General features: G+C 47.6%; 59 protein-coding genes (2 of these 59 running past the window's edge). 23 read left to right on the top strand and 36 right to left on the bottom strand.

Annotated features, from left to right (window positions below; all coding sequences use genetic code 11):
* A protein-coding gene (locus GJR95_RS02795) for a hypothetical protein (protein ID WP_162384437.1) crosses the window boundary here: on the top strand, positions 1–61 show its final stretch. 131 nt of this gene lie to the left of the window's left edge; only the last 61 of its 192 coding nucleotides appear in the window; its start codon lies off the left edge, out of view; the stop codon is at positions 59–61.
* A 371-nt stretch (positions 62–432) separates the two neighbouring features.
* Here GJR95_RS02795 and GJR95_RS02790 read toward each other — a convergent pair whose 3' ends face one another.
* From GJR95_RS02790 to GJR95_RS02765, 6 genes are read right to left on the bottom strand one after another with little or no spacing between them, the layout of a single operon-like run.
* Positions 433–891 carry a hypothetical protein gene (locus GJR95_RS02790; protein WP_162384436.1) on the bottom strand — a complete coding sequence of 153 codons (459 nt, stop codon included), beginning with the start codon at positions 889–891 and terminating at the stop codon, positions 433–435.
* The gene (locus GJR95_RS02785; RefSeq protein ID WP_162384435.1) at positions 888–1337 is read right to left on the bottom strand and encodes a hypothetical protein; all 450 of its coding nucleotides are present in this window, start codon (positions 1335–1337) and stop codon (positions 888–890) included. Before GJR95_RS02785 ends, GJR95_RS02790 begins: the two co-directional genes overlap by 4 nt.
* A gap of 46 nt (positions 1338–1383) precedes the next feature.
* A complete protein-coding gene (locus GJR95_RS02780) occupies positions 1384–1620 on the bottom strand; it encodes a hypothetical protein (RefSeq protein WP_162384434.1) in 237 nt (78 codons plus the stop codon).
* Positions 1621–1623: 3 nt separating this feature from the next.
* Complete coding sequence (locus GJR95_RS02775) at positions 1624–2112, bottom strand: hypothetical protein (protein WP_162384433.1); 489 nt, start codon at positions 2110–2112, stop codon at positions 1624–1626.
* Positions 2113–2118: 6 nt separating this feature from the next.
* The gene (locus GJR95_RS02770; RefSeq protein WP_162384432.1) at positions 2119–3099 is read right to left on the bottom strand and encodes an LPD1 domain-containing protein; all 981 of its coding nucleotides are present in this window, start codon (positions 3097–3099) and stop codon (positions 2119–2121) included.
* 1 nt (position 3100) lies between these two features.
* Positions 3101–3562: a hypothetical protein gene (locus GJR95_RS02765; protein WP_162384431.1), complete on the bottom strand. Its 462-nt coding sequence runs from the start codon at positions 3560–3562 to the stop codon at positions 3101–3103.
* Positions 3563–3743: 181 nt separating this feature from the next.
* On the opposite strand from GJR95_RS02765, the gene GJR95_RS02760 reads away from it, so the two are divergent.
* Complete coding sequence (locus tag GJR95_RS02760; RefSeq protein ID WP_162384430.1) at positions 3744–4163, top strand: hypothetical protein; 420 nt, start codon at positions 3744–3746, stop codon at positions 4161–4163.
* Positions 4164–4262: 99 nt separating this feature from the next.
* Here the strand turns inward: GJR95_RS02760 and GJR95_RS02755 are convergent, their stop codons facing one another.
* The 5 genes from GJR95_RS02755 to GJR95_RS02735 form a co-directional block, all read right to left on the bottom strand.
* Complete coding sequence (locus GJR95_RS02755; protein ID WP_162384429.1) at positions 4263–4448, bottom strand: hypothetical protein; 186 nt, start codon at positions 4446–4448, stop codon at positions 4263–4265.
* Positions 4449–4457: 9 nt separating this feature from the next.
* Positions 4458–5039 carry a hypothetical protein gene (locus GJR95_RS02750; RefSeq protein WP_162384428.1) on the bottom strand — a complete coding sequence of 194 codons (582 nt, stop codon included), beginning with the start codon at positions 5037–5039 and terminating at the stop codon, positions 4458–4460.
* The gene (locus GJR95_RS02745; protein ID WP_162384427.1) at positions 5012–5560 is read right to left on the bottom strand and encodes a hypothetical protein; all 549 of its coding nucleotides are present in this window, start codon (positions 5558–5560) and stop codon (positions 5012–5014) included. Before GJR95_RS02745 ends, GJR95_RS02750 begins: the two co-directional genes overlap by 28 nt.
* A 1123-nt stretch (positions 5561–6683) precedes the next feature.
* Positions 6684–6863 (bottom strand): hypothetical protein, encoded by a 180-nt coding sequence (locus GJR95_RS02740; RefSeq protein ID WP_162384426.1) that lies wholly within the window; start codon positions 6861–6863, stop codon positions 6684–6686.
* A gap of 133 nt (positions 6864–6996) precedes the next feature.
* On the bottom strand, positions 6997–7191 hold the full coding sequence (locus tag GJR95_RS02735) for a hypothetical protein (protein WP_162384425.1): 195 nt from the start codon (positions 7189–7191) through the stop codon (positions 6997–6999).
* Between the two features lie 311 nt (positions 7192–7502).
* Here GJR95_RS02735 and GJR95_RS02730 point away from each other — a divergent pair, with 311 nt between their 5' ends.
* Both GJR95_RS02730 and GJR95_RS02725 read left to right on the top strand, forming a co-directional pair.
* A complete protein-coding gene (locus tag GJR95_RS02730) occupies positions 7503–7691 on the top strand; it encodes a hypothetical protein (RefSeq protein WP_162384424.1) in 189 nt (62 codons plus the stop codon).
* Between the two features lie 304 nt (positions 7692–7995).
* A complete protein-coding gene (locus tag GJR95_RS02725; protein WP_162384423.1) occupies positions 7996–8538 on the top strand; it encodes an RNA polymerase sigma factor in 543 nt (180 codons plus the stop codon).
* Between the two features lie 547 nt (positions 8539–9085).
* Here the strand turns inward: GJR95_RS02725 and GJR95_RS02720 are convergent.
* The 3 genes from GJR95_RS02720 to GJR95_RS02710 all read right to left on the bottom strand — a co-directional run bounded on the left by GJR95_RS02720 (position 9086) and on the right by GJR95_RS02710 (position 12664).
* Positions 9086–10567, bottom strand: coding sequence for a S41 family peptidase (locus GJR95_RS02720; RefSeq protein ID WP_162384422.1), 1482 nt, complete (start codon positions 10565–10567; stop codon positions 9086–9088).
* Between the two features lie 291 nt (positions 10568–10858).
* Complete coding sequence (locus tag GJR95_RS02715; protein WP_162384421.1) at positions 10859–11182, bottom strand: hypothetical protein; 324 nt, start codon at positions 11180–11182, stop codon at positions 10859–10861.
* A gap of 213 nt (positions 11183–11395) precedes the next feature.
* Positions 11396–12664 carry a sensor histidine kinase gene (locus GJR95_RS02710; RefSeq protein ID WP_162384420.1) on the bottom strand — a complete coding sequence of 423 codons (1269 nt, stop codon included), beginning with the start codon at positions 12662–12664 and terminating at the stop codon, positions 11396–11398.
* Positions 12665–12951: 287 nt separating this feature from the next.
* On the opposite strand from GJR95_RS02710, the gene GJR95_RS02705 reads away from it, so the two are divergent.
* The 5 genes from GJR95_RS02705 to GJR95_RS02685 all read left to right on the top strand — a co-directional run bounded on the left by GJR95_RS02705 (position 12952) and on the right by GJR95_RS02685 (position 17908).
* Positions 12952–13995, top strand: a complete 1044-nt coding sequence (locus tag GJR95_RS02705; protein WP_162384419.1) for a Gfo/Idh/MocA family oxidoreductase — start codon at positions 12952–12954, stop codon at positions 13993–13995.
* A complete protein-coding gene (locus GJR95_RS02700) occupies positions 13992–15281 on the top strand; it encodes an MFS transporter (protein WP_162384418.1) in 1290 nt (429 codons plus the stop codon). The genes GJR95_RS02705 and GJR95_RS02700 overlap by 4 nt, the downstream gene beginning before the upstream one ends.
* 58 nt (positions 15282–15339) lie before the next feature.
* A complete protein-coding gene (locus GJR95_RS02695) occupies positions 15340–16266 on the top strand; it encodes a helix-turn-helix domain-containing protein (RefSeq protein WP_162384417.1) in 927 nt (308 codons plus the stop codon).
* Between the two features lie 92 nt (positions 16267–16358).
* Positions 16359–17099 (top strand): SDR family oxidoreductase, encoded by a 741-nt coding sequence (locus tag GJR95_RS02690; protein WP_162384416.1) that lies wholly within the window; start codon positions 16359–16361, stop codon positions 17097–17099.
* A gap of 56 nt (positions 17100–17155) precedes the next feature.
* Positions 17156–17908 carry an SDR family oxidoreductase gene (locus GJR95_RS02685; RefSeq protein ID WP_162384415.1) on the top strand — a complete coding sequence of 251 codons (753 nt, stop codon included), beginning with the start codon at positions 17156–17158 and terminating at the stop codon, positions 17906–17908.
* A gap of 78 nt (positions 17909–17986) precedes the next feature.
* Here the strand turns inward: GJR95_RS02685 and GJR95_RS02680 are convergent, their stop codons facing one another.
* Positions 17987–18361 carry a GIY-YIG nuclease family protein gene (locus tag GJR95_RS02680; protein ID WP_162384414.1) on the bottom strand — a complete coding sequence of 125 codons (375 nt, stop codon included), beginning with the start codon at positions 18359–18361 and terminating at the stop codon, positions 17987–17989.
* A 609-nt stretch (positions 18362–18970) separates the two neighbouring features.
* Here GJR95_RS02680 and GJR95_RS02675 point away from each other — a divergent pair.
* Both GJR95_RS02675 and GJR95_RS02670 read left to right on the top strand, forming a co-directional pair.
* The gene (locus tag GJR95_RS02675; RefSeq protein WP_162384413.1) at positions 18971–19168 is read left to right on the top strand and encodes a hypothetical protein; all 198 of its coding nucleotides are present in this window, start codon (positions 18971–18973) and stop codon (positions 19166–19168) included.
* Entirely contained in the window at positions 19161–21863 is a 2703-nt protein-coding gene (locus GJR95_RS02670) for an ABC transporter permease (protein WP_162384412.1), read from the top strand. The genes GJR95_RS02675 and GJR95_RS02670 overlap by 8 nt, the downstream gene beginning before the upstream one ends.
* A 136-nt stretch (positions 21864–21999) precedes the next feature.
* On the opposite strand, the gene GJR95_RS02665 is transcribed toward GJR95_RS02670, so the two are convergent.
* From GJR95_RS02665 to GJR95_RS02650, 5 genes are all read right to left on the bottom strand, one after another.
* Positions 22000–22326, bottom strand: a complete 327-nt coding sequence (locus GJR95_RS02665) for a hypothetical protein (protein ID WP_162384411.1) — start codon at positions 22324–22326, stop codon at positions 22000–22002.
* Positions 22302–23615: a hypothetical protein gene (locus tag GJR95_RS02660; protein WP_162384410.1), complete on the bottom strand. Its 1314-nt coding sequence runs from the start codon at positions 23613–23615 to the stop codon at positions 22302–22304. The genes GJR95_RS02665 and GJR95_RS02660 overlap by 25 nt, the downstream gene beginning before the upstream one ends.
* A gap of 34 nt (positions 23616–23649) precedes the next feature.
* Entirely contained in the window at positions 23650–23805 is a 156-nt protein-coding gene (locus GJR95_RS41660; RefSeq protein ID WP_167211209.1) for a hypothetical protein, read from the bottom strand.
* 54 nt (positions 23806–23859) lie between these two features.
* Positions 23860–24219 carry a DoxX family protein gene (locus GJR95_RS02655; protein ID WP_162384409.1) on the bottom strand — a complete coding sequence of 120 codons (360 nt, stop codon included), beginning with the start codon at positions 24217–24219 and terminating at the stop codon, positions 23860–23862.
* A 78-nt stretch (positions 24220–24297) separates the two neighbouring features.
* Positions 24298–24864 (bottom strand): Crp/Fnr family transcriptional regulator, encoded by a 567-nt coding sequence (locus GJR95_RS02650; protein WP_162384408.1) that lies wholly within the window; start codon positions 24862–24864, stop codon positions 24298–24300.
* A 102-nt stretch (positions 24865–24966) separates the two neighbouring features.
* Between GJR95_RS02650 and GJR95_RS02645 the strand changes: the two genes are divergently transcribed.
* Positions 24967–25410 (top strand): NUDIX domain-containing protein, encoded by a 444-nt coding sequence (locus GJR95_RS02645; protein WP_198424802.1) that lies wholly within the window; start codon positions 24967–24969, stop codon positions 25408–25410.
* A gap of 202 nt (positions 25411–25612) precedes the next feature.
* Entirely contained in the window at positions 25613–26017 is a 405-nt protein-coding gene (locus GJR95_RS02640; protein ID WP_162384407.1) for a DUF5991 domain-containing protein, read from the top strand.
* An 81-nt stretch (positions 26018–26098) separates the two neighbouring features.
* Here the strand turns inward: GJR95_RS02640 and GJR95_RS02635 are convergent, their stop codons facing one another.
* Entirely contained in the window at positions 26099–27418 is a 1320-nt protein-coding gene (locus GJR95_RS02635; protein ID WP_162384406.1) for a Gfo/Idh/MocA family protein, read from the bottom strand.
* Positions 27419–27621: 203 nt separating this feature from the next.
* Here GJR95_RS02635 and GJR95_RS42480 point away from each other — a divergent pair, with 203 nt between their 5' ends.
* Positions 27622–27756, top strand: coding sequence for a hypothetical protein (locus GJR95_RS42480; RefSeq protein WP_262889750.1), 135 nt, complete (start codon positions 27622–27624; stop codon positions 27754–27756).
* A gap of 81 nt (positions 27757–27837) precedes the next feature.
* Here the strand turns inward: GJR95_RS42480 and GJR95_RS02630 are convergent, their stop codons facing one another.
* Genes GJR95_RS02630 through GJR95_RS02620 form a run of 3 tightly spaced genes read right to left on the bottom strand, consistent with a single transcriptional unit; the run spans position 27838 to position 31793 of the window.
* On the bottom strand, positions 27838–29958 hold the full coding sequence (locus GJR95_RS02630) for a xanthine dehydrogenase family protein molybdopterin-binding subunit (protein ID WP_162384405.1): 2121 nt from the start codon (positions 29956–29958) through the stop codon (positions 27838–27840).
* Between the two features lie 21 nt (positions 29959–29979).
* Positions 29980–30987 carry an FAD binding domain-containing protein gene (locus GJR95_RS02625; RefSeq protein ID WP_162384404.1) on the bottom strand — a complete coding sequence of 336 codons (1008 nt, stop codon included), beginning with the start codon at positions 30985–30987 and terminating at the stop codon, positions 29980–29982.
* Between the two features lie 20 nt (positions 30988–31007).
* The gene (locus GJR95_RS02620; protein WP_162384403.1) at positions 31008–31793 is read right to left on the bottom strand and encodes a 2Fe-2S iron-sulfur cluster-binding protein; all 786 of its coding nucleotides are present in this window, start codon (positions 31791–31793) and stop codon (positions 31008–31010) included.
* Positions 31794–32446: 653 nt separating this feature from the next.
* Here GJR95_RS02620 and GJR95_RS02615 point away from each other — a divergent pair.
* The gene (locus GJR95_RS02615; protein ID WP_162384402.1) at positions 32447–33526 is read left to right on the top strand and encodes a hypothetical protein; all 1080 of its coding nucleotides are present in this window, start codon (positions 32447–32449) and stop codon (positions 33524–33526) included.
* A 38-nt stretch (positions 33527–33564) separates the two neighbouring features.
* Here the strand turns inward: GJR95_RS02615 and GJR95_RS02610 are convergent, their stop codons facing one another.
* The 5 genes from GJR95_RS02610 to GJR95_RS02590 form a co-directional block, all read right to left on the bottom strand.
* Positions 33565–34362, bottom strand: a complete 798-nt coding sequence (locus GJR95_RS02610) for a glucosamine-6-phosphate deaminase (RefSeq protein ID WP_162384401.1) — start codon at positions 34360–34362, stop codon at positions 33565–33567.
* Positions 34363–34442: 80 nt separating this feature from the next.
* A complete protein-coding gene (gene nagA, locus GJR95_RS02605; protein ID WP_162384400.1) occupies positions 34443–35618 on the bottom strand; it encodes an N-acetylglucosamine-6-phosphate deacetylase in 1176 nt (391 codons plus the stop codon).
* Positions 35618–36949: a sugar MFS transporter gene (locus GJR95_RS02600; RefSeq protein WP_162384399.1), complete on the bottom strand. Its 1332-nt coding sequence runs from the start codon at positions 36947–36949 to the stop codon at positions 35618–35620. Before GJR95_RS02600 ends, nagA begins: the two co-directional genes overlap by 1 nt.
* Before the next feature lie 109 nt (positions 36950–37058).
* A complete protein-coding gene (locus tag GJR95_RS02595; RefSeq protein WP_162384398.1) occupies positions 37059–38426 on the bottom strand; it encodes a Gfo/Idh/MocA family protein in 1368 nt (455 codons plus the stop codon).
* 128 nt (positions 38427–38554) lie between these two features.
* Positions 38555–38920 (bottom strand): VOC family protein, encoded by a 366-nt coding sequence (locus GJR95_RS02590; RefSeq protein WP_162384397.1) that lies wholly within the window; start codon positions 38918–38920, stop codon positions 38555–38557.
* A gap of 295 nt (positions 38921–39215) precedes the next feature.
* On the opposite strand from GJR95_RS02590, the gene GJR95_RS02585 reads away from it, so the two are divergent.
* Positions 39216–41381, top strand: coding sequence for a glycoside hydrolase family 20 zincin-like fold domain-containing protein (locus tag GJR95_RS02585; protein WP_162384396.1), 2166 nt, complete (start codon positions 39216–39218; stop codon positions 41379–41381).
* Positions 41382–41438: 57 nt separating this feature from the next.
* Here GJR95_RS02585 and GJR95_RS02580 read toward each other — a convergent pair whose 3' ends face one another.
* Positions 41439–42422 carry a helix-turn-helix domain-containing protein gene (locus GJR95_RS02580; protein ID WP_162384395.1) on the bottom strand — a complete coding sequence of 328 codons (984 nt, stop codon included), beginning with the start codon at positions 42420–42422 and terminating at the stop codon, positions 41439–41441.
* A gap of 126 nt (positions 42423–42548) precedes the next feature.
* On the opposite strand from GJR95_RS02580, the gene GJR95_RS02575 reads away from it, so the two are divergent.
* Complete coding sequence (locus tag GJR95_RS02575; RefSeq protein WP_162384394.1) at positions 42549–43739, top strand: FAD-dependent oxidoreductase; 1191 nt, start codon at positions 42549–42551, stop codon at positions 43737–43739.
* A 48-nt stretch (positions 43740–43787) separates the two neighbouring features.
* On the opposite strand, the gene GJR95_RS02570 is transcribed toward GJR95_RS02575, so the two are convergent.
* A complete protein-coding gene (locus tag GJR95_RS02570) occupies positions 43788–44831 on the bottom strand; it encodes a dienelactone hydrolase family protein (RefSeq protein WP_232541061.1) in 1044 nt (347 codons plus the stop codon).
* A gap of 46 nt (positions 44832–44877) precedes the next feature.
* Positions 44878–45597 carry a YqjF family protein gene (locus GJR95_RS02565; RefSeq protein ID WP_162384392.1) on the bottom strand — a complete coding sequence of 240 codons (720 nt, stop codon included), beginning with the start codon at positions 45595–45597 and terminating at the stop codon, positions 44878–44880.
* A 248-nt stretch (positions 45598–45845) separates the two neighbouring features.
* On the opposite strand from GJR95_RS02565, the gene GJR95_RS02560 reads away from it, so the two are divergent.
* The 6 genes from GJR95_RS02560 to GJR95_RS02530 all read left to right on the top strand — a co-directional run bounded on the left by GJR95_RS02560 (position 45846) and on the right by GJR95_RS02530 (position 53375).
* Positions 45846–46742 carry a ThuA domain-containing protein gene (locus GJR95_RS02560; RefSeq protein ID WP_162384391.1) on the top strand — a complete coding sequence of 299 codons (897 nt, stop codon included), beginning with the start codon at positions 45846–45848 and terminating at the stop codon, positions 46740–46742.
* Between the two features lie 59 nt (positions 46743–46801).
* Complete coding sequence (locus GJR95_RS02555) at positions 46802–49987, top strand: PVC-type heme-binding CxxCH protein (protein ID WP_162384390.1); 3186 nt, start codon at positions 46802–46804, stop codon at positions 49985–49987.
* A 134-nt stretch (positions 49988–50121) separates the two neighbouring features.
* On the top strand, positions 50122–50973 hold the full coding sequence (locus tag GJR95_RS02550) for a sugar phosphate isomerase/epimerase family protein (protein ID WP_162391541.1): 852 nt from the start codon (positions 50122–50124) through the stop codon (positions 50971–50973).
* A 138-nt stretch (positions 50974–51111) separates the two neighbouring features.
* Positions 51112–51609 carry a YybH family protein gene (locus tag GJR95_RS02540; protein WP_232541060.1) on the top strand — a complete coding sequence of 166 codons (498 nt, stop codon included), beginning with the start codon at positions 51112–51114 and terminating at the stop codon, positions 51607–51609.
* 90 nt (positions 51610–51699) lie between these two features.
* On the top strand, positions 51700–52962 hold the full coding sequence (locus GJR95_RS02535; protein WP_162384388.1) for an MFS transporter: 1263 nt from the start codon (positions 51700–51702) through the stop codon (positions 52960–52962).
* Positions 52959–53375, top strand: coding sequence for a hypothetical protein (locus tag GJR95_RS02530; protein ID WP_317167043.1), 417 nt, complete (start codon positions 52959–52961; stop codon positions 53373–53375). The genes GJR95_RS02535 and GJR95_RS02530 overlap by 4 nt, the downstream gene beginning before the upstream one ends.
* A 61-nt stretch (positions 53376–53436) precedes the next feature.
* On the opposite strand, the gene hslU is transcribed toward GJR95_RS02530, so the two are convergent.
* From hslU to GJR95_RS02510, 4 genes are all read right to left on the bottom strand, one after another.
* The gene (hslU, locus tag GJR95_RS02525; RefSeq protein ID WP_162384387.1) at positions 53437–54819 is read right to left on the bottom strand and encodes an ATP-dependent protease ATPase subunit HslU; all 1383 of its coding nucleotides are present in this window, start codon (positions 54817–54819) and stop codon (positions 53437–53439) included.
* A gap of 151 nt (positions 54820–54970) precedes the next feature.
* Entirely contained in the window at positions 54971–55345 is a 375-nt protein-coding gene (locus GJR95_RS02520) for a DMT family transporter (RefSeq protein ID WP_162384386.1), read from the bottom strand.
* A gap of 2 nt (positions 55346–55347) precedes the next feature.
* Positions 55348–56262, bottom strand: a complete 915-nt coding sequence (locus GJR95_RS02515; RefSeq protein WP_232541059.1) for a sterol desaturase family protein — start codon at positions 56260–56262, stop codon at positions 55348–55350.
* A 140-nt stretch (positions 56263–56402) separates the two neighbouring features.
* Positions 56403–56957: the 3' portion of an N-acetylneuraminate synthase family protein gene (locus GJR95_RS02510; protein WP_162384385.1), read on the bottom strand. 351 nt of this gene lie beyond the right edge of the window; 555 of the gene's 906 nt are visible here — the last part of the coding sequence; its start codon lies beyond the right edge, outside the window — the gene reads right to left on this strand; it ends in the stop codon at positions 56403–56405.

The following is a 56957-nucleotide window of genomic DNA, read 5'->3' as shown; positions in this document are numbered from 1 at the left end:
CTCTGGCCGGGAGGCTATTGTCATTGGTCGACTGCTACGAAAACTGAATCATCCTGATTAGAAAGCCGACTCGACGTAATGGTAATATCGGTGCCACAGACCACCTGATTCCATTACAAACTGACTGCCACACACACTTCATCAAACAGAATCTAACTAGCTGATGAAAAGAAAAATAAGCGGGGCCGCCCGGTGATGGTGATCTATCACCTACGGAATCGACTGATCTGGCGTTGACGGATTTGGGCGGTCAATTTACCCGTAATAAGTAAAAGATAGGCACTAGTTATTGCTGATCGCCACTATCACTCGCATGATAAACTATACCTTTCTTAGTCATTACACAAGCTGAGCAGTTGTATATGCTGTCCAAAAGCAGGTGCAAGCCCCTATATCAAAACCCTCCGGGGCGGAGAATAGGGGATTATTTAATTAGAGTAATGCTGCTTTAACGCCAATGATAATAATGGTAACTCCGCCGACATACTTCAAAGCGTTACTTACCTTTCGGATCGCTTTGCCGGCAATCGTTTTGCCTTCGTATTTAGCAAGCTCGTCACTGACTGGCTTGAGCTGCTTTTCCGCCAGAGTTGCCCGGTCTGCCTGATTATTGCGTTCTTTGACGAGTCGAACAATCGTAGCACTCTGTTTCGTAATGGTATCATTTGCCGCTTTTAGACTGGCTTTCAAACCATCGATCGACGTTCGACCTGACGCTTCCAGTCCGTTCGCCCTGGCTTGTTCCTCCTGATACAGATTATACCAGTAGCCCGGATCTTGATTAGCGTGCATGGGCAGCGTCTGCGCACTGGCCATTGAGCACAATGCTACTCCCGCAAAAAACAGGAGTAGACTGGCTATATAGATAAGGATGCGATCGGAAAGCCTCATTGATTAGACAGGCTCTTAAAGTCATCGATCGCTTTCTGTGTACTATCCCCGATCGCAACGGTTGAAGAGGTTGGAGCCTTGGCATCAATGATTTGTAATTCCTGCCGTTTGATATCTGAGCAGCTACCGACCAACCAGAGTAGGGCAACAATACCCAACGCAGAACCGGAAATCTTCATGACTGCCGGTTGGATCTTTTTAGTAATAAACATGTAAGTCACAATCACCACGACCAGTGCTCCAACTCCGGTAAAGGCAATAGCAGCTGCATGTTCATATACGTCACGGTTTCGGAAACTCGCTCCAAAGGCACCAACAAAAGCAGTTGCCAGAATCAGGATTCCATACCGAATAAAGGCAGGCGTTTCATGATCCAGATCGTAAAGGATGGCCAGTAGACCAATAGCGGCCACCAGACAAATGATTTGTGCAATGATAATCCACATGGCTAGTCTGTTTTTTTAAAGAAGTTGATAACTGATTTTACAAGACCTAACAGAGCAAGCAATGCTCCGCCCTCTTCAATACGCTGACCATCTTTAGCCAGGCTAGCCGTTCGCTGTTGCTGTTGCCGGTGTAGGGTTTGTTGATCTGATCAATCAGGTAATTAACCTGTTGACAATTTTCCGATAAGGCATGATAGTTAGCCGATAGGGGCGAAATGACCTTACAATCAGCATTGATATAGGCTGAGTAGTACGGTTCGGCGTATTGCGGGGTAGTAGCCATTCTTTAGGAAGATCTACGTTTTACGACCAGAATTAACAAGACCAGGGCGGCTAGAATAAGCAGATAGGTTGTGTTGACGCGTGGTTTCGGGTCAGGGTCTTTGGGCTTCGTTGAATTGGTTACAGTTAGCGTGGTCGTATTATCCTGAACCTGGCTATCCGATAAAGCCATACTTTGTTGAAGATGAACGTTCTCTAAAGCCGCATTATCCGCTAAAATTTTTTTCTGAACAAAGTCACTCGCAAGGAATTCAGGATCAAGGGTATACTGATTGATGTCTGTAGCGCTTTGTAGCCGCTCCTTTCCATCCCAGGCTGTTGGAAGGCTGCTCTTTATCGTCAATACCCACAAATTGACATCGCTTAAATAGCGTAAACGCCAGACATACGTTTCATCAACCCAATGGCCGAGTCCGGGAATAATACCATCACCTACTCTATATCTTGTGTTCCGGGTGCCGACGATATCACCACTTTTATAGGTCGTTGCCATAGCTCGTTAGTTAGCCAGTTTAGCGATGTAAAGCATGAGCCGATCCACTAGCGGCCGTATCCTGGAAAATTCGGTTTGGGTTTGGTAACAGCCAATCGACTTGGCTAAAGACTTGTATTTCTCTTTGTGCAGGAACCGGTTGGTAATGCCTTTCTCCCGCATTTTGTAGTTCACCCACACTTCAAACAGCCGCGCCCAAAGCTCATTGTGCCGAAGCCAGTACGAATCCGATTCCCCTTTCGTGACCAGGCTTTTACGCATGAATCGGTAGGATCTGGTCTGTTGAATGGCCTGGATGATTTCGGTCATTTGATACCTGAGTGAGCCTTTTTTATCGATGTTCTTGGTAATGAGCGAGGTATCAGAACCGTAGGTCAGGGAGCGGTAAAACTTGCTTTGCTCGACGAACGTGCCAAAGAAGTAATCTAGGGCGTGTCCGTATTCGTGAGCCAGGGAACCCACCCCGCCCGTTTCCATGAACTTTACTGACTTGGGTACATCGATACGCCTACCCGAAAGATCTTCGATATAGCGTTTGTAGCGGGTCATATTGATCATAAACGTATCCGGCTCAAAGTGACCGGCCGCGCGTTGATGACCACGCGCACCAAAGGCAATGCCTATCGTACCATTCAACCCGATATTACTATACCCGACGATCCTGGTTAGATCTTTGAGCGCAATCACTAAAGCCGCCAGGTAATTGTAGGCATCTTCGTTGGTTAGCCAGTTGCCAAACTCGATACCCTTCAAGCGGAACTTGATCACCGCCCGGTTAATGTCGTCTGCGGATACGGTTCGTTTTGTTCTGGAAAAGCCTTTGTAGATCGGCGTAAACCCGTTCTCATCCCAATAGGCATTCACCCGACTACCAACGCTTACCCGTGTATTGGTATCGACATATTTCTGACTGGCAAAAACGGGTACCAGGCCCAATCGTCTTTCCTTGGGGCTTACTGTTCCGATGGGTTTCTTGAGCTGCAACATCTTAAATCACTCGTCTATAGCCTGCTTTCTTAATCATGGCCCGAAGCTGGCCAGGTGTTACGGCCGTTTGGGTACCTGGCAGATCCACCGGCGTATAATGCACCAGGGCGAAATACACCAGCTCCGCGCACGTCCACTTGTCCCAGGCCTGTTTTTGTAAGGGCAGTCCGTAGGTGAAAAACACACCTTGCCAGTCATAGCCTTTGCCGATCTGGGAGCGTATGAACGCATCCAAGCCGGTCGTGTCGAAACGTCCCAGGTCATAGACTTCCCAATAGGTTGGGTTCTTCAGGGTATGGGTGGTGGGTCGAGCCACTACGCCCTTTGTTTGGGCCCAACTCGAAACGGAAACACCATCGGGGTAGATCAGCTCCGTGTGAATCCAGTTTGAACCCGTACTGACTGCTATCAGTGCCCCGACAAGGTCATTTTCATGAAATCTATTTTTAAAGCCAATAAGCATCGATCAGCAAATTATAGCTCCAAATCGGCCAGGAGCGACCGGGGTTGCATCGGTGAGAGAGTGGGCAAACCAGCGGTTTGCCCATCTGCTGACAGCGTTGTACTTAACCCAATAGGTGTAAGCATGACGGCAATAGCCGCTAGTTTGCGTGACCAAAGTCTGTATGTTTCGTTTTAAGTTCATGAAAAAATCGAGTCACTTACCTAAGAATACTACCTTCATATTAACCCCCGGCTTACGGGCCGAAATCTTCTGGCAGACCACCAATTGCGATCATTTTATGGAAAACTACCGGGCTGATCTGGACGCACCCACGGCAAAATCCCGTTTTCATAATCTGCGATTTAGCCAGGTATCTAAAATGCTGTCTGGCAATCTGTACATTACTCAATCGCCTAAATCAGACGATCCCAATAAGTACTATGCCATTTCATCATATGGGAGCAAATACTATTTCACTACCTTTACTATTGAGTCTCGAACCGATTGCCCCGATACCCTGTTTGCAGTAATAATTACCTCCTACATCACCTATGAAGACCGCCACATTAAAAAGCACAAAGCCTACGTCGAAGAACTCAGGCGTCAGTTCAACCGGTAAGCGTCAGGGCATTTTGCCCGGTAAAGGGCCGTGGGTTAGTCTGGATGGTAAATGGTATACCAAAAACACCGCTGGTGAATGGATACCCATGAAAGCCAGTTAGGGCGCTGATCGTAAGCGGCCTAAACCGTAGGTAACAAAGCAGAGTGCAATCAGGGCCGGAATGAGCTTTCTGGTTTGAAACAGCGCTGCCGTTACGCCAACCGCCACCGCCAGAAATGCCATTTCCGAATTGGGCAAAAACACCCACGCATTGCTGATGCCGAGCACCGACGTGCTGACCACATTATTGGTTTATTCGGTGGCCAGGACTGCCGATTTGGGTTTGGTCTTATTGATGACCGCTAAGAGCGAATTAGCCCAAAGTGTCGCGTAAGCATCCCAATCGTCTACCCGCAAATGAATTGTATCGTCACGGCCCGCGCGTTGCTGCCGTAAAGCCAGTAGATCAGCGCCCACGTAGCAATTGGGTTCACTGGCCAGCACGTCACTGGTGCCCGCGCGCATTTGCTCCGAATCAATCTCGATACCACCATCTTCCATCGCCAGCAGCCAGGCGACATCGGGAATTTTGTAGGTTTCCCGGCTATGCTGAATAACCGTTCGGTACTGTTCGGCAAATTGCTGCCGGTTGCTGTCGTTGCGATCGTTCACCCCGTGGTGCACCATGACCGCCCGAATACCCGTCGTCGGAATGTATTTAGTAAGGGTTGCCCGGAGCGGTTGGTAGGGCATACCCAGGTTATACTTGATAAAGCTATGGTCAAAGGGAATACCCTTGATGACTTTATAGTTATGCAGGATCTGCGACCCACCAAATGCCGTATTGAATAACAATACGGGCACATTTAAAGCCGCTGCGAGTTTATTACCCATGACCGCCCCCAGACGTAGGGACCAGAACCGAAAGGACCAATTTTACTGGTTGCTGTTACCGGCGAATACACCAGCGGCAGATTGGCTTCCTTACACTCCGGATCATGGTAGTTCACACAGCGAACGCGCGGATCTGGATTGGTATAGACCTGATTGGTTTCCCCCTGGGCAACCGAATGGCCGAATACGACTAGCACTTCACCCACACCCACCCGATCAATGACGGCTGAACCTGCGGCCGGCGCTCCTGTAAAATTGGATAGCTCGGTGCGGGCTATCAGCTCCAACTCATCGGGGGTAAAATACTGACCGTTGCGCGGCTGAATCGTCTGGCCTGGTTGCTTAGCGTTTACGTTTTGGAATCCTGATTGAGAATGACGCGGCTTAGGAGCAGTGCTGCCAGGCAAGCCAGGAGAACCAGGCCGAATAGTTTGAGGTCGCGCATAAGCGGAAAGGGGGTTGGTGTTGGCGAAAGAGAAGGCCAACAGACCAAAAAGCATTGCGGAGATAAACGATTTCATGGCCAGTGGCTTGCTTGGTTTAGCGTTTTGTGGCCAGAAAAGTAAAAGGCTCCCGTTGCCAGGAGCCTGAAAGAAGTTGAAAGATTTCGTTGAATTTGCGCCAATTTCAGCCAGTTTGTTTCAATTGGTCAATCTGGAAGTTGGCTTAATTCGTAAATTTCTATTTTGAGAATGGGGTATTCCTTTGCTGGAAGGAGCTATCCACAAACCAACTGAGAGATGACAATTGACGAAATGATGACTCAAATCGATTTATCTACTTTGTCTACTAAGGAGCAGGAGCAATTTAAAGACTGGCTAACCGAACGACCGTTTATACAAACTAGTGTTATGAATGCATTGCGAAGAAAGCAAAGAGTCGAAGGTACTTTAATGCCCAATAGAAAAAAGCTAGAATACTCAATCCGAATAGAGGAATAAATAGTATAGTAATCATATAAAGCCACTATTAATTTTATAGTTTTACAAGGTTTTCGGGCCTCCCTCTTTCTACAAGCATACCTAATTAAACGCACTGTCTCACTTGCTTAAGGTGGGACAGTGCATTTTTTTGCCCTGGCCAAACCAGTTTAAACAATAGCAATGAACGTTATGCTACTAAGCCCTACTGTTAAGAATTGACCACCACTACCAATGCTACACCAGATAGATGCTTACCAATCTGAGCTACAAAAGGCCAGAAGCTTACCTTATGTCGCTAAAGTGTATCTCTCCTCTGATTTTAAGTATGTAGTCGTTGACCTTCGCAAAGATCCCTCTTTTGGTTTGCGGCATAAAAACACGCTTTTTTTTCCGTCCCAAACTTTTTCCGTCCATTTGATTGACGAAGCAGTAAGTAGAATAAACCAGAAGTAGAAGGCTGTTTGATGTAAACCTATTGGCCCAAAAGCTGACTTATTTGTATTGCTTTATGTGTTTTAACAAAAAGTATTCATAGGTAAATAAAGGGATTTCATCTAGGTTTTAGGGCCAACGGTCTATTCTGAAAAATGCCAATGGCTCTACCGTCTATTTTTGCTGCAACCTGTTGTTATTTCAAATCGCAGCGGTAGGTTTTAGGGTAAGGAAAGCAGACTGATTTTATTAGCCTGCTTTTTTTTACTATCACCAGGCGCGCGGTTCATCAGCTTTCCCAACGGGATACAACACTGACCTGCGCATTGGTACGGTCAGTGCGTCGAACGGATAACACATTGGCGTTCGCGATACCCCGAAGCATAAAGTCTTTCCCATTCAAAATGGTAATCCGGGGCTCACTACCCGTCTGAATGACATCGATGTCTGTACCGGAGGTATTGACCATCGTGAGCGCACAGAAGGCTGATCCCCATAAGCCTCGTACAAAGCACCATCATCACCGTTGGTTTGTGCCAGGAAGTGGCCACTAGCCGTGAGCACCGGTGCGGCCAGCAAATTCATAACCTGGTCGAGAATTTCTAAAGGGCTGCCGCTGGTGGCACGCCATTAATGCTGGTAATGGTTTTGACGGCCAGGGTATTTATTAGCGCTCCTGCTTTAAAGGTAATGCTGTCAAACGGGTTGTCGTTCACCAGGGCGGGATTCAGCGTGACGTTAGGCTGTTGCAGATACTGAATCGCACCGGTATCGGTGTTGGTAATCTTTAGGCTCAAGCCGAAAGGCTGGCCGACCAACGTACCTTAGATAATAGGTTGCAATGATTTTTTCAGCAACCTGACCAAAATTGGATGCAATTTGTCGTTCTACTGCTTCACTGGGAGCGATACAAGCCATAAAAGTGCGGATAAGTTAAGATGTGGAATAGACTATTGTAATAGTATAAAAAGATAATACAAGTAATTAATAACTATTAGTAGCCGGTATGTATTACTACTATATCAACACGATTCATTAACTAGTTAGTGAGCAAATAAACCCTATTCGCTCGAAGCGGGTCTATCAAGTACAACCAGTAAGTAAGAAGATGGACCGCAAAGCCCTGGAACGAAAGAAGCGCCGGATCGAAGGCCTCATCAACGCCAACCTGATTGTTATGCAGGTCTTAAGGCAGCAATTTTCAGCGTCCCGGTCTAAAGCCCTGGAGCAATACCGAACTGGCCGGGCTATGATAGCCGAGTACGACCGGGTCCTGAAAGAGCTTGGAAGGTATTGATACTTTAAATAAATGTGTATACTGTTATTTGTCTATATAGTAATAGGACTAACCTACCATATAATAAATATCCTTTTTACGAACTCAGACAATATTGAGGCAAAGTTTATAAAAAAAATTAATAATTTTTCTCTGATTTTGTGTCATTAAGACACATAAGATAAAACTATCTAAAAGGTAAGTAGGTGTCTTTGCTACCTTGACGATCAAAGATTGTTGCAGGGCTAACTCTAACTAAATCACGCAGTTCCAGTTTAAATCCTAACATTTGTTACTGACTGGAACCCAAATCCACATTATACTTATGCTGAATCCGTTCGAAGGCTCAAAATCTAAGCAAAAGCAACAGCGTAATGCATGGGTACAAAACGATTTTGAAACGCTCTACAAGCAATATGCTGAGAAGGTCTATCAGAAGTGCCTGTCGATGACCAAAGACAGCGAAGCGGCTCAGGATTTTACCCAGGATATCTTTATCCGGGTTTTAAGTAAATTAGACACCTTTCAACAGAAGTCGGCTCCGTCAACCTGGCTTTACTCGATTGCGCATAATTACTGCCTGGATCAAATTCGGCTCGGTAAACGGATGAAGTTGCAGGATTTTCCAGAAGGGGTGGAATTAGCGGAGGAGGCAATCGTTTCTGATGAACTTCAGCTACAGGCGCTCGAACAATTGATCGAAGATCTACCCGTTGAGGAAGCAGCCTTGTTACGGCTTAAGTATGAACAGGGGCAGAGCATTAGTGAACTTAGCCAACAGTTTAATCTCCATGAAAGTACCATCAAGATGCGGCTCAAGCGTTCCCGAGATAAATTAAATCGACTGATTCGTCAACTGGGTCTTTAAGAAAAAACAGGATTGTGTATTGCACAGTAGTAAGATTTGACAGAACTATCTGGAAAAAATAAAAAAAATGTCGCTTTGTGTGACCGTATTCAAATTTAAAAGTCTAAAAGAAGAATTAAGATAAGAGGCAGGTTACACCAGTAACCTGCCTCTTGGTTTTGCGCTCTTCTGCAACGCCAGAGCTGCTTATTTCCAGAGTTCATCCATCGCATCGTTGAAGTCACTTTGCCGCAATTCGGAAAGATAAACCTCCGTTGTCGAGAGCTTGCTGTGATCCAGGGCGGCACTGATCCTGAGCTTATCAGAGATCCGGCTATTGGCCAATGGCGCAAACGTATGCCGAGTGATGTGGGTCGTCAGGTTGATGTTATCCCAGCCTAGTTATGCAACCTCTATGTCCGATCGCAAGCTATATTCTGGCGGCTAGGTATAATAATAAACCGGGAACACTTAAAAATCACTAAGCCCCAAAAAACTAATCTTACTTAAAAGGTTATCGGTTTACGGCTCAATTAGGTATAATTCGTCGATTGCTACTGGCTATCTTTCAATGGGTCTGTCCAAGTATAAGTGCGCGTTCCCACTGTCTATCTCTGCTATTTAGTAAGTCAGTAATACTATTTACCACTTTATAGGTAGGACGTGTGCCCCTACCTTTATTTTGCTTTTTCAACGCATTCCAGTATCCATACATCTGGATCTTCAGGCTCAGGCCTGAATATGGTAATTTAATGAGTGCATTAAGGCCGGACGTATTGCCCTCACGTGCTCCCGCCGTTTCTTCTCCAATAAAAATTGGCTGATTAACTTCTCCCAAAATAGCTACCACATCCGCCGAGGTTGAAAACGTGCCGCCATCAATAAGAACAATCAATTTTCCGGTAAATGGTTTGGCAGCTGGCTGTTGTACACCTACGCCGGAATGCAGTGCCGGTTTGACCAGATAGCCTCCCTTTACATCCCGGACGGTGCCCTGACGGAGATCCTCAAAGGTTTGTGGTTTCCAGGTGGCAAACGATGGTGCGATCGATCGTATCCAGATTCTGTCAAAATAGCGAAATGATTTATTGGTAAAATGAGAGACGAGTGCTGCACCGTATTCATCAACACCCCCACCATTGCCACGCAGATCTACTATCAATGCCGTAGGATTTTTGGTATTGATCAAGCTAAATAGGCTATCCAATTCACTCATAAAACGTGAATCGTCAAATGTGCGTATTCGTAGGCTGGCAATAGAAGTGCCTTCAGGAAATGTCAAAGAAAAATTACCTTTTGGTCCCTCTAGTTTTGCCAGAGCGGTAAGCATCTTCTGATTAATCGTGTTGGTATTCCTGTTGGCGATACGTTCGCTGGCAGATACGCCAGAAACGTTGGTACTGATAACCTGACCGTTGGCGTCCTTTGTCGTTACCGTGAAATTGTCTGATTGATCCGCAAAAAGCCAATAGTATTGCGGGAAGTTTCGTTCAAGTTTTCGTCTCTTGCCAGTCTCAATGTAGCCGTCTGCGGGAATTTTAGTTAATAATAACGCGATCAAGCCTGCTAGTTTATGCCCATTGATGCTAACAATTTCCATTCCGGGTGCAATCGTTGTATCTTCTTTAGTTTCGTTGTAGACGACCATTAACCTATTGTCTGTTAGCATCACCCGAAATGGAAACATCCTGGCACTTACTATCTGAGCAGTAGTAGCATTGTCATATTCTAAGCGCATATGCCCGTCACCTGGCTCTGCAACCATAGCAGAAACCAGCGAGATAAATGCAAGTTTGGTATGAACTGTGCCTAGTTTGGCTCGGTATTGATCGAACGTCCGGTTAAGCGATAAACTATCCGTAAAGCGGTAAAGGCTTCCATGTGCCTCTGTAATAGATTGCCTCAAAAGGTCAAAATCTGACTGTAATTCTTTTATAGCCAGTGTTTTCGTTACAGGTTCATTCTTAGTTGTTTCCGGACCGGTTTGGGCAATAAGTGCCTGGCAGTTTAATAAGATTAACAGGAGTATGAAGGTAGATTTTTTGCGCATTTATAATGGGTATTTATCAAATGATGTTGGCTTTGCCGAAACGTTGCATTTGATAGAATTGAACAACCATGCTCAATCAGACAAATTAGACCCATTAGGAATCAAAAGCGGATAAATGCCCTAAGCTAACTTCAGGCAAATGCCTGAGTTTAGCTTGAACAGGCCCTGAAACATTGGAATATGCTATGGTGAGAGCAGCCTGACCTACCTAACTAAAGTACAAAATAAAGCAGGCAGCCCCTATTAAGTGAGTTTTGTACTTTAGTTAGGTAGTCGGTAAGTTAAACACAGCTAGTTTCCTGCTTTTTTTGTTGCTACGAGCACAACACCATTTTTGCCTTTTAGACCAAAGCGACTGATTAAATCACTGTTTGACGCGGGTGAAAGAACAGTGATGCTTTGAATATCATTGGGACTAACCTGAAAGCTACCCTTTTCTTGAGGGTTAACTACTTCAACATTATCGACCAACCAAAGTGGTGGGCCATCAGCTCCTTTAAGAAATTTATTGACAGTCGGTGCCGGTGGAATTCCATTACTTATCTTGCTACAGCCCCAAAAGCTAAATGCAAAACAACCGATTAACGCAGCGAGAACAGTATCTTTCAGTTGCATAGCCAAAAATATTAAGGGTTGAATCAGATTTATAAGGTCTTATCTATCAGTATACTACTGCTTTGATCTAGAAAAGTTTGTAACTGCTCAAGGACATTCTATCAGTGTCGTGCTACTGCGCTGCGAGAACGTCCTTGAGCCCTAAACAGATAATGAAAGACCCCGAGATGAATAACGGTGCCAGGCCACTTTATGAGGTCGTTAAAACGTGAATTAATTCGGCAAAAGCGCTAACTCTTTTGCGAGCGGTAAAATAATTGATAAGGTAGTTCCTTTTCCCAATTCAGATTGGGCCGATATAATCCCGGAGTGATTGCGAATGATTTTGCGACAATAGGCTAGCCCAAAACCTTCGCCCTCCCGAACACTATTAAAGGGAACCTGAGAAAATATATCAAAGATCTTTTCAAGTTGAGATCGTTCAATGCCAATCCCATTATCCTGTATCTGGATTTCGACAAAATCAGCTTTATTTCCCGGTAATAGCGGATGACTGAGTTGAGATTTCGACAAATTATTCACTAAAACTGCTATAGCTGGCGGCTCTGCCTGTTTCGAAAATTTGATTGCATTATTGAGTAAATGATAAAAAACATGCTCCAATTGCAGCGGTATACCTTTTATAAGTGGTAATGGTGCGCTTCTAATGGTTGCATTTCTGGCTTTCACCTGAGAACTTAACTGGCGGCATACGACAGCAATGATTTCGTTCAGATCAACAAGTTCAAAAGACAAATCCTCATCGTTTAACTCTGAAAAAACGGACAAGTCCTTAATCATTAGTGATAATTTTTGGGCACTTGAATCGATTTTAAACGCAATACTCTTTGCTTTATCGACATCGTTCTTTTCGGTTGCATCAACCAGCAGACCACTAAATAACCTGATTTTTCGAAGAGGTTCCTGAAGATTATGATTAGAAATATGACGGTACTGCCGATTTTCGTCGACTGAATCCAGAAGCTTCTGATTCAAATTTTGAAGCGCAATCGTACTCCGCTCCAGTAATTCTGACTGCTGTAAATGGAAGGAGATCAAATCCGAAAATAAATGGAACATGCCAATGATTTTCGAATTATTGAGTAGCGCAGGCTTCGGGTCAATGGCACAGAGCGTACCAAAAAATTCACCGTTTTTCAGGATGATAGGAAATGAAATATAACTCTGAAATCCATACATCTGGGGTGTAGGATGGTTGCAAAAATCATCACTTTCCTCAACGTGATTGATAATTACCGCTTGATGACTATCCCTTATTTCATTACAAATCGTTGTTCCTAGCTCTAATTCGCCACCAGGAACCAGGCCAAATTGAATGTCATCGCGAACGCTGCATGCTATCCATCGATCCTGAGTTACGCGGGCAATTGCGGCAAAACCCATTCCAGTCGTCTGGCAAACTACATCGAGTATTGTGGGTACTATGGAGAGTTGCTTTACGCGTTCAATATCCTTATTTAAATCAATATCAGTATGAATCATTATGCGGACAGTATACCAATCAAAGATAGCGAATAAGCATAATATAGTTGTGTTACTATTTGCCAAACAGTCGTGTATCCTGCCGAAGACAATCCGCTTAACGATTGAAAATAAGTTGATAAAACGAAATGTGCAGATGGGTATTTCAGACGATGATGCCTATACGCTAAACTGATTTTACACGATTGAGGCTAATTATTTAGCGTATCTGGTACAGGAGATAAGTATGTTGGAAGTGCTTTCCCCTCTGTATTCTGAGTTTTTCATCTTTTTTCTGCCTTGTTAGTATGCCTACTGTTGTTCAGGTTGGATTAGTTGGCTTTGGTTTGTCGGGACGGTATTTTCACGCGCCGTTCCTGTCCGTTAATCCACGATTTCATCTAAAGAAAATTGCCAGTAGTCGCCCCGACGCTGTTCATCAGTTCGATGCGGGGATTGAGTGGGTGGCAACGGCCGATGAGTTATTTGCCGATCCGTCTATTGATCTCGTTTTTATCTGTACACCCAACGAAACTCATGTTGATTATGCCCGGAAAGCGCTGGAACATAAAAAACATGTTGTGGTCGAAAAACCATTTGCCATTACCGAGCCAGAAGCCATTGACTTGCTGGAGCTGGCCGAGCAGCAGGGGTGTCTGGCAACCGCGTATCAGAATCGCCGGTGGGATTCTGATTTTCTGACAATTAAACGCTTACTGGCCAACGGAGCTTTAGGAGCCGTTGTTGATTATGAATGCCGGTATGATCGGTTCTCGCCCATAGACCCAAAAGCCCGAAGCTGGAAAGAGCAACCGGGCGTAGGCCGTGGAAACCTCTATAACTTAGGGCCACATTTACTCGATCAGGCATTAAATCTGTTTGGTGATCCCGAAACGGTTCAGGCTACCATCCGCATCATTCGCCCAGACAGTCATGTCGCCGATTATTTTGATATAAAACTGGGCTACGCTGACAAGGTCGTCCGGCTTGAGTCCAGTCTGATGATTTATCATAATCAGTTGCGTTATAGCCTGCATGGAACGAAAGGTTCGTTTATCAAAGGTGGTTTAGATGCACAGGAAGAACGATTACGACTCAATCAACTGCCGAATGAGGCAACCTGGGGCTCCGAGCCTGAAGATCGCTGGGGAACACTTTACCGCGACGGTCGGGCCGAGTTGGTCGAAAGTCAGCCGGGTAATTACACCCCATTTTACGATAATCTGTACGAAGCCATTGTAAACGGAGCAGAACCCGCTATTACACCCGCCGAAATTCGACGGCTTACCCGCGTAATCGATTTAGCCGTAGAAAGTAATCGAACTCAACGGGTCATGCCCTATGTCTTATGACTAACTACCGCTGGAGAATTGTTGGATTGCTGTTTGTTGCTACGACGATCAACTACCTGGATCGTCAGGTCATCAGTCTGCTCAAACCGACTTTAGAAACCGTTTTTAACTGGACGGAAACCGATTATAGTCATATCGTTATGGCGTTTCAGGCGGCCTATGCGCTCAGTTACGTTGCATTCGGCCGGCTGATTGACAAAATCGGAAGCAAAGTAGGTTACCTGATCGCTGTGTTTTTGTGGAGTATAGCCGCCGTTCTGCATGCTGTGGCAACGAGTACATTCGGGTTTGGCGTCTATCGTGCATTGCTGGGGTTGGGCGAAGGTGGAAATTTCCCGGCGGCTATAAAAACCGTAGCCGAATGGTTTCCTCGGCAGGAACGGGCGCTGGTAACGGGTATCTTTAACTCCGGAACGAACATTGGCGCTGTTGTGGCCCCCATTCTGGTTCCCTGGGTACTGGGCGTATACGGTTGGCAGGTTGCTTTTATACTGACGGGCCTGATTGGCTTTGTCTGGCTCTTTTTCTGGTGGTGGAACTATGATAGCCCACAGCAACATAAACACGTGTCACCGCAGGAACTGGCCTATATTACCAGCGATGCCGAAAGCAATGAAGGGAACTCCGCCATTCGATGGATCGACCTGATTCGATTCCGCCAAACGTGGGCGTTTATTTTAGGGAAGCTCTTGACCGATCCGGTATGGTGGTTTTTCCTGTTCTGGTTGCCTTCTTACTTTGCATCGTCGTTTAATCTGGATCTTAAGAAACCAAGTCTCCCGCTAATTTTTGTTTATACTGCGGCTACTCTCGGAAGTGTGGGGGGCGGTTATCTATCAGGGTATTTCATCCGGCGGGGCTGGACGATCAATCGTTCGCGGAAAACGGCGATGTTGCTTTATGCGCTGTGTATTGTCCCGATTGCCTTGACCCGCTACGCGACCACCATCTGGGAGGTCGTTGGCTTGCTGAGTCTGGCAGTTGCTGCACACCAGGCCTGGAGTGCAAACCTGTTTACCCTGGTATCGGATATGTTTCCCAAAAACGCGGTTAGCTCCGTGGTTGGGCTTGGTGGCATGGCTGGTTCACTCGGTGGGCTTCTCTTTCCGATCATAGTGGGGTCTTTGCTGGATACCTACAAAGCAGCGGGCGACATTACGATTGGTTATAATTACCTGTTCGTATTATGTGGCAGTGCGTATCTGCTGGCCTGGCTGTGTATTCATCTGTTTGCTCCGGCCATCAAGCCAATTAAATTGCCAGACGCTTTACCGGAAGTCGTTTAGTGGTTTCCTATTCATAATTTTGAGCGCACTAAACAGCATTATTCCTTTTGAAGGACACATGGAAAAGAATATTGTCATTTTTAAAAACCTTCATGAGACGTATCAAACGATGGATTTGCCGGTTTCAGGTATTGAAACCAATGCCGAGTTCACGATAAATAATTTAAAAGCCCTTCATCCCCAACTTCCATTCAAATCGATCGGTTTCCGACCTGATTATTTCTCATTTTTATTCGTCAAGAATGCCAAAGGGCAGTACACAACAGACGATGTAACATTTGCAACCGAGCCCGGAACCATCTACTTCACCAATCCCGGCCATTTTAAATCGTTTGAGTGGTATGAGATCGACGAGGTGTACCTGATCACTTTTTCTGAGTCTTTTCTTCGGGAGAATGTTCACCCTGACATTTTCAGGGAATTCCCGTTCTTGCTTGCCGAAACAGTCTATCCTAAGGTGTTGAAACAAGCCGATTTTGCGGAATTTGAAACACTGTATCGCCAAATTGAGAAAGAGTATCATGCCGGTTCACCCTACAAAAACAGGATCATCGGTAATTTCTTCGTCGTGCTGCTCCTGAAAATCAAAGAGTATTTCTGGAACGACTATAACCCGATTTATGAAGGAAACCGGAGTTCCCAGATTGTCAAAACCTTTAAGCGCAACCTCGAAAACCATTTTCGTGAGCTCGTGACGGGTAAAGTGCATCAACCCCTGCGCGTTCAGGACTACGCAGATAAACAATCGCTGCATGTGAACTACCTCTCTAATGTAATTACCAGCAAAACGGGGAAATCAGTCAGTACCTGGATAGCCGAAAAAACCATTGCAGAAGCCAGAACACTGCTCCAGAACGCGTCGATGTCGATTAAGGAAGTATCTAATCTGCTGGGCTTTTCAGAAGCTACTCATTTCAGCAATTACTTCAAAAAACACACGGCCATGAGCCCGGCTGACTACCGAAAACAACTCCTCAAAAGCTAATCTTAGATATTTGCATCTAATGCTGTAATTCGTGTACGTTCGGCGGGCGTTTCCCATACCACCTTTGTATCATCAATTTAACACAAAGGATTATGAAAACGCTCGAACAAAAAGTAGTACTCGTAACCGGCGCATCAAGAGGAATCGGTGCCGCTATTGCCCTGACACTGGCTGATGCCGGGGCAAAAGTAGTTGTCAACTATGCCGGTGGTAAGGAGGCTGCCGAACAGGTAGTTGCCGATATCATTCAGCAGGGGGGAGACGCCATTGCGCTCCAGGCCGACGTCAGCAAGACGACGGATGTTAAAAATCTCTTCGATGCGGCTATTGCCCATTATGGCCGACTTGACGTGCTGGTCAATAATGCCGGTATCATGATCAACAAACTCATTAAGGATACGACTGATGAGGATTTTGCCCGCCAGTTCGACATCAATGTCAAAGGCACGTTCAATACCATGCGGGAAGCCGCAACCCGCCTGGCCGATAAGGGTAGTATTATTAATTTTTCTACGTCCGTAAACCGGATTATGCTGCCCACCTACGGAACCTATGTCGCAACCAAAGCAGCCGTTGAGCAGCTAACCCGTGTTTTTTCGAAAGAAGTCGGCAGTCGGGGTATCAATGTTAATTCGGTTTCGCCCGGTCCCACCAACACCGAATTGTTTACCAATGGAAAGTCGGAGGAAACGATCAACCGGCTGGCTTCTCTATCGCCCTTCAATCGTCTGGGCGAACCGGATGATATCGCCAAAATTGTGGTGTTCCTGGCCAGCGATGACGCTAAATGGGTAAATGCCCAGAATCTTGGTATCAATGGCGGTATGGCTTAACCATCCGTTTCCAGCCAACTTTTTCAGTTCCATTTTCTTCTTAAACACGAACAATCATGAATAGTCTAGTCAATAAAGTTGCCGTAATTACCGGATCTGCCAGAGGATTAGGAAAAGCAATTGCCGAACGGTATGCCGCCCTGGGTGCGTCTATTGTGATCAATTATTCTCGCGATAAGGCTTCGGCCGATGAAGTTGTGAGCAACATTCAGGCAATGGGGGCCAAAGTAATGGCCATCCAGGCCGACGTCAGCAAGGTGGCTGAGATCGAACGTCTGTTTACGGAAGCCAGACAGGCATTTGGTAAAATAGATATCGTTGTGGCTAACGCGGGCATTGAACTGGTGGAAACTGCCGTTACGGATTTTACCGAGGAGCAGTTCGACCGGGTTTTCGCCATTAATACCAAAGGTTCGTACTTTACCATGCAGCAGGCTGCCCGAACAATTGAAGACAATGGCCGGATCATTTACATTGCTTCCAGTACCACATCGTTCCCGGTTCCGGGCATGGCAGTGTATGGGGGCAGCAAAACGACACCAAGATACCTGGTCGATATTCTATCGAAGGAAATAGGCCATCGTGGCGTTACGGTAAACTCGATTATTCCGTTTGCCGTTGATCATTCCGGCATCTTTACCGACCCGGCCAGCTATCCTGAGCTACGAAAACAATTGCTTGATAGCTGCCCAATGGGTCGATTGGCCGACGTAGACGATGTGGCTAACGCTGCTGAGTTTTTTGCCAGCGACCTGTCTTCCTTTGTAAATGGGCAGCACTTATTAGTGAATGGTGGGGCAACCAATTAATTCGCATGCCGTAATGGTAGAATGCATTTGTTTGCAACCCAGAGGTACACGGCCAGATCGTTAAAGTGGCTTGAACCGTTAATGAATCGAGATGCTTGGAATGAAATGCTTGTACTCTGGCTTTACATTAAAGGGTGGTTTTTTCAGGGTTATAACATGAGATTCTATCTGTTTGGCGGTCAGATCGTCACACCGATAGCAGACAAACAGGAAAGAGTCCGGATCACTAAGTCGTGCCAGAGCCCAATTCCCAGTACCGGTACAGTGCGCTGTAAGTCGATTGTAAATGGAATTTCCGCCAGTGGCAATGCCAATATAAGCCACCTCAAAACCACTCCCATTCGGGAAAATAAGCTGATAAACACCAGTTGCTCTGGGAGCATGCGCACTGATCATGCTTAGTGAAAAAGGAAAGGGCCCTTCCCATTCACGACCGTAATCGTCCTGATACATACTTAATTATCGTTTAATTCTGCTAGTAAATTAGTTGATTTGCAGCCACTGGCAAACAAATTCTATGTAAACGGTTTTTAGTATTTCCATTCTTTTTCTAATCGGTCAATCACGCTGTATAGTCTAGAAAATCACTCCTTCTAATACCACCGGTTTGTTTCTGTTCTGTTTTTGAAAGAAGTAGCCTATCCGTAAGAATCGGCCCCTAGCAGGCCAAATGAAAAAGTTTTTTGCTATGAATTTGTGAAGGATTCCAACCGAAGTAGTAGTAGCGAGGGTCTAGTGAGTTAGGTTAAGTACAAGTTACAACCGGCCGCAGTTACGGTGGGTAGAATCCCCGCTCCAGATGAGGGCGGGGATTTTTGTGTTCAATGAATTAAGCGAACCTGGTTCGATAGAATCAGGATCATAAACAGTCAGGCTATTTTCTGGGCCACTGTAGAATTGTGAGCTCCACATTATTGGTGTCCACAATAGTACGTTTGCTGTCCGTTTCTGGACAGGATAACTATGTCAAATAGGTATCAAATAGCCATAAATAGCGCACAGAGGGCTATTTTTTAGTTTGGCAGGGCATTTGTTATGTATATGTATAATAAACCGCTAGTAATGAAAGATACCTGCTTCAGCCCGTTCAAAAAGGTTGCCCTGCGAACCATGACCATTCGACCGGTCGATGCTGATCGATCCGTTGTTACAGGCAAAATTGTGTATCAAATGAAACGCAATACGAACCACGAACAGGAGGCTCGGCATCCCTACAGGCAGGTTCAGGAAGCCTTACTAAAACGGTCTGGGCATGAATAGGTCAACTGACCCGCAGCCACCCCGACCCGTCGGACCGCGTTGGGCTACCCGTCTTTTGCGGTGGTTCTGCGCTCCTCATCTGGTCGAGGAGATGGAAGGTGATCTGGACGAGCTGTTTCAGGAGCGAGTCCAACAAATTGGCCTGAAAAAAGCGCGGCTTCGCTACATCCGGGACGTAGTGAGTTTAATCAGGCCCTTCGTGATCAAACGTAAACCCAGTACCGGGCTGGTCGGGCTACACCAACAGGCTAAAATAACCGTGTATCCTCAACGATTTGGCGAATACCCTCATCCCTCAACTTTAGATCCTATTATGATTCGCAATTATTTAAAAGTCGCCTGGCGCAATCTGATCAGGGCAAAAGGCTATGCATCCATCAATATTGCCGGATTGGCTGTTGGCATGGCGGCCTCTTCGCTCATTTTCCTCTGGATTCAAAGTGAACTCAACTACGACCGCTTTTACAGCAAAACGGACCGGCTTTTTCAGGTTTATAATCGGGATAAATTTAGCGGAATCGTGCAGGTTTGGGGGACTACACCAAAGCCTCTGGCACCGGCACTTAAGCAGGATTATCCCGACATTGAGGACGTTTCCAGATTCCGGTCTGCCACGTTTCTCCTGACGGCAACTGACAAAAAGCTGAATACCGACGGTGCTTTCGTTGACCCTGCGTTCCTGAACTTATTTGATTTTCCATTCATTTCGGGCAACCGCCAAACGTCTCTTTCGGGTAGCAACGGAATCGTCATCACAAAATCCCTATCGGAAAAATTATTTGGAACTACCGATGCGCTGGGTAAAGTAGTTCAGCTTGATCATAAGGATAGTTTTTCTGTGACCGGGGTTTTGGATGATTTGCCGGACAATACTCAATTTAGCGGTATAGCCTATCTGTTACCCTGGGCCAAATTTGTGACACCTGGCTGGGACTCTGACGAATGGAGCTCGAATAATAATTATACCTATGTGCTTTTGAGAGACAAGGTTAGTCCAGATGCTGTCAATGAGAAGATCAAACGCGTTACAGCGGGACACCTCAAAGGAGTAATCGATGATGTATCGAACAGGCAGATTTTCCTACATCCGGCCAGTAAATGGCACCTGTATTCAAAACAGGAAAATGGCTACCTGACTGAAGGAAAGATTGTTACTGTACGTCTGTTCGGCATTATTGCAGGCTTTATCCTGCTGATTGCTGCGGTCAATTTTGTTAATTTAAGTACCGCCAGAAGCGAAAAAAGAGCCAAAGAAGTGGGCGTCAGAAAAGTGGCCGGTGCGCAGAAATCAGCGCTGATTTTTCAGTTTATGAGCGAGTCGGTAATGCTTGCCCTGCTGTCAGGAATAGGGGCGCTGCTCTTGATCGTATTGTGTATTCCTCTGTTCAATGACTTAACTGACAAGCGGTTATCCCTGGATATGGGGTCTGTAGATTTCTGGCTGATGGCCGTGGCTTTTGTTTTGTTTACAGGGTTGCTGGCAGGAAGTTATCCTGCTTTTTTCCTCGCTAACTTTCAACCAGTCAAGGTTATTAAAGGAACTTATCAGTCCGTAAATGCCATATTTTCGCCAAGAAAAGGATTGGTAATCGCGCAATTTACGTTTGCTATTGTGCTGATAATCGCCACGTTGGTAATTCAACATCAACTGAATTACGCCCAAAATCGGGAAAGCGGTTATAACCGCGATAACCTCCTGTTTTCTTACCTATCAGGTGACCTGCCAAAGCACTATGGCTCGTTACAACAGGAATTACTCCAAAGCGGAGCCGCGATTTCCGTGAGCAAATCACTTGGCCCGATTACGACGATCAACTCCCGCCAATGGGGTCTTTCATGGCCCGGCAGCACAAAAGCAGATAAAGACATCGAGTTTGATCGATTTGGAGCCGATGAAGATTTTCTGAAAACGACAGGCACGAAATTACTGGCAGGCAGGGAGATTGATATCCGGAAATACAGTACAGATTCATCGGCGGTTTTGTTAAATGAAACTGCTGTAAAAACGATGCATTTGAAAAACCCTGTTGGAACGAGTATTCATTTCGATGACCGGAATTGGCAGGTGGTTGGTGTTGTGAAAGATTTCATCTTTGCCTCTCCTTATGAGTCGATTAATCCGGTCATTGTCAATGGGCCAAAAGGTTCAGTCGACCTGGCATGGACAAGCATCCGGTTAAATCCAGCGAACACTACAGCCAAAAACCTGGAACTTGTCGAAACGGTCTTTAAAAAATATAATCCGGGCTATCCGTTCGACTATTCATTTGCCGATGAGTCGTATAAAGCCAAATTTGCCGACGAACAACGCACCGGTTTATTGACCGGCCTGTTTACTGGATTGACCATATTCATTTCCTGTCTGGGACTTTTCGGATTGGCGGCTTACACTGCCCAGCAACGGACTAAAGAAATCGGCGTACGGAAAGTGTTAGGAGCAACGGTCCCCAATATTGTTCGCCTGTTAACCAAAGATTTTATTCAGTTAATGGGTATTGCTTTTGTCATTGGGGCACCGATTGGCTGGTATGCTATGGAAAAATGGTTGCAGGATTATTCCTATCGCATAACTATTGGCGCAGGCGTATTTATCGTAACTTTAGTGTCATCGCTTTTGCTCGTTATACTGACCGTTAGTTTCCAGGCGATCAAAGCAGCCGTAATGAACCCTGTCAAAAGCCTGCGGAGTGAATAAATTTAAATCAGGTCTACTCCGGGAAAGCGCCAAATAATTCATGTTGCTTTTCTGGAGTAGATCACCTGAGCACGGGTTATAAGTGCCCCTGAGCTGTTTGATGGCTCAACGATCTACTTTCGGAGGAGTATCCAACCTACAAGGAGTCAATACACCTAAAGTCATGTTGAATTTGATTCATTGTCTGCCAGATAGCCTTTGTTTTGGCTTGAGGGGAGAACTCAAAAAAGATCGTTGTTTTAGCGGCTGAGGGACAATCGCTGACCGACGCTTTAAAATACAGTTCAATAATCTGGTTTGTCATAAAGGGGTCGTAGAGGCTAATTACCCCGCTTAAAGCTGCGACATTGTCTGGGCCGGGTGCTTCGGAGCTGATCTTCACTTTTGGTTTGGGAATACGGCTTACATCAATGGATTTATTGGCGACATTGAGCTTGATTAACCCCGTGTAATAGGCTTCCAAATCCCGCTGTAGTGATGCGTTATTGATAATTGGCTTGCCGTCCAGCCACCACAGCGAGGTGTAGGACCAGAATTCATCGCTCCCGACCTGCCCCCAGCCAGGCGCAAATCGCAGATCAGCACTGCCTTCTCAAGCGGGAAATCAGTTAGTTCGGTTCGCCAGTTGGCAGGGGTTGAATACACATAAGCACCCGACGACAATCCCTTTATCCATTGGATACACTCTACTTCATTGACAATCGACCAGGAGTGCGGATGTCTCATGCCATTACTTCGATACCCTTTTCGATCAGACTGGACAAACTCAGCCCGTTGATTGCCCAACACCAGCAACCGATTAATCAGCTCTGAAGAATCGGCATAATTAGCATCAAAAATGCTTCGCCTTCGTTCTTTCAGATACCAGTTAATGTCCACGTCATGATAGACCCGGACGCCCATGTTTTTTAAGAAACGCTCATTACCTGGCTCGTTAAGGTCTCTATAAAAAGGGGTCAGTTGCTTGTATTGGGACAGATTGGATTTTGGGGTTCCATATTCCTGAGCCATAACTTTTGTTATAAACCGGGCTTCGGAAACCCCTGCCTCCGCAAAATTTCGGGCAATCTCCCGCTCGAAATAGCCCCATAAATTAATCAGATCGACTGGCGAGTCTATGGTAAATACACCTTTAGGGTTTATTGGATAGGTACTGGGAGATTCTTTGCAGAGTTCAGCATAGCGTAACGCAATCGTACCACCAGCAGAAAAGCCGCCTAATACGAATTGATCGGGCCGCACGCCATACCGACTGATGACATCCTTAAAGACCTGATTTAATTTGGGCACAACGGCCGAATCGGCGTAGATTTTTGGCCCTTCGGCAACCGCAATTACAAGTACATTATTGACATAGGCGACATTAGGAAGCTTGGTTTCGGGAAAGATACTTTCGGGCGTTTGAGCATAACCTGGCAGCAGAACCAATACGTTTGAAATCGTATGGCTAGCCGGTTGGATGGCCAGATAGTAACCGGTCAGACTGTCTTTCTGATTAACAATAATCTTTTCAATGGATTGAGCGTGTCCAGGATTTTTTAACCAGAACAGAGCCGCAGTAAGGGAGAGCAGGATCTTTATAATCATCTGATCGGACAGGGAAGCCGTAAGTAGAACAAAGATCAAGACTAGAGATTGTGTATTGACAATTAGGCAGTTAAAGAATGTTAAGACGTGAAAATTAATTGGCGCACAGCCAAAGGTCACCCAACCCCGGACGCCCGTCCGGGGTTGGAAATCTGCCTTAGCCATAAATTAGTGATTCAATAAGCCCACCAGTGACTGATTATTTCCGGTCTTTTTTGCTAGGTACAACTATTCCCGGTGGCGTGATACCAACATCCTTCTGTTCGTATTTGGGGACTTTGGGGCTACCATGAACCTTGGGGGCTTTGGTAGCCACTTTTTTAATATTCTTGTTCTTCTTTTGTTCGTGCGCCATGTGCTTGGGTTTTCTATAGAACACCAATCAGGCAGAAACGCTTTATTTTAAATCTCAGAGCCGCTTCCAGGCAACAAATAAACAGAGCAGAAAAATGCCAATAGTAAACCAAACGGCTTTGAGTTCATGACGCCGGTAATGAATTCCAGCGGCTGGAATCATAATGAGTCCTAACCCGAAGGCTGCTATGGGTGTTAGTAGGACCTGAATAGAGATCAGTCCGGGTACGAGTAAACCAATCACACCCGCCAATTCAGCCAGGCCGATAAACCGAATCAACCGAATCGGCAAATGCTCAACCCCAGTCTGCCCGATCGCCACCAGATGATCCTCCGATTTGGTCGATTTCATCCAGCCTGAATACGTAAATACGACTGCCAGAAAACACTGGCTAATCCAAAGAATAGTGTTCATGGGTGCTGTTCCGTTTTTGAGTTTTATCAAACAAAACTCCGACGGAACGCGCACGACTCCTTTGACAATTATCAAAAACTAGACCTGAGCCCGAATCCGGCTAAGTGTTTCCTGAGTTACGCCAAGATAGGAAGCGATCATGCCTAAGGGAACACGTTGAAGTAGTGCCGGTGTACTGGCCATAAACTGCTGATAACGTTCTAAAGCCGTAGCGAAATGTAAATCATCAAATCGTTTCTGCAGCAGCACCAGCCCATGACTGACCAGCAGTCGACCCAGTCGCTCTATTTCGTGGTAGCTTCGGTACAACTGCTCGAGGGCCGAAAAGGAAATGGCCCATAAGACGGACGGCTCCAGCAACTGAACAATGCGCCGGTCGGGTTGACGGGTGATAAAACTAGCTATAGAGCCCGCAAACTGACCCTCTGCACTTAGCCAGTCGGTAATGTCTTTGCCGTCTTTGTAATAGTACGTTCTGGTCAGGCCACGCTCAATGAAATAGATGTATTCACTAACCGAATCCTGTCGAATCAGAATATGCCCCTTTTCATGCTCCAGGCGAACAGATGCTTTAGCCAGTGCTAGCTGGCCATCTTCGGAGAGGGAACTGAATTGAGTGAGGGTGTTGACAAATGGATTATCCATTTAAGTACAGGTTGAAGTCGTACATCGTTTTGCCAATAAAAGCAAAATGAATTGGTTTTAAAAGCTACATTTACCCCGTTGGATTTTAGAAGCATAGTACACGTGGAAAAGCCTTCGCAACTCATTTTGCCCGCTGTAGCCGCCATCATCTTTGATCAGCAGGGCAGAATTCTATTACAAAAAAGACGGGATGTCAATCAATGGGGATTACTGGGCGGTCATGTCGAGTTTGGCGAAACGGTTGAACAGGCGATCTACCGGGAGATCAGCGAGGAAACGGATGCTCAGGTTCGCATCGATCGGTTGATCGGCGTTTATTCAGAGCCCGCATCGCAGACCTATATTTACCCCAATCGCATTGTTCAGTATGTCACGACTTATTTTAAAGGAGAATTGCTCAGTGAACTTAACGAAGGGTTTGCCAATGAAGAAACGCAGGCATTACGGCTCTTTCGGGTAGATGCGCTTCCGGATGAATTAGCCAGGCTTCACCCGTTCTGGCTCGATGATGCATTGGCTACCAGCACCAGTGCATATATGCGTTAGAGCTAACGAATGGAGATAAATAGCCTTCTGAATGACGAACGCCAATTCTGAAGGTTTTATGATTGACTAAATACGTTCAAAAACCTTCTTCGTCTGTCTGAGTTATTGATTACGTTCCAGTCGCTTTTGGAGCTATCGATCCTGAATTGGCTCATAAGCCGAAATATCCGGCATATTATCCAGTAAACACTGAAAAGTACTTATGCTTAAGTTAGTGTCTATTTCCTGTTTACTATTGCTTGGTTCACTACTGGTTAATTTCCGACAAACCGATAGCTGGCTTGGAACATGGACGGGTGAACACCCCGAAGGAGTTACCTACACTATTCAGGTAGCCGATCAATACCGGGGCATGAATCTTTGTGAGCTTCATGCCGAGGGAATTCAAACATTCTACCGATTGGAGTGCTGGGCAACAGGCACCTCCAGTTTATTAAAGGTATATTACCGATCCACCAAAGAAGGGGCTTTTTATGCCAAAGATCGAGTGAAGATTAACGAACCCTTACTCATCCTGAAACGAGAGAAGGGCAAGGTTATTTGGCAATGGCAGCAAGTGTTCGATGGAAAGCTGGTAATGCGTAAGAAACAGTCTTCAAAAGACTAATTTTTCTCTTTTGAAGACTGTTTCGTGATGCTAACGCAAACCAAAATCCCGACTTGCGTTGGCATCACGAAAATTGCTCTTTTAAATCTTGATCGCCCATTCATTGAGCATCGGACGACCGAGTAACGCATTGGCTTCTGCATCGTTTTTAAACGTCTCCTTCTTCGGATTCCATTGCAGGGGCCGTTTTAACTGGTAAGCAATATTGCCAATAGTACAGACCGATGCCGTGCGATGACCTATTTCCACATCACAAATGGGCTTGCTGCGCTTCCGCATGGCGTCCAAGAAGTCTTTGTAATGATTGTCGCTATGATACACGTGTTTTTCGGTCTCGCCAATAACCTTCGTGGCCAGTGAGGTCGGTGTCGTTTCCAGTTTCCGGCGTTGCACCCGTAGTTCACCCTCTGTTCCAGTAAAGAGAATTGCATTGCTCCAATCCCATTTTTCATGGGTCATCACAATCCCATTATCGTAGTGATACGTCAGAAAAGGATGCTCTTTGCCGTCGGGAGCAATGACTTCGACCGGACCGCTGTTGTCCATATCCAGAGCCCATTGCACAATATCGAACATGTGCGCACCCCAGTCGGTTACCATGCCACCGCCAAACTCTTTGTAGTTGCGCCAGTTGGGAAATACGTCTTTGGAGGTTGGTGGTGCTAGTTCCGAATTAAAAGGCACCGGCGCATTAGGACCTAGCCATTTGCTCCAGTCCAATCCATCAGGAATCGGCTCTGCGGACAGATTGTAAGGGGTAGGAGGTGGACCAACGTTAACTTTAATGCTCTTGACCTCCCCGATATAACCATTCCGAACCAGTTCGGCCGTTTGCCGGAATTCAGGCCACGACCGCTGCATACTTCCAGTCTGAAACACACGGTTGTATTTGCGGGCGGCATTTACCATGGCCCGTCCTTCTTTCACGGTGAGTGCCAGTGGTTTTTCACAGTAAATATCTTTACCGGCCTCGGCGGCACGAACGGCCATAGCCGCGTGCCAATGATCGGGCGCGGCAATCACAACAGCGTCAACATCTTTGCGGGCCAGGAGTTCCCGGAAATCAGTATGAACGGGAATATCGGAATAAGCGCCGAGTTGTGTATTTTTTTCGTAATGCGCTTTTATTCGATCAAGAGTCAATTGAGCTTTGGCTTTATATACCTCGCTAATGGCCACGATCCGGGCTTCGTTCGTACTGAGAAATGACGATGTCAGGCCTCGTCCCTGCTTGCCTGTGCCGATAAAACCTAGTGAAATGACGTCGCTGGGCGCTATGTATTTTGAGCCGTCGGGTCGTTTCCCGCCCAGAACAAAACGGGGGACAATCATGAAACCAGCCACTGCCGTAGCTGTTTTTGCGATGAAATCCCGCCGATTAATTGACTGTTCCTCTTGCATTTTTAAGCTGAATTAAGGGTTGCTGACAGACTATTGAGTTCACTATCAGAGTGTGTTTTCCTGAGTCTCCACGTTATAGAAGGAGAAAGTCAAGTTTATATACATTCCTAATGGGTTTTCCCGCTAAAAATAATTGAACCTGCCAGCTAGATTGGTGATTGTGGGGTAGTCGGGACATATTCGCTGAGCATATTACAGACTCGATGGAACCCACCGTTTATGTGACGCTAAAAGGAAAGCATGGGAAAAGTAATAGTACTGGTATTTCGCACATAGGCCAGAGCCGTGCCACAGCTCAAAACTGTGGCACGGCTCTGGCCTATGTGCGAAATACCTAATTTAAATAGCAGGTAAAAAAACCATGTTAACTATCGGATTACACGAATAATGGAAGGCATATTCTGGAAAGACCACTATGATTACAACAGTTTGTCTGGGGTTATGGGCAATTCACGGACGCGTTTGCCGGTGGCATTAAAAACGGCGTTGGCAACGGCAGCCGCCACGCCAACAATACCGACTTCTCCAATTCCTTTTACCCCTAACTTATTGGCGAGGGTATCTTCTTCCCGGATAAAAATGGCCTCCATGCTGCCAATATCCAGATTGGATGGAACGTGATAATCCGCAAAGGAGCGGGTAACAAAGTTTCCCCAGCGCGGGTCGATCACTGATTCTTCTGTCAGCGCCATGCCAATACCCCAGACGTTACCACCGATGATTTGCGAACGGGCAGTTTTTGGGTTCAGAATTTTGCCTGCTCCCGTTACGGCCAGGAAACGGGAAACCCGAACCATACCGGTAGACATATTCACCCGGACCTCGGCAAAATTCGCATTGAAGCTATGGGAAGAGTAAGCTTCCGCGCCTTCCATCGCTTTGGAATCCACTCGGGTCTGATAAGCACTAATATTTTCCGAAATCATTAACTGGGTAGCACTTGGCCGGACAAAATACTGCTTTCCCGATTTTGCCACCAGTTCATCCATTAGTTTTTGGCAGGCATCATTGACCGAATTGGCGTAACTGGTTGCACCGACCGACCCCACCGAACCGGCAGCCGGAGGCAGATCCGAATCGCCAATTTTAACGCTTATTTTGGACAGGGGCATGCCTAGTGCATCGGCTGCTGTTTGGGCCAGAATGGTGTAGGTGCCCGTTCCAAGATCCGCAGCCGCGAGTTCAATGGTCGCCCGAACGTCGCTGCCTTCCCGCTTCAGCTTCACCAGGGCCGAACTTGGGCGTTGATGGGCCGGATAGGTGCCACAGGCAACGCCATAGCCGATCAGGTAATTGCCCTGCTGATTCTGGCGGGGCTCTGGCTTACGCTTTTCCCAGCCGAACGCTTTGGCACCTTCCTGTAAACACTGAACCGTCTTCCGCGAAGACCAGGGTTTGCCATTGGACGGATCACGCGTAGGCTCGTTCTTTATCCGAAATTCAATGGGGTCCATCTTTAGCTTGTAGGCCAGCTCGTCCATGGCCGATTCGAGGGCAAAGCTACCCGTCGATTTCCCTGGGCCACGGGTATAGGTTGGCAGGATCATGTGCATCGGCACAACCCGGTAGCTAATCAGTGCGTTAGGTACATCGTACATGATCTTCGAGCAATCGCCACAAGGTTCTACAAATTCAGTTTGAATCGCCGAATGGGTCGTAATTTCATGGGCCAATGCGATCAGTTTCCCGTCTTTAGTAGCCGCCAGACTAACTTTCTGAAAATTTCGTTGCCGAAGCCCGACCGAATTGACCATTTGCTGGCGGGTCAGTGCCAGTTTTACGGGGCGGTTCACCGCTTTAGCCGCCACAGCTGCCAGTACCAGATTGGCCCACTGACCGCCTTTGGAGCCAAAACCACCGCCGATATAGGGGGAGACGATCCTGACGTTTTCCGGCTTAAGATTAAGTGTTGCTGCCGCTGCGTTTTGCGCCCCGTTTACGATTTGAGAGCTATTATAAAGTGTCACGTGGTCTCCATTCCATTCGGCAATGGTGGCATGGGGTTCCAGTGGGTGATGGTGCTCGATCGGCGTTGCATACACTTCTTCAATCGTGTAGGCGGCTGTACTAAGTGCTGCTTTCGCGTCACCCCGCTTTTCTTCAGCAGGGTCTTTTGGGGGTACTGCCTGGTTCGCCAGCTTGCTAAAATCAACCTTAGCCGTTGCCTTTTCATAGTCTACCTTGATCAGACGGGAGGCATATCGAGCCTGTTCAAACGTTTCGGCAACGACCAGACCTATGTGCAGGCCGTTAAATTCGATTACGGGACTTTGCAGCAATGCACCCCCGCGGAGGCCCCCTTTTACATTGAGTTTAGGCGCATTTTTGTGGGTGATCACCGCCAGAACACCCGGTGATTTCTCAGCAGCGGAGGTGTCGATGTCTATGATCGTTCCTGCCGCAATCGTGCTTTTGAACAGAACCGCATAAGCGACATTCTTAACCGGGTGATCTGTGGAATAATCCGCTTTGCCAGTCACCTTCAAGATTCCGTCGATACGGCTGACAGGTGTTCCGGTTAGCTTATTTTTTTCTTGCATGGCATTAGGAGCGTATACACATCAGGACTTGTTCCCACTTCTGGCCAGTTGAAGCGCGAGCGCAATGCTCCGACTACCCAGTTCAACTTTGAATTTATTGTGTGCTAACGGCCTGGCATCCGACATTTCTGCTGCGGCCGCTGCCCTGAAATTCGCTTCGGTCGCTTCTTTTCCGGCGAGCAACTGTTCTGCTTTCAATGCCCGCCAGGGTTTGTGCGCCACACCGCCCATGGCCAGACTGGACCGAATTATTCGATTACCGTCCATTTCAAGAGCGGCAGCCACCGAGATCAGCGCAAACGCATACGATGCGCGGTCGCGAACTTTCAGGTAATAGGATTGTTCGGCAAACTTGTTTTTGGGCAGCTCAATGGACGTGATCAATTCGCCGTGATTCAGGTTCGTCTCTTTTTCCGGCGAATCACCCGGCAGCCGATGAAAATCGGCTAACGGAATTCTGCGCTCCTGACCGGCTCTATTGCTGACAACTACGACAGCATCCAGGGCGGCCAGCGCGACAGCCATATCGGATGGATAGACGGCGACGCATTTATCCGACCAGCCAAAGATTGCATGCATTCGGTTAATGCCTTCCAGCGCCCCACAGCCCGTTCCCGGCTCGCGTTTGTTGCAGGGCATGGCCACATCATAAAAATAAGGACAGCGGGTTCGTTGCATCAGGTTGCCGCCATTAGTCGCCATATTCCGAATCTGACCGGATGCACCAGCCAGAATAGCCTGGCTTAGAAGCGGATAGTTCTGGCGAATCAACGGATGATTGGCTGTGTCTGTATTCTTGCCAAGTCCGCCGATCGACATGCCGCCCTGATTTGCTCCGGTTGAAATGGTCCTGATCTGGGTGAGTGGCAGACGGGTAATATCGATCAGCTGATCGGGTCGTTCCACATCCTCCTTCATCAGGTCCAGCAGATTGGTGCCACCGGCCAGAAACTTTGCGCTGGGGTTAGCCGTCAATAGTTTTACGGCCGATGCGAAGTCTTTGGCGTTGGTATAGTTAAATGGTCTCATGAGGTGCTGGTTAGAATGGGTTAGCCGACAAACTGCCAGGTCTGTTCTACGGGTTTTCCGCTGTGTACTTCCTGAATGGCAGCTACAATGTTTGGATAAGCACCACAGCGGCACAGATTCCCCGACATCCGCTCCCGGATCTCCTCGTTCGACAACTGGACTGGTCCGGATTTTTGGCGGACATTGTCGGTTACATAACTTGCATCTCCATTTTTAGCTTCGTCCATCAGGGCCACTGCCGAACAGATCTGGCCGGGCGTACAGAAGCCACACTGGAACCCGTCGTGTTTAAGAAAAGCAGCCTGCATGGGATGCAGTTCATTGCCTTGCGCCAATCCTTCAATCGTTTTAACGCTTTTTCCTTCGCAGGTTGCCGCCAGAGTCAGACAGGACAGGACGCGCCGACCGTCCACCATTACGGTGCAGGCTCCACATTGTCCGTGATCACAGCCTTTTTTTGAACCTGTCAGTTCCAGCCTCTCGCGTAGGGTATCCAGTAGCGTCATTCTGGAATCGACCAGTAGTTTTCGGGCAGCACCATTGACCTTGAACGATACGGTAACCCCATTTTCTATGGTTGCCGGTGCGGGATTGTCGAACGGAAGGCTGAGCGATCGGGTTAAGACCTGCTCTGCCGCGGCTGATTGTGCCACCAGTATGCCCCCGCCTGCCAGTGTCAACAGTTTTAAAAAGTGGCGTCTGTTCACGCCAGTATCCAGAATTTCGTTAAGATCCTCTGGCATCAGATCTTCAAACAGCTTCTTTTCGTCCTCAGTCAGTTGAGGAGTTTCGTTGCCTTCCTGCATGCAGCTCTTGGGAAAGTCCCGTTTTTTGATTGACCAGATTTAGGGAGTTATTGGTATACGGCAGGATCAATAAAATAACCGTCCAGCGGAGAGATTGTTATGCGAATGTGTTTCTCAGGAATTAAAGCGACAAATGCTACTGTCGGTATGGTTTACTGGTCGATGATTAACGCCATCCTGTTGATGGGTTGCTACCCGAATTAATCCCGTTTTGCTAGTATTGGCGTGAGGGCAGGTTCTTGAAGTTGACTTCAGCAATTTCTCAACTAACATCCGGCATAGAACGACGATGTTTTAAAAAACCTAGCGGTGTCGGTTTCTTAAAAACTGACACCACATCGCAGAAGCATCTATCGCATCAACTGATTAATGGACTGATTCACGGATTTATAAGTAGTTTAATTTTGGTACAGTATACTCAGCTTATCGATCGTATTCTGAACCTGACTCTACATCATTTCAGGGGCCAATTTGAACCATTCTTCACCAGTATGGAGGAATAACGATTCAAACAAATCTATAAGCCATTCATCGACCCAGTCATACGCTTCAATAATAAATAGTTTATTGTCCTGCGGTTCTCAGTTCACTTTTGCGTACGATTGCTTCCTCACAGCCCGAAAACGGTCAATACCTTTAGAAACGATACACAGATGTTTGGATACATTTTTATTTTCATTACCTTCTTTTTCTACATAGGCTTGTCCATGCTTACCGCATCGAAACCTTCACTTTCTGGCGATAATGCAATGGGTTACGGCCTGGCCCTGTTCTTTCTGGGAATAGGCTTTTCCATATGCAGCCTGATTCTGACGATTATTATTAACTCAACCGGCGGATTTGATTGGGTTTTGGGCGGGGGCGGCAAACGCACTATTCTTGTACTCCTGGCCTGGCTGTTTATGGCCTTAACTACTTTCTTTTGCGCGCTTTTCAAATGGGAATGGCACAATGACACCGTGTATCCCCAGTTTTTGCATTGGATCTCTGTGCGGCATGGTCAGATCTTTATACCTTTGTTTTGGCTGGTTGTATGTTTTTTCTCGCTGAATTCAGGATGGCAATCTGCCGTTTCACCTACTGTGTTTAAAATTTCATTTTGGGTTGGATGGGGCATAGGCGCACTGTTTAGCGGAGGGTTATTGCTCGGTTATTTACGCGATTCTGCAAAGCTTGCCAGGATCGAAATGGCCAGCCGAATCGAGCAGGAAGACCGGTGGCACAAAGAGGGCTTAACGTTCATCGCGAGCCAGAAGCCCGAAGATCCGATCTTCAGCCTTTTGAACTATTCAACTCGTTATCAGCCCGAAGATACCCGAAATGCAGCCCTTGCGAAAATCAAAGCACATCCGGCCTGGGAAGCTGAACTACTGGCGCTGTTGAGCGATAAACGATCCTATCGGGAAGTGTATTATTTCCTGGATAGCAATCGGGTGGATCACCCGGAACTGTTTGTCAAACCGCTGAACCAGAGTATTTTGTGGCTATCAGCTTCTATAAAGGCCGACATTAAAGACAGCAACAATCTACAACACTGGAGCTTTGATTCGTATGGAATAGAGCGGCTACTGACTGCTATTGACGATCAGTTTCAGAATCAGGGTGTCGATTTTTATCCAAACGTACTTGGCCTGAAACAAGCCCTGGACACCACGCCCCCCGAACGGTTCAAGGATGTCCGCTTTACGGTAACGGGCGTAGTGAATGATTGGCTAAGAAAACACAAAAAATAACCTGCGGAAAATTCTTATTGTTCGCCCGGCCAAAGCGATCACAATACAGCAGATTCCGTACTGGTCGCATCCGTATCGAGCGTCAATTTACCGGCGCTGTCCTGATCAATAAACAGCATAGCGTTGGAATGCCGTCGTAATATAGTCGAAGGATACTGTTCTGAAATGGCATCGACCAGTGTATGATGAATGGCTTCTGCTTTATGAGCAGCTGGCACCATACAAAATAAGGCAGGGGCTTTAAACAGCGCCGGAATGGTTAGGGTCAGGGCGTATTCCGGCACGTCGTCAAGCGCAGGGAAACAACCATCGTGGACTTGTTGCCAGCGGCTTGTCAGGTCCAGTCCTACTTTTTTGATGAGCACAGGGTCTTCAAAATCAGCAACATGTGGGTCATTGAAGGCAATATGACAGTTTTCGCCAATACCCAGGCAGACAATGTCAGTAGGGTAGTCAGTCAGCAACGCAGCGTATCGTTTGCACTCTTCGTCGGGGTCGTTGTTGCCATCGATATAATAAATAGCCCGCAAGTGTACTTTATCGAATAGCTGATTTTTAAGGTAATTCCCAAACCGTTGCGGTGCGTTGTCGGGCAGGCCAATGTACTCGTCCATGTGGAATGCATTGATACGTTCCCACGCGATATTGGGCTGCTTTGCCAGAGCCTCCAGAAATTCATTTTGCGAAGGCGCTGCTGCAAATACAATATTGATAACCGGTTGCTCCTGCAGCAATGCTATGATTCTGGCTGCGGCCAGGCTGGCCGCATTTTCGCCCAGGCTCCGGCGATTGTCAAACAGATTAACCTTGAGCTGGTCTACGTTGAATTCGTTCATCAAAACAATTATTAATAGTCAATATGTAGCCGGTCTGCATGGAATCGGTATTGGTAAGCCGATTGATCGCAGGCCGAAAGCTATTTCTCGTACACAATTTTCCCCTGAATCATTGTCAGGCCAATGGTGAAATTCTCATCAAAAAGAACAATATCGGCGTCTTTGCCTTTGGCGAGCGATCCCTTTTTATGATCGATGCCCATAATTCGGGCGGGTGTCGTGCTGGCCATGCGAACCGCTTCCGTTAACGATACATCGGCCAGTTTTACCATATTCCGGACGAGTTGACTGGTCGTTGCCACGCTGCCTGCAAACGACGTTCGGTCGGGGAGTTTGGCAACGCCATCTTCCACAATCACCTTTAAGCCATTTTTAAGCGAGCCTAAGGTGCTTTCGCCTTCGGGCATACCGGCTGCCCGCATCGCATCGGTAATCAGAGCGGTTCGGTCTGCGCCTTTAATTTTATAGACGAGCTTAAGCAAAGGGGGCGGCAGGTGAATGCCATCCCCAATGATTTCGACGTCGAGATCGAGCAAAAAAGCACTTTCGATCACACCCGCGTAGCGAAACGCATTCCGGCGCGTAACCCCCGACATCGCTGAATACAGATGGGTTACCAGCGAATAACCGTTTTCGCAGGCAATTACGACATCATCGTAGAGCGCATCCGTATGCGCTATTGCGGCAATAATGCCTTTCTGGCGCAGTCGTTGCCCAAAAGGAATAGCGCCATCCAATTCAGGAGCCGCACTCCAGCGAACGATAGAAGATGAGTGATTGAGAATCTGTTCGTATTCGTCCGGGTCGGGATTCCGGATGTAACGCGGGTCCTGAGCACCCCGCTGGCTGAGTGCAAAATATGGCCCCTCCAGGTGAATGCCCAGAAAGGTGGCTCCACGGGTATTGCTCCGGTTTGCCCGCTCGTAGACATCCAGCGTTTGTAATAAATCATCGCGCTCAGCCGTCAGCGTGGTCGGAACCAGCGCCGTTGTGCCGTATCGGGCGTGAAGTTCTGCGATTTTGAGGAAGGCTTCTTCGGTGCCGTCCATGAAATCAAAGCCACCTCCACCGTGTACATGAATGTCGATAAAACCGGGTGACACAAACTGGTTTTGTGCATCGATCTCGACCGCGTCGGGCACATCGACCGGCCCGTCATGGATACCCAGAATCTGACTTCCATCAATGACCACCGTTCCATTCCGGATCGTTCGATAGGGTGTCAAAATCGTGCCGTTGCTTATTTTTTGCCGCATCACAAGCTACTGTTCATCAACGACCACCGTTTCACCGTATGTCCATACACGGCATAAAAAACCAGATACAGGTAACAGGGAAAAAGCACCCAGTAAGCAAGCCGGACTGTGAACACATCCGCCAAATAACCGTAAATAAGAGGCATAATGGCATTCCCGCACAAGCCCATAATCAGAATGGAGGCACCAATTTTCGTGAAACGCCCCAGCCCATCCAGCGCCAGCGGCCAGAGTCCGGCCCAGACGAGCGAGTTTGCTAACCCTAATAGCACCACAAACCAGATGGAAATATCGGCGGTGTAGCCGAGAAACGAAACGGTTCCACTGGTGAAAATGATCAGCAGCGTGAAGGCAGTTCCAAGCAAGGTGCAGGTACGTAACGCATCAACCTGACTGACAAATCGCGGAATACAGATGATACCAATAATATAACCACAGATGGTACAGAACAGCGTATAGGATGGAAATGCCTTCGCTTTTAATAAATCGATTCCCATCGAGTTAGCATAGCCGATAATGGTGTCTATGGCGATCACCTGCGTACCTACGTGCAGGAAAATGGCCAGTGCGCCCAAAATCAGGTGCGGAAACTGGAGGATACTCGTTTTTCCCGCATTGGCTGTGGCAACATCGGCACTTTCGTGTTCGGTATTGATTTCGGGAAGTGGCGACCGATACACCAGATAACCCAGCGCAAACAGGAACGTACCCAACACGGCATAGGGTGGAATAACCCGACGGACCAGTTCGTCGAGGGCCGCCCCCCGCTGAATGGGGCTCATCGTACTTAACTGGGCAAATAGATCCGTATCGGTCGGGCGCAGGATTACGGCAGCGAACACAAGGGGCGACAGGATTCCGGCGGCTTTGTTGCAGATACCCATGATGCTGATCCGTTGGGCAGCCCGTTCTTTCGGACCCAGAATGGTAATGTATGGATTCGTTGCCGTTTGCAGAATGGCCAGGCCGATGCCGATGGTGAAAAGCCCCATCAGGAAAACGGCGTAGGTTCGGGTCATGGCGGCCGGAATAAAAATGAATGCGCCCAGAGCCATTGCCCAAAAACCGATCATCATTCCTTTCTTGAATCCAACGGCTTTTAACAGATAAGACGCCGGAACTGACATGATAAAATAGGCGATGTAAAACGCAAAAGCGACCAGATAGGCCTGAAAGCTGGTTAGTTCGCAGGCTATTTTGAAGTAGGGAATCAGGATGGAGTTAACCCAGGAAATGAAGCCGAAGATGAAAAACATCAGCCCAATCAGAAAAATTGAAATCGTGGTTTCCCGCTTGCTCAGGCTACTGACATCAATTGCTAGTGCACTCATTCGTGGCTGGTCGTTAATAAATTGCTGGGATTATTCGACAGGGATTCATTGCCAAAGGCGTTCTGAATGTAAATCAATAAGTGAATCACCAATACCTATTGGCCGGTAACTAAGCCGTTGGTTCCCACCCTTTTTCATAATCACGCTGCCAGAATGTTGCCGCAGCTTTGTTGTTTAAAATATGCCCATTCGACGGATCGATGTCCAACGCACTGCCTGAGCGTAGCGCAATGTTCCCCAATTGGCAGAGCAAGGTGCTCTGGTGACCACCTATGATGCCCGAAGCCAGTGGCGTTCCTTTCTGGATGGCTTCGACGAAGTTTTGAAGATGGGTGGCATCGAGCACCTGTGACGGATTCATTCGGTTGCGGGGATCGATGGGTAAATCATTTTTTACATCTTTGACCAGTTTGTTATCGAGGTCAAAGATTTTATAGGCATTTCCACCCCCGTATTGTAAGGAGCCCGTTTCACCATAAAACGTAACGCCTACGTCACTTCCTTCAACGGTTCGGCCATTGCAGCTTCTACCTTCCCAGGTCATGGCCGTATTGTTGTTGAAGGTCAGATTAATGACCTGCGTGTAAGGAGCTTCCCAGTCGTCTTTATACCGATACCGCCCACCCAGCGACGTAACTTTATTCGGGTATTCGACGTCGAGTCCCCAACGCATCAGATCGAGCATATGCGTGCCGTTATTGAGTGCTTCGCCCGTTCCCCAATGCCAGAACCAGTGCCAGTTGTAGTGAATAACGTTATTTTTATAGGAACGACGGGGAGCCGGTCCCTGCCATAAGTCATAATTCAGCCAGGAAGGCACGGCTTCTTCTTTACCAATACCAATCGTTGCCCGGTTGTTGGTATACCAGCCTTTGGCAAAATAAGGTCGGCCAATAGCTCCCCGTTTAATGTCATCGATCGCTTGCTTCACATTGGGCCATGATCGCCGTTGGTTCCCCATCTGAATCACGTTTTTGTACTTCGCTGCTACGGCGACCAGCAATTCACCCTCATGGGGGTTATGGCTGCATGGCTTTTCCAGGTATACATGTTTACCCGCTTTCGAAGCCAGAATAGCAGCGGGAGCGTGCCAATGGTCGGGAGCAGCAATCACCAGTGCATCCATGTCCCTGTCTTCGAGGGCCTTCCTGAAGTCGGGCTGATTTTTAGGCTTTGCTGTCTGAATGCCGGTTACGGTTGAAATGGCTTTTTCGGCCGCTCTGGCGTCAACATCACAGATCGTTGCCACTTCGCAGTTGGGTTGTAAGGCGAAATTGCTCGACAGGGCCAACCCACGGCTATTGACACCCATGACACCGACGCGTACTTTTTCATTGGCTCCCAGAATCCGACCGTAGCTTTGGGCACTGAATCCCGGTAAGATACCACCTACCGACAGGGCAGCTGTACCGATAAACGTCTTTTTGACAAAATCGCGCCGGGTGTTTGATGCTGGACAATTCTCAACGGTTTTCATGACAACGGGGTAGGAGGTACTGCTTTAAAATCCACTGGACAGGTAGTAAAAGGAACGGACCATCCTGTCATACTATTCCCACCCCAGGCTGTCTTAAAATCACAACCCGACGCGACTTGGCAATCAATCTATTTTTGACCTGTTTGGTACTGTAAAAACTCGATCCGGTTGCCAAAAGGGTCGCGAATGAAAAAACGTTGACGCCCATCGATCTCCGTTGAATACTCAAGAGCAACGTCTTTCTGCTTGAGTTCCTGCTGAGCGGTTTCCAGGTCAGTGACTTCAAAGGCGGGGTGCCGGGACGAATATTGACCCACTTCTTCTTCCCGCAAGTGCAACTCAATATCAGCAATTTGAAACCAGATTGCACCTTTCGGATGCTCACCGGGAATTTCGCGCAGTCCGAGCACCTGGCTATAAAACGTTCTCGCCTGGGCCGTTTTGCCCTCCGGAATCGAGATAAGGATATGGTCTAACCGTTTGAACTGAATCATGATTGACAGTTTGTGCAACAAATCACTGGTAACGTGCTTTTTTGCAAGATACTCGATTAATCAGTTCGTTCAGTAAAGGACATAAAGGCAGGATTAACTGGTATGGAGCGGATGTTACGAATTTCCCGGAATCGGAAAACGGTCTCATTTGGGTTATTTATTTTTCAATTCCCAAGTATATACCCAGACTAACCTGCATTTGGAATCATAGGCTGTGTTAACCATCAAAAGGGGAAACGCATTAGACTGGCCTCAAAGCATGCCAGTAAGTGCCCGACACAAACCTTCTATTGCCATGATAAGACTACTTCTACTAATCTGCCTTGTTGGCATCATTCCGTTTGGATTTTCGCAACAGGTAGCTATTCACCAGGCTGATCAATCCGCACAGACACACTATGCAGCCAGTATGCTGAAAAAAGTACTACTGGAGCGCCGATATAAGCTGGATCAGAGCAAGCCCGCCTATACCATTAATCTGGCGATCGATGCCCAAAAACTGGGAAGCGAAGCCTACGTCATTGCCTGGCATGACAAAAGTCTGACCATCACTGGTGGTGATCCACGAGGGCTTATCTATGGGAGCCTTACGGTGGTCGAAGAGCTTAAAAATGGCGTTTCCCTTCCACAGATCAAAGCCCGTAGTGAAAAGCCGCACCTGGCCTTGCGAGCCATTAAGTTTGATTTACCCTGGGATACGTATCGGCATAGCTACGCGCTCGACCTGCACTATGAAACCTGTCGGGACACGACATATTGGAAGGGATTTCTGGACATGATGGCTGAAAATCGCTTTAATGCGCTGAGTTTATGGAACCTGCATCCCTATCCATTTATGATCAGGCCGACTAATTTTCCGGCTGCTACGCCCTTCAATGATCAGCAAATGAAGGAATGGCAATCGTTGTTCCGCGCTATTTTCCGGATGGCAAATGAACGGGCGATCGATACCTATCTGGTTCCCTTTAATATTTTTACCAGCCCCGAATTTTCGAAAGCGTACAACCCTAATCCGGCACTCAACAATCTGGAACATCTTCACTTTGTCAATGGCGATACGTCAGAAGTTGTCAGGCGGTACACTCGGGAGTGTGTGACACAGGTACTTCAGGAGTATCCGGAACTGACCGGTTTTGGGCTGACGCTAGGTGAGGGAATGGGTGGGATGACACCCCAGCAACGAGAAACCTGGATGAAAGCGACGATCCTTGACGGGATGCGGCTGGCAAATCGAAAAACTAAGCTTATTCACCGGATTCCATTTTCAAGTACGACTGGTTCCTTGGGCGTAACCAGTATTGAAACCGAAAAGCTGACGCGAAAGTCTATCGAGCAGGAGGGATCGCTAGCCTTTATTGAAGGCCCGATCTGGGCCGACTTAAAATACAACTGGTCGCATGCCCACTCGACGCCCAAGCTGGTAAAAGTGCACGGAGGAAAGTTATACGATACCTATTTCAAACCCGACCCAACGGCTTATAAAATCACCTGGACGGTTCGGAATGAAGATTTCTTTTGCCTGCGCTGGGGAGTCCCCGATTTTGTTCGGGCACACATTGCCACCAATAATCAGTCGTATATGGGCGGCTATTTTCTTGGTTCTGAAACGTACATTCCGGCCAAAGACTATTTTACCAAACCAGGTGGGCCAGTCGATTGGACCTACGCATTTGAACGTCAATGGCTGTTTTATAAACTTTGGGGCCGGTTACTCTACAATCCGGCAACGCCCGATGCGGTTTTCAAGGCTGAATTCGTTCGTCGGTATGGTTCCGGAGCTGATCCGTTGCTCGAGGCTTATGCATTGGCGTCGTCGACACCGTTGCGGCTGGCATCGGCCTTTGATTTTACCTGGGATTTCTCGCTGTATAGTGAAGGGATGATGGCCCATGATGCGAACAAGAACGTGTCGTATATTTCCGTCGATCAGCAAATTACCCAGGCCGTTCTCGATCCGGATTATGTGTCGGTAAGTGAGTTTGTGAAAGCAACTTTGTCGGGTAAGTCATTCGATAAGACTAGAATAACACCCCCGATTTTGGCTCAGATGCTGGAACGGGATAGTCAGAAATCACTGCAACTTGTGCAATCGATAAACACATCGGCGAATCGTTCGCTCCAGTACGAAGTGGCAGATGTGCGGGTATGGGCTAATCTGGGGTTGCATCTGGCCGAAAAACTGAAAGGAGCAGTTGCTTTACAAACATACCGCACAAAAGGTGGTGAATCGACTAAGCAGGAGGCTGTAAAACACCTTGAGGCAGCCCTGCGCTATTGGGATGAGGTCGTTTCGATCACAAGCCCGTTGTACAACGAGATGCCATTGGTTCATTTGAGCGAGCAGAAAGGCACCACCTGGGCACAAAATGACAAACTACGTTTCCATTGGGAAAAACTACGACCAGTCGTTGCTCAGGATATTGATATTGCGAAACGAGCGCAGTATGTAGTGGCCAAGTGAGGTACAGAACCAGCCTGCCCGCTAAAAGATCCCGAATGACTGGCATAGGCAAGCTACTCAGTATTTGATCTGGGCCTGCTTGGGGGCAATGCCGTATTTGGTTTTAAACGCCCGGCTGAAATGTTGTACCGAACAGTAGCCTAATTCAATGGCGATCTGTGTAATTGACTTTTCCTTCTGTTGAAGCTCCTGTTGGGCAAGTTCAAGGCGCGCTTCGGCCAGATGACTAAAAATCGTGGTGCCGAACAATTCCTTATACCCCTTTTTTAACTTGAACTCATTGAGGCCAGCCAACTGAGCGAGTTCTGTGATGCTGGGCGGCATTTCCAGATGTGCCAGCATGTAATCGCGGGCAAAAATGATCCGCTCCCTGTCATACTCCGTTTTGGCATAAACCGATTGGGGAAGTAGCATCCGATTGTGAGCCTCCGCCTGTAAAACCAGCAATTCCATCGCTTTTGACATAAAAAACAGACGTTTCAGGGAATCGGAAAAGGAACAGCTCAGAATCGCATTGATGCAATTTTGGATAGAGGCATCGATGTATAAATTACTCCCGGAAAGTGTTGCCGGTTTGCCAGCCGCAACCTGATCGGCAAAATGCCGGAGCGTATCATTGCCTCCGCTGGCGATCCTGATAAAGGCATCCTTCGTGAATTGGACCATGAAGGATTTTAGCCTGAGCTCTTCTGCCTTCATCGTGCCGGTGGCTTCCGTATCGTAAAACATATTCTGCTGGTTCGTGCCAAGCTCAATCCTGTTTTGCTTATTTCCCATTGACACCCGGCCTTTCAGGTTAAAATAGAGGGTCACCACATCCATATCGCCACGCCAGTCGAACGACACCGGATTTTTAAAAAGGCATTCGCTGTAGCCGAACCTGATTCCGTCGAATTGCCACTGCTTCATTTTTAAATCACCCATCGGAAAGGATTGATGCAGCCATTCGCCTTTTAAATTGCTGCTAACAAAGTTGTTGGCTGCTGCTTGATTGCTGTACAGAACACGGCTATCGTCACCGTTTTGAACGATAAAAGACATACTCTCTCAGGTATAAGTTTTACTCCTTTAAATATAACACCCTCCCCGCAAGGTCACCTACTTTTGATCAACGAATCGTGATCGGCAGGATCACCGCGTGATTTCAACATAAACCAGCAGGACAGTATGAATAATAAGGCAATCATCATCGGTTGTGGAATTGCCGGCCCAGTCATGGCGCTCGCTTTGAAACGAGTTGGTATTGACGCCACCATTTATGAAGCCCAGCCCATGCCCAATGATACGAAAGGAGCTTTTCTGGGTATTTCGCCCAATGGCTTGAATGTGATTAACGATTTTTTACCCCTTCAGGAAATATTGACCGATTATACACCGGGGAAAATCAGTTTCTTTAATGCGCAGAACAAACCGATCGGCCTGATCGATAACGCTGACCAGAAGGCTTTATATGGTAGCGAAACCGTTCAGTTAAAACGCGGGTTGCTCAATGGTGCGTTGCGGAAAGCTGCCCAACAGGCAGGAATTGCTATTGAGTTTGGGAAACGATTAACGTCCCTTTCGCAGGGCCATGAAAATACGGTGACTGCTTTCTTCGAGGATGGTTCGCAGGCGGAGGGCAATCTGCTGATTGGCTGCGATGGCATTCGCTCGGCTACCCGGAGCTGCCTTTTTCAGGATGCCGTTAAACCCTCGTATACGGGGCTTTTATCGACAGGTGGGTTTACCAAGCTACCAGGAATAAGTAATCTGGCCGGTTCTATCCGGATGACGTTTGGGCAACGCAGTTTTTTCGCTTATGCTCTTTCCAACAAGGGCGAGGTATGGTGGTTCAATAACTTTTCCCAGCCTGACGAGCCGCATAAAAGCGAACTTAGCCAACTTGAACTGGCAGCCTTAAAAGAGCAACTATTGTCTTTGCATAAACAGGACCCGTACCCCATTGCTGAGATCATCCGGGCTGCCCAATCCATTGAAATTTATCCGGTTTATGATATACCTTTTTTACCACAGTGGCATAAAGGAAGGGTCTGCCTGATTGGTGATGCTGCCCATGCCACCGCCCCGCATATTGGGCAGGGTGCTTCACTGGCGCTGGAAGATACGATCGTATTAGCCAAGTGTATTCGGGATTTACCGTCACTGACTGAAGCTTTTGAGCGATTTCAATCACTGCGTCAGGAACGGGTTCAAACAATGATCAGACAAGCCCGAAAAGTGGGCGATAGTAAGGCAGTTCCTAATGCATTCCAACGATTTTTTCGGGATCTTCTCCTGCCTTTTTTTGTAAAAATGGAGGCAAAAAAAATGGGCTGGGTCTATTCGTACAAAACCGATTGGGAAAGTAAAATAACATAAACGCAATTCTGAGATTATTTTATTGATTGTCAGTGTTTTGTGTTTCGGTTATAGCCATTTTTTATAAAAGGTCATTATATCGGCCCGCATCGCTGCTGTCTCCTGATGACCCACATCGTAAATTCGCAATTGCCAGGCGTTGGATGCGCCGTCCTGTTGATAAATTACCTTGAGCGAACGATCAATTTTTTCAAGGCCCGGCAACGGAGTTAACGCATCAAATCGCCCTGCTAAACTAAAGTGTGGACGGGGAGAAATAAGCCCATTAATATCCGACGTTGTAAAATGGGTCAACAGGTCAGGTACATAATAGTAGATCCCGTGTAAACCGAGCCCTTTCGCATCCAGAAGTGCCTGGTAATCGGTGAGACAGCACAAATCGACACACACCTTGATCCGCTCGTCCAGAGCGGCCAGCCACCAGGCCATGGTGCTGCCCATAGACATGCCCATTGTCGCTATTCGTTTGGTATCTACCTCCGGTCTGGTTTGCAGGTAGTCTAGTGCCCTCAGATTATCATAAACCATCATGCCCCACAGTACCTGACCATGCCAGATCATTTCTTTGAAAGTATCTAACTCCTTACGGTTTTGCCGCTCGCCAAAACACCAGCTATCCAGACACAAACCCGCGTAACCCGCCCGACCCAGCGCCAGGGCATAGGGTGGTTGCTGCATCTCGGGCCTGCCGCGTATAAATTCTTCCTTGCCCACTTCGTACTGACCGAAATGGGAGTGGTTAAATAAAACGATGGGGAGTTTGCCAGTGTGATTTCTGGGCTTCGTAAAGTAAGCGGGTACTAGTTCCTGGCCATTGATATCCAGGAGGAGTTTTTCAATAATCAACTCATCGGTTTCCTGCGTTGATAGGAGCGTTACAGAGATTGGCCTGTTGCGGTCGGGTAGTTTTCCGAGCAGTTGGTATAGCTTTTTACGCTGCTCTTTTTTGTTGGTAATCAATGGTTTGGGTGGGTTTTTGCTGGTCGTTTGGATGTGCGTTGGTGCTTCAATTGACTGATTTGCCTGGTATCCAGCATTGTAGAACGCCATAAGGAGAACAACTCCCAGAAGTATACACCAGTTAATGAGCATATCCGTTATTTTTAGCCTAGTTAGAAAACAGGATATTGCAAAAAAGTTACTCAATGGCCGAGCCTGATTTTACAATTACGGCTGATCCATCGGCCAGAAATACCGAATGAGGTGGTTGCTCAAAAAATGGGGCAAACTGTGACCCATACAACTTTGCTACATCACAGCAGATATCGTGACTGGTGACCGGGTAGATGTTCCACGGCGGGTGTACGACTTCATATTCCGAGGTTCGCATTGCCCCACGACGCGTGTAGCCCCAGTAATGTTCCGTTATAAATGCTTCTTCACTATCGGGCGTCAATGGATGTCCCTTTCGGTCGGCACTCACCTGGATATGATTCCACGAAGGGCCGACTTTAAATTCATAGGCAATATGTTGGCTTCGTTCGTCTGCTTCCCAGCGGTGGCGCATGGGATGGGTAGCGTAGGGTTCACCGTATAACGTATTGGCAATAAGGGAGATGGCAAATTTAGGGACAAGCTCCTTAACAAAAACGACACCCCGTTTCCAGCCGGTTTGCGTTTTTCGACGGACATAAAACCGTAGATTAAACTCTTCGAACTCTCGGTGAAAGGGCACAGCTACTTTTCCAAACAATTTGACCTGCTCAAAGTAAAACCCGACCAGACTAGCGTAGCAGACACCATTAAATTCGTCGAGTTCTGTTCCATACGGTACCAGCGGCTCTAACACCTGCCGGTCCAGCGCATAATTCGCGAAAATTAGATTTCGCCATTGGGCGGTCAAAAATGTAGTTGCCATTTTGAATAACAGTAAGTTGAAGTGCTGGCGATGCTTATAGGGTAAGATTCATTTTCTTAATTCTGCACCAAAATACTGTACTAGTGCAGACAATAGGAAATCATCAGTGGCGGTTTGAAAGTAAAGCCTGTTTATAAGAAACTTAGCCGATTTACGTAACTATTTTTGGATTAAGATTGAATTGATAAGTAATTTCGGCGCTTAACTGCCTTAAATAGGAAGATTGATTTACTACACGAATTGCCTAAATGAAAACTAACCGCCGAACTTTTTTGCAAAATGCAGCCAGTTTACTGGCACTAAGCCCTTTAAGCTTGTCTGCGACTCTTGCTAACTGCCACCCGTCAATCAGGACTAAAGCAGTTAAACCCTATATCGTGTTTGTTACAGGTGATCATGAGTATAGTGGTGAACTCACCCTGCCATACATTGCGGATGAGCTGGAGAAAAACTATGGTATGCGGACGAAAATTCTGGAAGCTCATCCTGATTACAACAGCGAAAAAGATATTCCAGGACTAGAAGCACTCAAGGAGGCTGATCTGGCAGTTTTTTTCCTTCGCTGGCGTCAATTACCGCAGGAGCAACTTCAATATATTGACGATTATCTGAAATCGGGAAAGCCGGTGATGGGCTTCCGAACAACGACACATGCCTTCAATTATCCCGACGGTGATGAACGGAATCGCTGGAATGCATTTGGCGAATTTGCGTTTGGAGCCCCTCCGGGCTGGGGTGGTGCGGCCAAGCATACGCACTATGGCCACAAGAGTACTACCGATGTTACAATTCTTCCCGAAGCTGCAAAGAACCCGATTCTGACAGGTGTCGAACCCGCTTTTCATGCCGCATCCTGGCTCTATCGTGTCCTCCCTGATTATCCGGCCAAAGGAGCGGTTCCACTCTTAATGGGTAAATCGATTAACCCCGATAAAGAAGCTATCGACAACCCCGTAGCCTGGACATGGAAAAACCAGTGGGGCGGAAAAGCATTCATGACTACGTTAGGCCATCCGGAAGATTTTCGGGTAGAGTCGTTTCAGCGATTAGTCATTAATGCGATTCACTGGGAATTGGGAAAACCGGTGCCTAAGTGGAAGGGCAAAATTGACATCGACGTACCGTATGGGCATCCTAAAAAATAATAAGTTGTTTGCGCTTACCCTGTCACTTAAAAATTCAGACATCAATAGTATACCTCAAAATGGCTAGAACCAGGAAAAATAGCATCATCGGATTGCTAAGCATATCTGGACTATTATTAATCGCGTTTAGCGCATTTCAAGCCAATAGATCGGCATCAATACCCCTCGAAAAAGGGACTCGTATTATGTTGCTTGGCAATAATCTGGGGTCAAGAATGATGAACTACGGTCATTTTGAGACCGAAATGCAGGTTCGCTATCCAGAGCAGATGCTCTATATCCGGAACATGTGTGATCCCGGCGATACACCCGGATTCAGACCCCGTTCAAGCCGGTTCTCGCCCTGGGCATTCCCCGGAGCAGAACGTTTTCAAACGGAGTATGCGAATCCTTCCGACAGCCAGGGTACTTTCGAGTCGCCCGACGAATGGCTGACCCGGCTGAAAGCGGATGTGATCGTCGCATTTTTTGGCTACAATGAATCCTTTCAGGGAAAAGAAGGACTGGCCAACTACAAGGCCGAACTGGATGCCTTTATCAAGTGGACAATCAAGCAAAAATACAACGGAACGGCCGCTCCGAAGCTGGCCATTGTTTCTCCTATCGCGTTTGAGGATTTATCCGCTACCTATGACCTCCCAAACGGTAAAAAGGAAAACGAAAACCTATCGCTGTATTCGAAGGCGATGAAGGAAGTCGTTGACCAGAATAATCAGGGTGGCGATCAAGTCCTTTTTGTGGATGCATTTACGCCTTCTCAGCAGTGGTACGACTCCAGTGCAGAGCCCCTGACCATCGACGGCTCGCAGCTAAACGAGGCTGGCTATAAGAAATTGGCAACTTTACTCAGCGATGAGGTTTTTGGCAAGACAGCGCCTAAGGCCGAAGCCAACCGGTCGCTGGTTCATGATGCCGTTCTGGAAAAAAACTGGATGTGGCACAATGATTACAAAATTCCCAATGGTGTTCACGTGTATGGTCGTCGGTACAATCCATTCGGTCCGGACAATTACCCGGCAGAAATTGAGAAAATTCGCCAGATGACCGCCATTCGGGATACGGCCGTTTGGCTGGCGGCAACGAAAGGAGAGAAAATGGATGTTGCCACTGCGGATAAGAAAACAAAGCAGCTCCCATCGGTCAAAACTAATTTCAATCCGGAGAAAAACGGTAGCCTCCAATACCTCTATGGGAAAGATGCCCTGAGCAAACTGAAAGTGCCTCAGGGTTATAAGATCGAGCTTTTTGCTTCCGAGGAAGAATTTCCGGATTTAGCGAAGCCGATGCAGATGTCGTTCGATAACAAAGGCCGGTTATGGGTGGCTGCCATGCCCAGTTATCCGCACTACAAGCCCGGAGATACCAAGCCTAATGACAAAATTCTGATCTTCGAAGATACCAATAATGATGGTAAGGCCGACAAGCAAACCGTTTTTGCCGATGGTCTCCATCTGCCGCTTGGTTTTGAACTAGCGAAAGAAGGCGTCTATGTATCGCAGGGTCCCAACCTGAAGCTGTTAATTGACGTCGATGGTGATGGCAAGGCCGACAAGAGGGAGATTCTTTTGAGTGGCTATGATGATCATGATACCCACCACAACAGCCATGCATTTACCGTCGATCCTTCGGGTGCCATTTATTCGGGCGAGGGTGTGTTTTTACATACGAACGTAGAAACTTCATACGGCCCGGTTCGCGCTACCAATGGTGGATTTTACCGGTACAGCCCACAACTCCATAAACTGGAACGCACCGCGCAACTGTCCATTCCGAATCCCTGGGGTATTGCCTTTGATGATTGGGGCCAACCCTTCTTCGCAGAAACATCCAGTCCGGATGTGCGCTGGATGATGCCCGGCAGCGTTTTGCCAAGGTATGGTGAAGCGACGCACAAGTCAGTTCAGTTGGTCGAAGAAGCTCACCGTGTCCGCCCGACTTCCGGCATTGAATTTGTTTCCAGCCGACACTTTCCCGATGAAATTCAGGGTGATTTCCTGATCAACAATACCATTGGTTTCTTGGGGACAAAAGAACATACCCTAACCGATGAGGGTACTGGCTATAAAAGCCACCACCGGGCCGATCTTGTTGTTAGTGAAGACCGTAACTTCAGACCGGTCGATTTGGAATTTGCCCCCGATGGTTCACTGTACGTGATCGACTGGCATAACATCCTGATCGGCCACATGCAGCATAACGCCCGCGACCCCCTGCGCGACCATTCGCACGGTCGTATATACCGGATTACCTATCCGTCGAGACCGTTGGTTAAACCAGCCAGTATTGATGGTGCCAGTATTGAAGTGCTCCTGGATAATCTCAAACTGCCCGAATACCGGACTAGATACCGGACACGGCGCGAACTTCGTGGACGGGATGTGAACCAGGTATTGACAAAACTGAATACGTGGGTAGCCGGACTGGATAAAAATGACCCACGCTACGAACATCATTTGCTGGAAGGGTTATGGGTGAGCTGGGGGATGAATAAGGTAGATCAGAAACTGTTACGGCAAGTATTAAAAGCAAAAGACTACCATGCCAGAGCGGCTGCTGTTCAGGTTGTGCGCTATACCGGTCATCAGGTTGCCGATCAGGCCGATTTATTGATGCAGGCTGTTCGGGACGACAATAGCCGGGTTCGGTTGGTTGCTATTGTGGCTGCCTCCTGGATCGGTAAGGAAAAAGGGCTACCCATTTTGGCTGAAGCGACCAAAAAGCCGTTGGATGACTGGATGATTCACGCGCATGAAACCGCCGTTGCTCACCTGAATGGGGTCAATGTTAAGAAAGAGAAGGAAGTTGCCACCAAATCAACGCTGAAAGGCGAAGAACTTGCTCTGTTTAATTTGGGTAAAGAAATTTATGCCAAAGAAGGGTATTGCGCCACCTGCCATCAGCCCGATGGTAAGGGCCTTACAGCTTCCGGATTTCCGCCCCTTACCGGAACAAACTGGGTAATGGGCAATGAAGATCGTCTGATCAAGATTGCGCTGAAAGGCCTTATGGGACCGATCGATGTAAGTGGTAAATCATATCCGGGTCAGGTGCCTATGACTCCATTCGGTGGTTTGCTCAAGGACAAGGAAATAGCCGCTGTGCTTACCTACGTCCGGAATTCGTTTGGAAATAACGCTCCAGCCGTACTTCCTGAGAAAGTGGCAAAAGTTCGGGCCGCTACTGAGGCTAAAAAGGATTTTTACGCTCCCCAGCAATTACTGAAAGATCATCCAATGGAAAAATAAGTAAAAACAATGGTGAGGAAGCTATTTATTGGCTTCCTCACCATTGTTTCCAGGGATTGGTAGTACACGAATATATGCCCTCTCAAAACGATTAGCCTTAAAAATCTTCTTTTTATTCTATGTCAACAGTAACGATGTCACCAATTGGATTCAATTTATTAGCCTGGTCGGCACCTATTTCCGAGAAAATGAATCCCATTGCTGAGCGACTAAAAGCCATCGGCTACGACGGAATCGAATGTTTTATCGACAATCAGGATGTGTCTGCCTATCGCCAGTTTGGTCATCATTTACAGCAGCTTGGCTTGCAAAGTACCACCGTTATGGTTGTTGGGCCTGATGAAAATCCAGCCAGTGAATCAGCCAGAATTCGCGAACAGGCTTTGAGTTTTCTGAAAGGAGCCATTGACCGGGCTCATGCGATGGGTGCAACGGTCATTTGTGGCCCAATCCACTCGGCATTTGCAACATTCAGCCGACGCGAGCCACAGCCGGATGAGTACGCTCATAGCGCGGAAGTGCTTCATGCCGCTGGCGAATATGCCCAACAGGCCAATATCGTATTGACACCCGAAGCGTTAAACCGCTTCGAATGTTACCTCTGTAATACGATGGAACAATTGCTGGATTTGATTCGTCGAACCGATCACCCGAATGTTCGGGCTATGTTTGATACGCACCATGCCAATATGGAAGAGAAGCGTTTCCCCGATGCCATTCGTACGATTGCACCCGTGTTGGCGCATGTTCACATCAGCGAAAATGACCGGGGAACACCAGGCGATGGACATATTCCCTGGGACGATACGTTCCGGACACTGGCTGAACTGAACTATACCGGCTGGATGACAATTGAAGCCTTTACCCGCAATGATATCGATTTTGCCAATTCAATCAATGTTTGGCGGGAGTATAATGATCCCTGGGATATTGCCGAGAATGGCCTTAAATTCATTAAGATGATGCAGGCTAAATACGCGAGGTGATTGGCCCCGGCAGTGCTGGCAATTGTGTGTCGCGGGTGAAAACCCGCGATTTTTGTTTGTAAAAGTGAGCTACACGCGCGCCCGACTGAATTTTGCTCATTTTTGTGCTCGTAACGTTTTTCATTCACCCCATCCGTAATGAAGTATTCGGTATCTATTCTGCTGGTTATCAGTCTGGCGGGTTCATGTCGGACCCGAGTTGATAGTCCCCGATCCATGAACCCAGCCGCGGCCATCCGCCAGAAAGCCATTGACGAAATTCGGGAAACTGATCAGAATTTCAGTAGTATGTCAGAAAAGCAAGGCATGGCGAAAGCCTTTACGTACTATGCAGCCAACGATGTCATCCGGATGAATGAGGGGGCTGCTCCGACGGTTGGCTTTGATTCGCTCCGGGCGCAACTGAGCCGAATGCCTGCAAATGGTCCAATATTGACCTGGCAGGTGCTTAAAGCCGATGCAGCTCAGTCGGGCGAGTTTGGCTATACGTTTGGCCAGTGGTTGCTGACGGGTAAAGACGAAACCGGGAAGCGTAAAGAGCAACATGGTGTCTACGTAACCGTCTGGAAACGCCAGCATAATGGACAGTGGCGGTTTGTGCTTGATGGTGGGAATACAACTCCGGAGCCAAAATAAAGTCACTAGTTTGTGCGGTTGTCAAGCCCTTTGTCGTACGTTGTTCAGGAGAACGGGCTAACTTTACAGCCACAAACTACCAGTACCAACTTGTCACGCTTTCGCTCAACCTCACGCGGCCCTTCTCTCTACACGCTCTCGTTTTGGTTGCTGTGTGTCAGTAACTTCCTGTTTTCGGCAAGTTTTTCGATGATGATTCCTGAACTTCCCGACTACCTGACGAAGCTGGGCGGGCGGGAATACGTGGGTCTTATTATCGCCCTGTTTACGCTTACAGCGGGCGTTTCACGACCATTTAGTGGAAAAATCACCGATACCGTCGGACGCGTACCCGTCATGGCATTTGGATCAATTGTCTGCTTTTTGTGCGGATTTCTGTATCCTTATCTACTTACCGTCTGGGGGTTTCTGACCCTCCGGCTCATTCATGGTTTTTCGACCGGAACCAAACCGACCGCTACGTCGGCCTATGTTGCCGATGTGGTTCCAGCCACTCGTCGGGGCGAAGCAATGGGAATGCTTGGTCTATTCACGGCAATGGGAATGTCGCTGGGCCCAGCCATTGGCAGTTGGTTAGCCGATGATTATTCCATGAATGTCATGTTCTGGACTTCATCGGCTTTTGCGTTGTTATCGATCGGCATTCTGCTCCAGATGCCTGAAACACTGGTCAACCGGCAGCCGTTCCGGTTTGGTTTATTACGTCTGAAACGGGAAGAACTGTTTGATAAACAAGCCCTTCCACCTTTCCTGGTTCTCCTGCTTCAGTCATTTTCGTCGGGGGTGATCTTAACCGTAATTGGCACGGTAAGCGCATCGCTTGGTATCGCCAATAAGGGATTATTTTTTACCGTATACACCATTGCATCACTGGCTGTCCGGTTGCTGTTCAGTAAATCATCAGATCGCTACGGACGATTACCGATTTTGTTTATCTCAACTGCGGTACTGGCATTTTCGATGGTACTACTCATTATGACCGACCCATCGGATCGCAATGCGCACAGTTGGTTCTGGACAGCGGCTATATTCTATGGTATGTCGTGGGGTATGAATTCGCCGACAATACAGGCGTGGACGGCTGATCTGAGTGATGAAGCAACGCGGGGCCGGGCTATGGCGACCATGTATATTGCGCTCGAAGCCGGCATTGGAATTGGCGCACTGGCATCGGGCTGGCTACTCAATCACATCACTGGCGAAGCAGGTATCGATTCATCATTTGCGGTGTCAGGGGGACTGGCTCTGATTGCCGTTTTCTACCTGGGCTGGCTATGGCGCCAACGACAAAAGCCGGGTCGTCATCGGATCAATGAGGCCGACGAAATGGCCTTAATCGACGGTGAGTCATGATTACCGATCTTGAACCACACATCCGGCCGTTGGTCGAGGCTTTGAATGCAACGGGAGTTGTGCGTACATTCTCGAGTTGCGAAGGGCATTTTCGCCCAGATGAGCAGACGATTGTCGATCGAAATCGGGCTGAAGTCCGATTTGTGCCTGCGGATGGGTTCCCGGCAGGAGCGGTTGAAAAATTACTGGCGTTCGTGCTGACCCGTTTCAAGAGCCGGCATGGACTGATCCCAATTAACGTTGTGGGTTATAAGCTCTACACACCCATTGACGACGAAACCGTTGACGAAACGTATGTTCTGGAGCTTAGACCCTTCAATCGATTCGACCCACCCGACCGGAAACGATCCGATACGGACCGGGCCGTTGACCAGGTGATTCGGATACTTGCTTTGTGGTCGGAAAATCGCTAAAGCCCGGTTGTTAGTTTCACTACATCTTAGTCTTCGCGATCTTCCGGTCACATTACATTGCTTACAAAATATATTGACTTAAATCGCGGTTTTGCACTAAGCTGTCGAGTTTTTCATTGACCAGCTCTTTCGTAACCACTACATGAGCATTGGCTCCGATAACGTCCGGAATATCGAACATGAAGTCGTTCATGAGATGGCTCAGAACGGTCTGTAATCGCCGGGCACCAATGTTTTCAACCTCGGCATTGACTTCGAAAGCAATATGAGCCATTTCGCGCAGGGCGTCGTCCTGAAAACTTAGTTCTACCCCTTCGGCAGCTAACATCGCCACATATTGCTTGGTCAGCGCGTTTTTAGGCTCTTTTAAAATCTGGTAAAAATCATTCTCCGACAGGCTTTGCAGCTCTACCCGGATCGGGAAACGGCCCTGTAACTCTGGAATCAGATCACTGGGTTTGGTAACGTGGAAAGCACCGGCCGCAATGAACAGAATGTGATCGGTATGGATAACACCATATTTGGTATTGACCGCGCTACCCTCAACGATAGGCAACAGATCACGCTGGACACCCTCCCGACTCACATCCGGGCCACCACCATTACCCGAACGGGCAGACGCTACCTTATCGATTTCGTCGATGAAAATTATACCGGCATCTTCTGCTTTACGGATCGCTTCTTCTTTTACCTCGTCCATATCGATCAGCTTGGCTGCTTCTTCTTCGAGCAGAATCGTTCGGGCTTCAGCGATGGTGACTTTGCGTTTTTTACCGCGTTTGGGCATCATACCCCCAATCATTTCCTGAATGTTCATCATCGACAGGTCATCGACTGCACCACCCATGATACCGATGTTTGGCGTCTGACTTTGTTGAACATCGATATCAATCTTCCGGTCGTCCATTTCGCCAGAACGTATCTTCTCGCGGAAACGCTCACGGGTTCGTTCATTCAACTCGGCATCGGGATCTTTAACATCAGTCTCAAAACCCAGTTGGCCATTCGCTGATTTTACGGGCGGAATCAGAATATCGAGGATGGCATCTTCAACGAGTTGCTGGGCGCGAACCTGAACGGCTTCTTTCTTAGCCGCCCGCACCATATTGACCGACTGTTCGACCAGATCGCGGACCATGCTTTCGACATCGCGACCGACATAACCAACCTCGGTAAACTTCGAAGCTTCGACTTTTATAAAGGGCGCATCAGCAATTTTGGCGAGTCGACGGGCAATTTCGGTTTTCCCAACGCCCGTTGCGCCGATCATCAGAATATTGTTAGGCGTTATTTCACGCTGCATATCGGCAGTACTGTTCATCCGGCGCCAGCGATTACGGAGGGCAATCGCTACGTTGCGTTTGGCATCGTTCTGGCCGATGATGTATTGATCCAATTCGGCAACAATCTGCCGAGGGGTAAGGTCTTTGAGTAATTGAGTCATTGATAAAACGGGATGCCTTCTGCACCCCGTCAAAGAAACACAGGAAAAATGAAAATGTGCGAAAAGGAAGGTGATTTTTGGTTAGGCCATACACATTAGCCAGCTTTATCTGGGAGCGGTATTTCTTGACATAGCCGTTAGCCTTACCTAATTACCCCGCCGAGTACACTCGCAAACCGACAATGCCAACGCCAATAAGTGTCAGAAAAAACAGTTCGGTCAGGGACCAGTTGGTTTTGAAAATAAACACATCGACGGCTTTGATCAATGCCAGGGCCATGGCAGTCCAGACCGCAAAGGCCGTTGGCGTAGGAATCTGTTTGATGGCCTGCGAAAAAAAATAGATGTTGGCTATCCCAAAAACGACATAGCCAACAAACGGAAGCAGAATTGGCAAACCGACATTTGGTGTGTAGAACGTATTCCAGCGGAGCGTTTTTAACAGATCGAACGTCATATATTTGACGGAATAGGTCCAGGCAGTTTCAAAAGAAGCTGCGATGAACAGGAAAAACCAGGCTTGCACAATCAGTTGACGTTTTCAGTTTCTAATGGCGAGGGATTCGTTTGTCGGTTGAGTCGTTTCTTCAGGAAACGCAACAGGTTGGGGCGAAGCATGTAATAGCGTGAAAACCATTTATTGGATTGAAGCTTTCGTTCGTCAAACCGTTTCACCGAAAAAGCGTGCTGCAAAAAATAGTCTTTCGGGTAATCATAGTATAAGCCCCAGTTTTCCGGAAGATTGCCTGGCGTATGTTCAGGATCATAGGCAGTGCCAAACAAATAGTCGAAAAACGAAAACTTCGTGCCAAAGTTAGCATGGAAAACTTCCTGATAATTAGCATGATGCCACAAATGAAGGTGCGGACTGTTAAAGATATACTTTAAGGACCCCAGCCTGACCCGGATATTGGCATGGATGAACATGCCGAACATGGCATCCAGCAGTGCCTTGATCGGAATTACGGCCGGATCGGCACCGAGTAAGATAATTGGCGCAAACTCGATGGTCTGGTTGATAATGATTTCGACAACGTGAGAACGTGATCCAGCCAGAAAGTCGACCTCTTTATTGGAGTGATGGGCTTCGTGCGTTCGCCAGAGCCACTTGTTGGCGTGTTGAAAACGGTGAAAAAGGTAAATGTACAGGTCGTGGGTAAACAGAAAAAACAACACCTGTACCCAAACTGGCCAGTGCCTGACAAATTGCCAGTCTGACCAGTCGAAGTGCGTTTGCAACGGAGCAATAATGTAATCGAAAATCAGAATCTTGAGAAAGTAACTCTGAATAAGGGTATACCAAACCAGGTCAACCCAAAACCCATCCCGAAACAGCGGAAGCCCCTTGCGGTAGGGTGCAACCCGTTCCCAGATAAGAATGCCGACGATCCAGACCACCAGAATAGCGGTCGTGATTCGTACTAATTCTGCCTGCGGCATCATGTTTAACGAGTGTTTGAGGGTGATACGGTAGCTGGTGTCGCCAAAATGTATGATTCATCAACTGTCTCATACAAACCGTATCGTTCTAAAATAATGTTCCACTGGCATAGGGCTTTTGCTTCGAGCCGTGCCACCGGCAATTAGACCGAAAAAGCGGAATTAATATTTACCCGTAGCCGCTTCATCGGCCCAAGTTCAGATTCATATACTTTTTTGACTCCATCACCGAGGGCGGTTTCGACATCACGAATGTCGCGGACCAGTCGCTGTAATCCCTGTGGTTCAACCGATGCGGCATGGTCAGAACCCCACATAGCCCGGTCGAGTGTGAAATGGCGCTCCACAAAGGTTGCTCCCAGCGTAACCGCGGCAACCGTTGTCGAAAGGCCTGTTTCATGTCCCGAATAACCAATCGGAATTGTTGGGTAAGCAGCCTGGAGGGTTGGAACCATCCGCAGATTTAATTCTTCGGGTTTGCAGGGGTAAGCCGAAGTTGAATGCGCAACTAAAAGCGGATAGTCAGTATCGTATTCCTCAACGAGCGCGATCGCTTCTTCGATTTCAGCCATGGTCGACATGCCCGTGGAGAGCATGAGCGGGCGACCCGTATGCAGAATTTTTTCGATCAGCGCCAGGTCGGTCAATGAGGCTGAGGCCAGTTTGTACAGACATGGATCGAAGGCTTCCAGAAAATC

The sequence above is a fragment of the Spirosoma endbachense genome (assembly GCF_010233585.1).
Taxonomy (GTDB): domain Bacteria; phylum Bacteroidota; class Bacteroidia; order Cytophagales; family Spirosomataceae; genus Spirosoma; species Spirosoma endbachense.
This window is presented reverse-complemented; position numbering and strand designations above follow the sequence as displayed.

Coding starts and splice junctions, on each gene's coding strand:
- GJR95_RS02790 (WP_162384436.1), bottom strand. CDS start 891: ATGAGGCTTTCCGATCGCATCCTTATCTATATAGCCAGTCTACTCCTG.
- GJR95_RS02785 (WP_162384435.1), bottom strand. CDS start 1,337: ATGTGGATTATCATTGCACAAATCATTTGTCTGGTGGCCGCTATTGGT.
- GJR95_RS02780 (WP_162384434.1), bottom strand. CDS start 1,620: ATGGCTACTACCCCGCAATACGCCGAACCGTACTACTCAGCCTATATC.
- GJR95_RS02775 (WP_162384433.1), bottom strand. CDS start 2,112: ATGGCAACGACCTATAAAAGTGGTGATATCGTCGGCACCCGGAACACA.
- GJR95_RS02770 (WP_162384432.1), bottom strand. CDS start 3,099: ATGTTGCAGCTCAAGAAACCCATCGGAACAGTAAGCCCCAAGGAAAGA.
- GJR95_RS02765 (WP_162384431.1), bottom strand. CDS start 3,562: ATGCTTATTGGCTTTAAAAATAGATTTCATGAAAATGACCTTGTCGGG.
- GJR95_RS02760 (WP_162384430.1), top strand. CDS start 3,744: ATGAAAAAATCGAGTCACTTACCTAAGAATACTACCTTCATATTAACC.
- GJR95_RS02750 (WP_162384428.1), bottom strand. CDS start 5,039: ATGGGTAATAAACTCGCAGCGGCTTTAAATGTGCCCGTATTGTTATTC.
- GJR95_RS02745 (WP_162384427.1), bottom strand. CDS start 5,560: ATGAAATCGTTTATCTCCGCAATGCTTTTTGGTCTGTTGGCCTTCTCT.
- GJR95_RS02740 (WP_162384426.1), bottom strand. CDS start 6,863: ATGGTCAATACCTCCGGTACAGACATCGATGTCATTCAGACGGGTAGT.
- GJR95_RS02730 (WP_162384424.1), top strand. CDS start 7,503: ATGGACCGCAAAGCCCTGGAACGAAAGAAGCGCCGGATCGAAGGCCTC.
- GJR95_RS02725 (WP_162384423.1), top strand. CDS start 7,996: ATGCTGAATCCGTTCGAAGGCTCAAAATCTAAGCAAAAGCAACAGCGT.
- GJR95_RS02720 (WP_162384422.1), bottom strand. CDS start 10,567: ATGCGCAAAAAATCTACCTTCATACTCCTGTTAATCTTATTAAACTGC.
- GJR95_RS02715 (WP_162384421.1), bottom strand. CDS start 11,182: ATGCAACTGAAAGATACTGTTCTCGCTGCGTTAATCGGTTGTTTTGCA.
- GJR95_RS02710 (WP_162384420.1), bottom strand. CDS start 12,664: ATGATTCATACTGATATTGATTTAAATAAGGATATTGAACGCGTAAAG.
- GJR95_RS02705 (WP_162384419.1), top strand. CDS start 12,952: ATGCCTACTGTTGTTCAGGTTGGATTAGTTGGCTTTGGTTTGTCGGGA.
- GJR95_RS02700 (WP_162384418.1), top strand. CDS start 13,992: ATGACTAACTACCGCTGGAGAATTGTTGGATTGCTGTTTGTTGCTACG.
- GJR95_RS02695 (WP_162384417.1), top strand. CDS start 15,340: ATGGAAAAGAATATTGTCATTTTTAAAAACCTTCATGAGACGTATCAA.
- GJR95_RS02690 (WP_162384416.1), top strand. CDS start 16,359: ATGAAAACGCTCGAACAAAAAGTAGTACTCGTAACCGGCGCATCAAGA.
- GJR95_RS02685 (WP_162384415.1), top strand. CDS start 17,156: ATGAATAGTCTAGTCAATAAAGTTGCCGTAATTACCGGATCTGCCAGA.
- GJR95_RS02680 (WP_162384414.1), bottom strand. CDS start 18,361: ATGTATCAGGACGATTACGGTCGTGAATGGGAAGGGCCCTTTCCTTTT.
- GJR95_RS02675 (WP_162384413.1), top strand. CDS start 18,971: ATGAAAGATACCTGCTTCAGCCCGTTCAAAAAGGTTGCCCTGCGAACC.
- GJR95_RS02670 (WP_162384412.1), top strand. CDS start 19,161: ATGAATAGGTCAACTGACCCGCAGCCACCCCGACCCGTCGGACCGCGT.
- GJR95_RS02660 (WP_162384410.1), bottom strand. CDS start 23,615: ATGGCTAAGGCAGATTTCCAACCCCGGACGGGCGTCCGGGGTTGGGTG.
- GJR95_RS41660 (WP_167211209.1), bottom strand. CDS start 23,805: ATGGCGCACGAACAAAAGAAGAACAAGAATATTAAAAAAGTGGCTACC.
- GJR95_RS02655 (WP_162384409.1), bottom strand. CDS start 24,219: ATGAACACTATTCTTTGGATTAGCCAGTGTTTTCTGGCAGTCGTATTT.
- GJR95_RS02650 (WP_162384408.1), bottom strand. CDS start 24,864: ATGGATAATCCATTTGTCAACACCCTCACTCAATTCAGTTCCCTCTCC.
- GJR95_RS02640 (WP_162384407.1), top strand. CDS start 25,613: ATGCTTAAGTTAGTGTCTATTTCCTGTTTACTATTGCTTGGTTCACTA.
- GJR95_RS02635 (WP_162384406.1), bottom strand. CDS start 27,418: ATGCAAGAGGAACAGTCAATTAATCGGCGGGATTTCATCGCAAAAACA.
- GJR95_RS42480 (WP_262889750.1), top strand. CDS start 27,622: ATGGAACCCACCGTTTATGTGACGCTAAAAGGAAAGCATGGGAAAAGT.
- GJR95_RS02630 (WP_162384405.1), bottom strand. CDS start 29,958: ATGCAAGAAAAAAATAAGCTAACCGGAACACCTGTCAGCCGTATCGAC.
- GJR95_RS02625 (WP_162384404.1), bottom strand. CDS start 30,987: ATGAGACCATTTAACTATACCAACGCCAAAGACTTCGCATCGGCCGTA.
- GJR95_RS02620 (WP_162384403.1), bottom strand. CDS start 31,793: ATGCAGGAAGGCAACGAAACTCCTCAACTGACTGAGGACGAAAAGAAG.
- GJR95_RS02615 (WP_162384402.1), top strand. CDS start 32,447: ATGTTTGGATACATTTTTATTTTCATTACCTTCTTTTTCTACATAGGC.
- GJR95_RS02610 (WP_162384401.1), bottom strand. CDS start 34,362: ATGAACGAATTCAACGTAGACCAGCTCAAGGTTAATCTGTTTGACAAT.
- nagA (WP_162384400.1), bottom strand. CDS start 35,618: ATGCGGCAAAAAATAAGCAACGGCACGATTTTGACACCCTATCGAACG.
- GJR95_RS02600 (WP_162384399.1), bottom strand. CDS start 36,949: ATGAGTGCACTAGCAATTGATGTCAGTAGCCTGAGCAAGCGGGAAACC.
- GJR95_RS02595 (WP_162384398.1), bottom strand. CDS start 38,426: ATGAAAACCGTTGAGAATTGTCCAGCATCAAACACCCGGCGCGATTTT.
- GJR95_RS02590 (WP_162384397.1), bottom strand. CDS start 38,920: ATGATTCAGTTCAAACGGTTAGACCATATCCTTATCTCGATTCCGGAG.
- GJR95_RS02585 (WP_162384396.1), top strand. CDS start 39,216: ATGATAAGACTACTTCTACTAATCTGCCTTGTTGGCATCATTCCGTTT.
- GJR95_RS02580 (WP_162384395.1), bottom strand. CDS start 42,422: ATGTCTTTTATCGTTCAAAACGGTGACGATAGCCGTGTTCTGTACAGC.
- GJR95_RS02575 (WP_162384394.1), top strand. CDS start 42,549: ATGAATAATAAGGCAATCATCATCGGTTGTGGAATTGCCGGCCCAGTC.
- GJR95_RS02570 (WP_232541061.1), bottom strand. CDS start 44,831: ATGCTCATTAACTGGTGTATACTTCTGGGAGTTGTTCTCCTTATGGCG.
- GJR95_RS02565 (WP_162384392.1), bottom strand. CDS start 45,597: ATGGCAACTACATTTTTGACCGCCCAATGGCGAAATCTAATTTTCGCG.
- GJR95_RS02560 (WP_162384391.1), top strand. CDS start 45,846: ATGAAAACTAACCGCCGAACTTTTTTGCAAAATGCAGCCAGTTTACTG.
- GJR95_RS02555 (WP_162384390.1), top strand. CDS start 46,802: ATGGCTAGAACCAGGAAAAATAGCATCATCGGATTGCTAAGCATATCT.
- GJR95_RS02550 (WP_162391541.1), top strand. CDS start 50,122: ATGTCACCAATTGGATTCAATTTATTAGCCTGGTCGGCACCTATTTCC.
- GJR95_RS02540 (WP_232541060.1), top strand. CDS start 51,112: ATGAAGTATTCGGTATCTATTCTGCTGGTTATCAGTCTGGCGGGTTCA.
- GJR95_RS02530 (WP_317167043.1), top strand. CDS start 52,959: ATGATTACCGATCTTGAACCACACATCCGGCCGTTGGTCGAGGCTTTG.
- hslU (WP_162384387.1), bottom strand. CDS start 54,819: ATGACTCAATTACTCAAAGACCTTACCCCTCGGCAGATTGTTGCCGAA.
- GJR95_RS02515 (WP_232541059.1), bottom strand. CDS start 56,262: ATGATGCCGCAGGCAGAATTAGTACGAATCACGACCGCTATTCTGGTG.